Source organism: Methylobacterium sp. AC433 (genome assembly GCF_979253015.1).
In genome coordinates this window covers 1-55,540 of record NZ_CEEDBN010000002.1, presented here as the reverse complement: position 1 = coordinate 55,540, position 55,540 = coordinate 1, and the positions used below count along the sequence as shown (strand labels likewise).

The 55,540-nt window shown below is 70.3% G+C and carries 55 protein-coding genes (1 of these 55 cut by a window edge); 27 read left to right on the top strand and 28 right to left on the bottom strand.

All coding sequences use genetic code 11. The features are described from left to right. The 4 genes from modC to AC0IWM_RS03750 all read right to left on the bottom strand — a co-directional run. On the bottom strand, positions 1–917 hold the 5' portion of the coding sequence (gene modC / locus AC0IWM_RS03765) for a molybdenum ABC transporter ATP-binding protein (RefSeq protein ID WP_471753154.1). 193 nt of this gene lie to the left of the window's left edge; only the first 917 of its 1,110 coding nucleotides appear in the window; its start codon is at positions 915–917; the stop codon falls past the left edge of the window. Between the two features lie 4 nt (positions 918–921). Beyond that, positions 922–1,635, bottom strand: coding sequence for a molybdate ABC transporter permease subunit (modB, locus tag AC0IWM_RS03760; RefSeq protein WP_279292465.1), 714 nt, complete (start codon positions 1,633–1,635; stop codon positions 922–924). A gap of 10 nt (positions 1,636–1,645) precedes the next feature. Further along, positions 1,646–2,449 (bottom strand): molybdate ABC transporter substrate-binding protein, encoded by an 804-nt coding sequence (modA, locus tag AC0IWM_RS03755; protein WP_471753152.1) that lies wholly within the window; start codon positions 2,447–2,449, stop codon positions 1,646–1,648. Between the two features lie 61 nt (positions 2,450–2,510). Continuing rightward, complete coding sequence (locus AC0IWM_RS03750; protein WP_471753151.1) at positions 2,511–2,678, bottom strand: hypothetical protein; 168 nt, start codon at positions 2,676–2,678, stop codon at positions 2,511–2,513. Positions 2,679–2,872: 194 nt separating this feature from the next. Here AC0IWM_RS03750 and AC0IWM_RS03745 point away from each other — a divergent pair, with 194 nt between their 5' ends. From AC0IWM_RS03745 to AC0IWM_RS03720, 6 genes are all read left to right on the top strand, one after another. Then, on the top strand, positions 2,873–3,811 hold the full coding sequence (locus tag AC0IWM_RS03745) for a 50S ribosomal protein L11 methyltransferase (RefSeq protein ID WP_471753150.1): 939 nt from the start codon (positions 2,873–2,875) through the stop codon (positions 3,809–3,811). A gap of 22 nt (positions 3,812–3,833) precedes the next feature. Beyond that, positions 3,834–5,660, top strand: a complete 1,827-nt coding sequence (locus AC0IWM_RS03740) for an aminopeptidase P family protein (protein ID WP_471753149.1) — start codon at positions 3,834–3,836, stop codon at positions 5,658–5,660. 153 nt (positions 5,661–5,813) lie between these two features. Beyond that, complete coding sequence (locus AC0IWM_RS03735) at positions 5,814–7,982, top strand: protein-disulfide reductase DsbD family protein (RefSeq protein ID WP_471753148.1); 2,169 nt, start codon at positions 5,814–5,816, stop codon at positions 7,980–7,982. Between the two features lie 3 nt (positions 7,983–7,985). Further along, positions 7,986–8,633, top strand: coding sequence for a redoxin domain-containing protein (locus tag AC0IWM_RS03730; protein ID WP_471753147.1), 648 nt, complete (start codon positions 7,986–7,988; stop codon positions 8,631–8,633). A gap of 44 nt (positions 8,634–8,677) precedes the next feature. Beyond that, a complete protein-coding gene (locus AC0IWM_RS03725; protein ID WP_471753146.1) occupies positions 8,678–9,910 on the top strand; it encodes an MFS transporter in 1,233 nt (410 codons plus the stop codon). A 178-nt stretch (positions 9,911–10,088) separates the two neighbouring features. Further along, positions 10,089–10,667, top strand: a complete 579-nt coding sequence (locus tag AC0IWM_RS03720) for a hypothetical protein (protein WP_471753145.1) — start codon at positions 10,089–10,091, stop codon at positions 10,665–10,667. Between the two features lie 24 nt (positions 10,668–10,691). Here AC0IWM_RS03720 and tolB read toward each other — a convergent pair whose 3' ends face one another. From tolB to tolQ, 4 genes are all read right to left on the bottom strand, one after another. Continuing rightward, entirely contained in the window at positions 10,692–12,026 is a 1,335-nt protein-coding gene (gene tolB / locus AC0IWM_RS03715; protein ID WP_056465916.1) for a Tol-Pal system beta propeller repeat protein TolB, read from the bottom strand. Positions 12,027–12,170: 144 nt separating this feature from the next. After that, a complete protein-coding gene (gene tolA / locus AC0IWM_RS03710) occupies positions 12,171–13,556 on the bottom strand; it encodes a cell envelope integrity protein TolA (RefSeq protein WP_471753144.1) in 1,386 nt (461 codons plus the stop codon). Positions 13,557–13,568: 12 nt separating this feature from the next. Next, positions 13,569–14,015: an ExbD/TolR family protein gene (locus AC0IWM_RS03705; RefSeq protein WP_447677830.1), complete on the bottom strand. Its 447-nt coding sequence runs from the start codon at positions 14,013–14,015 to the stop codon at positions 13,569–13,571. 27 nt (positions 14,016–14,042) lie between these two features. Beyond that, entirely contained in the window at positions 14,043–14,759 is a 717-nt protein-coding gene (gene tolQ / locus AC0IWM_RS03700; RefSeq protein ID WP_056465906.1) for a protein TolQ, read from the bottom strand. 482 nt (positions 14,760–15,241) lie between these two features. Here tolQ and AC0IWM_RS03695 point away from each other — a divergent pair, with 482 nt between their 5' ends. Continuing rightward, positions 15,242–16,405 carry a methyl-accepting chemotaxis protein gene (locus AC0IWM_RS03695; RefSeq protein ID WP_471753143.1) on the top strand — a complete coding sequence of 388 codons (1,164 nt, stop codon included), beginning with the start codon at positions 15,242–15,244 and terminating at the stop codon, positions 16,403–16,405. A gap of 56 nt (positions 16,406–16,461) precedes the next feature. Here the strand turns inward: AC0IWM_RS03695 and ybgC are convergent, their stop codons facing one another. Next, complete coding sequence (ybgC, locus tag AC0IWM_RS03690; RefSeq protein WP_471753142.1) at positions 16,462–16,905, bottom strand: tol-pal system-associated acyl-CoA thioesterase; 444 nt, start codon at positions 16,903–16,905, stop codon at positions 16,462–16,464. Positions 16,906–17,288: 383 nt separating this feature from the next. On the opposite strand from ybgC, the gene AC0IWM_RS03685 reads away from it, so the two are divergent. Continuing rightward, positions 17,289–20,042, top strand: a complete 2,754-nt coding sequence (locus AC0IWM_RS03685) for a bifunctional diguanylate cyclase/phosphodiesterase (RefSeq protein ID WP_471753141.1) — start codon at positions 17,289–17,291, stop codon at positions 20,040–20,042. 24 nt (positions 20,043–20,066) lie between these two features. On the opposite strand, the gene ruvB is transcribed toward AC0IWM_RS03685, so the two are convergent. Beyond that, a complete protein-coding gene (gene ruvB, locus AC0IWM_RS03680; RefSeq protein ID WP_471753500.1) occupies positions 20,067–21,068 on the bottom strand; it encodes a Holliday junction branch migration DNA helicase RuvB in 1,002 nt (333 codons plus the stop codon). A gap of 249 nt (positions 21,069–21,317) precedes the next feature. Here ruvB and AC0IWM_RS03675 point away from each other — a divergent pair, with 249 nt between their 5' ends. Beyond that, positions 21,318–21,902, top strand: coding sequence for a Uma2 family endonuclease (locus tag AC0IWM_RS03675; RefSeq protein WP_471753140.1), 585 nt, complete (start codon positions 21,318–21,320; stop codon positions 21,900–21,902). 50 nt (positions 21,903–21,952) lie between these two features. On the opposite strand, the gene bfr is transcribed toward AC0IWM_RS03675, so the two are convergent. From bfr to ruvA, 3 genes are all read right to left on the bottom strand, one after another. Next, the gene (gene bfr / locus AC0IWM_RS03670; protein ID WP_055947262.1) at positions 21,953–22,450 is read right to left on the bottom strand and encodes a bacterioferritin; all 498 of its coding nucleotides are present in this window, start codon (positions 22,448–22,450) and stop codon (positions 21,953–21,955) included. A 62-nt stretch (positions 22,451–22,512) separates the two neighbouring features. Continuing rightward, positions 22,513–22,770 (bottom strand): (2Fe-2S)-binding protein, encoded by a 258-nt coding sequence (locus AC0IWM_RS03665; RefSeq protein WP_082510703.1) that lies wholly within the window; start codon positions 22,768–22,770, stop codon positions 22,513–22,515. Positions 22,771–23,027: 257 nt separating this feature from the next. Beyond that, positions 23,028–23,645, bottom strand: coding sequence for a Holliday junction branch migration protein RuvA (gene ruvA, locus AC0IWM_RS03660; protein WP_471753139.1), 618 nt, complete (start codon positions 23,643–23,645; stop codon positions 23,028–23,030). Between the two features lie 159 nt (positions 23,646–23,804). Here ruvA and AC0IWM_RS03655 point away from each other — a divergent pair, with 159 nt between their 5' ends. Further along, positions 23,805–24,458, top strand: a complete 654-nt coding sequence (locus AC0IWM_RS03655; RefSeq protein WP_471753138.1) for a YceI family protein — start codon at positions 23,805–23,807, stop codon at positions 24,456–24,458. Here AC0IWM_RS03655 and AC0IWM_RS03650 read toward each other — a convergent pair. Continuing rightward, complete coding sequence (locus AC0IWM_RS03650; protein WP_471753137.1) at positions 24,442–25,212, bottom strand: hypothetical protein; 771 nt, start codon at positions 25,210–25,212, stop codon at positions 24,442–24,444. The two genes, AC0IWM_RS03655 and AC0IWM_RS03650, sit on opposite strands and share 17 nt — an antisense overlap. An 85-nt stretch (positions 25,213–25,297) precedes the next feature. Then, entirely contained in the window at positions 25,298–25,864 is a 567-nt protein-coding gene (ruvC, locus tag AC0IWM_RS03645; protein WP_471753136.1) for a crossover junction endodeoxyribonuclease RuvC, read from the bottom strand. Positions 25,865–26,289: 425 nt separating this feature from the next. Between ruvC and AC0IWM_RS03640 the strand changes: the two genes are divergently transcribed. Both AC0IWM_RS03640 and AC0IWM_RS03635 read left to right on the top strand, forming a co-directional pair. Further along, positions 26,290–26,607, top strand: coding sequence for a hypothetical protein (locus tag AC0IWM_RS03640; RefSeq protein ID WP_471753135.1), 318 nt, complete (start codon positions 26,290–26,292; stop codon positions 26,605–26,607). Positions 26,608–26,646: 39 nt separating this feature from the next. Next, the gene (locus tag AC0IWM_RS03635; RefSeq protein WP_471753134.1) at positions 26,647–28,113 is read left to right on the top strand and encodes a methyl-accepting chemotaxis protein; all 1,467 of its coding nucleotides are present in this window, start codon (positions 26,647–26,649) and stop codon (positions 28,111–28,113) included. An 18-nt stretch (positions 28,114–28,131) separates the two neighbouring features. On the opposite strand, the gene AC0IWM_RS03630 is transcribed toward AC0IWM_RS03635, so the two are convergent. Next, complete coding sequence (locus tag AC0IWM_RS03630; protein WP_056465880.1) at positions 28,132–28,878, bottom strand: YebC/PmpR family DNA-binding transcriptional regulator; 747 nt, start codon at positions 28,876–28,878, stop codon at positions 28,132–28,134. 225 nt (positions 28,879–29,103) lie between these two features. On the opposite strand from AC0IWM_RS03630, the gene AC0IWM_RS03625 reads away from it, so the two are divergent. Then, on the top strand, positions 29,104–29,313 hold the full coding sequence (locus AC0IWM_RS03625) for a hypothetical protein (protein ID WP_471753133.1): 210 nt from the start codon (positions 29,104–29,106) through the stop codon (positions 29,311–29,313). A 9-nt stretch (positions 29,314–29,322) separates the two neighbouring features. On the opposite strand, the gene AC0IWM_RS03620 is transcribed toward AC0IWM_RS03625, so the two are convergent. The 4 genes from AC0IWM_RS03620 to AC0IWM_RS03605 are packed head-to-tail and all read right to left on the bottom strand — an operon-like array spanning position 29,323 to position 32,738. After that, complete coding sequence (locus AC0IWM_RS03620) at positions 29,323–30,075, bottom strand: HAD-IA family hydrolase (RefSeq protein ID WP_471753132.1); 753 nt, start codon at positions 30,073–30,075, stop codon at positions 29,323–29,325. Next, positions 30,069–30,755, bottom strand: a complete 687-nt coding sequence (gene rpe, locus AC0IWM_RS03615; RefSeq protein ID WP_471753131.1) for a ribulose-phosphate 3-epimerase — start codon at positions 30,753–30,755, stop codon at positions 30,069–30,071. The genes AC0IWM_RS03620 and rpe overlap by 7 nt, the downstream gene beginning before the upstream one ends. Before the next feature lie 31 nt (positions 30,756–30,786). After that, positions 30,787–31,647: a phosphoribulokinase gene (locus AC0IWM_RS03610; RefSeq protein WP_471753130.1), complete on the bottom strand. Its 861-nt coding sequence runs from the start codon at positions 31,645–31,647 to the stop codon at positions 30,787–30,789. A 29-nt stretch (positions 31,648–31,676) separates the two neighbouring features. Continuing rightward, positions 31,677–32,738 (bottom strand): class 1 fructose-bisphosphatase, encoded by a 1,062-nt coding sequence (locus AC0IWM_RS03605; RefSeq protein ID WP_471753129.1) that lies wholly within the window; start codon positions 32,736–32,738, stop codon positions 31,677–31,679. A gap of 226 nt (positions 32,739–32,964) precedes the next feature. On the opposite strand from AC0IWM_RS03605, the gene AC0IWM_RS03600 reads away from it, so the two are divergent. Then, entirely contained in the window at positions 32,965–33,921 is a 957-nt protein-coding gene (locus AC0IWM_RS03600; RefSeq protein ID WP_056465869.1) for a LysR family transcriptional regulator, read from the top strand. After that, a complete protein-coding gene (locus tag AC0IWM_RS03595) occupies positions 33,918–35,141 on the top strand; it encodes an NAD(P)/FAD-dependent oxidoreductase (RefSeq protein ID WP_471753128.1) in 1,224 nt (407 codons plus the stop codon). Before AC0IWM_RS03600 ends, AC0IWM_RS03595 begins: the two co-directional genes overlap by 4 nt. A 27-nt stretch (positions 35,142–35,168) precedes the next feature. On the opposite strand, the gene AC0IWM_RS03590 is transcribed toward AC0IWM_RS03595, so the two are convergent. Next, the gene (locus AC0IWM_RS03590) at positions 35,169–35,507 is read right to left on the bottom strand and encodes a helix-turn-helix domain-containing protein (protein ID WP_471753127.1); all 339 of its coding nucleotides are present in this window, start codon (positions 35,505–35,507) and stop codon (positions 35,169–35,171) included. Between the two features lie 299 nt (positions 35,508–35,806). Here AC0IWM_RS03590 and AC0IWM_RS03585 point away from each other — a divergent pair, with 299 nt between their 5' ends. From AC0IWM_RS03585 to AC0IWM_RS03550, 8 genes are all read left to right on the top strand, one after another. Next, on the top strand, positions 35,807–36,316 hold the full coding sequence (locus AC0IWM_RS03585) for an META domain-containing protein (protein ID WP_056465860.1): 510 nt from the start codon (positions 35,807–35,809) through the stop codon (positions 36,314–36,316). 142 nt (positions 36,317–36,458) lie between these two features. Continuing rightward, positions 36,459–36,632 (top strand): hypothetical protein, encoded by a 174-nt coding sequence (locus tag AC0IWM_RS03580; RefSeq protein WP_156652736.1) that lies wholly within the window; start codon positions 36,459–36,461, stop codon positions 36,630–36,632. Between the two features lie 258 nt (positions 36,633–36,890). Then, positions 36,891–37,868 (top strand): cysteine synthase A, encoded by a 978-nt coding sequence (gene cysK / locus AC0IWM_RS03575; protein WP_056465857.1) that lies wholly within the window; start codon positions 36,891–36,893, stop codon positions 37,866–37,868. A gap of 109 nt (positions 37,869–37,977) precedes the next feature. Further along, positions 37,978–39,246: a DUF2254 domain-containing protein gene (locus AC0IWM_RS03570; protein WP_471753126.1), complete on the top strand. Its 1,269-nt coding sequence runs from the start codon at positions 37,978–37,980 to the stop codon at positions 39,244–39,246. Between the two features lie 23 nt (positions 39,247–39,269). Beyond that, positions 39,270–39,521 carry a hypothetical protein gene (locus tag AC0IWM_RS03565; RefSeq protein ID WP_471753125.1) on the top strand — a complete coding sequence of 84 codons (252 nt, stop codon included), beginning with the start codon at positions 39,270–39,272 and terminating at the stop codon, positions 39,519–39,521. Between the two features lie 2 nt (positions 39,522–39,523). After that, positions 39,524–39,802: a hypothetical protein gene (locus AC0IWM_RS03560; protein ID WP_471753124.1), complete on the top strand. Its 279-nt coding sequence runs from the start codon at positions 39,524–39,526 to the stop codon at positions 39,800–39,802. 4 nt (positions 39,803–39,806) lie between these two features. Continuing rightward, positions 39,807–39,965, top strand: a complete 159-nt coding sequence (locus AC0IWM_RS03555; protein ID WP_471753123.1) for a hypothetical protein — start codon at positions 39,807–39,809, stop codon at positions 39,963–39,965. Positions 39,966–40,325: 360 nt separating this feature from the next. After that, positions 40,326–41,459, top strand: a complete 1,134-nt coding sequence (locus tag AC0IWM_RS03550) for an acyltransferase family protein (RefSeq protein WP_471753122.1) — start codon at positions 40,326–40,328, stop codon at positions 41,457–41,459. Between the two features lie 86 nt (positions 41,460–41,545). Here AC0IWM_RS03550 and AC0IWM_RS03545 read toward each other — a convergent pair whose 3' ends face one another. After that, complete coding sequence (locus AC0IWM_RS03545; RefSeq protein ID WP_471753121.1) at positions 41,546–42,793, bottom strand: glycoside hydrolase family 5 protein; 1,248 nt, start codon at positions 42,791–42,793, stop codon at positions 41,546–41,548. Between the two features lie 87 nt (positions 42,794–42,880). Next, entirely contained in the window at positions 42,881–44,158 is a 1,278-nt protein-coding gene (locus AC0IWM_RS03540) for an O-antigen ligase family protein (RefSeq protein WP_471753120.1), read from the bottom strand. A gap of 724 nt (positions 44,159–44,882) precedes the next feature. Here AC0IWM_RS03540 and AC0IWM_RS03535 point away from each other — a divergent pair. Continuing rightward, the gene (locus AC0IWM_RS03535) at positions 44,883–45,995 is read left to right on the top strand and encodes a glycosyltransferase family 4 protein (RefSeq protein WP_471753119.1); all 1,113 of its coding nucleotides are present in this window, start codon (positions 44,883–44,885) and stop codon (positions 45,993–45,995) included. Between the two features lie 118 nt (positions 45,996–46,113). On the opposite strand, the gene AC0IWM_RS03530 is transcribed toward AC0IWM_RS03535, so the two are convergent. Continuing rightward, positions 46,114–48,426: a right-handed parallel beta-helix repeat-containing protein gene (locus tag AC0IWM_RS03530; protein WP_471753118.1), complete on the bottom strand. Its 2,313-nt coding sequence runs from the start codon at positions 48,424–48,426 to the stop codon at positions 46,114–46,116. A gap of 854 nt (positions 48,427–49,280) precedes the next feature. Next, the gene (locus AC0IWM_RS03525; RefSeq protein WP_471753117.1) at positions 49,281–49,595 is read right to left on the bottom strand and encodes an ATPase inhibitor subunit zeta; all 315 of its coding nucleotides are present in this window, start codon (positions 49,593–49,595) and stop codon (positions 49,281–49,283) included. Between the two features lie 304 nt (positions 49,596–49,899). On the opposite strand from AC0IWM_RS03525, the gene AC0IWM_RS03520 reads away from it, so the two are divergent. Then, positions 49,900–51,345 carry a phospholipase D-like domain-containing protein gene (locus AC0IWM_RS03520; RefSeq protein WP_471753116.1) on the top strand — a complete coding sequence of 482 codons (1,446 nt, stop codon included), beginning with the start codon at positions 49,900–49,902 and terminating at the stop codon, positions 51,343–51,345. Here AC0IWM_RS03520 and AC0IWM_RS03515 read toward each other — a convergent pair. From AC0IWM_RS03515 to AC0IWM_RS03505, 3 genes are all read right to left on the bottom strand, one after another. Further along, positions 51,236–52,063: an endonuclease/exonuclease/phosphatase family protein gene (locus tag AC0IWM_RS03515; protein WP_471753115.1), complete on the bottom strand. Its 828-nt coding sequence runs from the start codon at positions 52,061–52,063 to the stop codon at positions 51,236–51,238. The genes AC0IWM_RS03520 and AC0IWM_RS03515 overlap by 110 nt on opposite strands. Before the next feature lie 70 nt (positions 52,064–52,133). Then, the gene (locus AC0IWM_RS03510; protein ID WP_471753114.1) at positions 52,134–53,060 is read right to left on the bottom strand and encodes a histone deacetylase family protein; all 927 of its coding nucleotides are present in this window, start codon (positions 53,058–53,060) and stop codon (positions 52,134–52,136) included. 99 nt (positions 53,061–53,159) lie between these two features. Continuing rightward, on the bottom strand, positions 53,160–53,708 hold the full coding sequence (locus AC0IWM_RS03505) for a cupin domain-containing protein (RefSeq protein ID WP_471753113.1): 549 nt from the start codon (positions 53,706–53,708) through the stop codon (positions 53,160–53,162). A 180-nt stretch (positions 53,709–53,888) separates the two neighbouring features. Between AC0IWM_RS03505 and aptA the strand changes: the two genes are divergently transcribed. Both aptA and AC0IWM_RS03495 read left to right on the top strand, forming a co-directional pair. Next, the gene (gene aptA / locus AC0IWM_RS03500; RefSeq protein ID WP_471753112.1) at positions 53,889–55,226 is read left to right on the top strand and encodes an omega-aminotransferase AptA; all 1,338 of its coding nucleotides are present in this window, start codon (positions 53,889–53,891) and stop codon (positions 55,224–55,226) included. A gap of 33 nt (positions 55,227–55,259) precedes the next feature. Continuing rightward, a partial coding sequence (locus AC0IWM_RS03495; RefSeq protein ID WP_471753111.1) for an aldehyde dehydrogenase family protein occupies positions 55,260–55,540 on the top strand: 281 nt, incomplete at its 3' end.

The window sequence follows — 55,540 nt, the reverse complement described above, 5'->3', positions numbered from 1 at the left end:
AGCACCTGGCCGCTCAGGCGGTTGCGGGCACTCAGGCCGGCCGGTTCGTCGAGGGAGATCAGGACGTCGCGCGCGGGGATGTGGACGCGTAGACCGGTGCCCACCGCCTGGGCGAGGCGCGGCACCAGGAGCCGCCCGGCTCGTCCCGACAGAAGCGTCAGCCCCGCATTCGGCGCATCGGCCTCCACCACCATGTCGAGGAGCGCGCCGGCCTCGGCCGCGTGGAAGGCACCGAGATCGCCCCGGCGCAGGATGCCCTCGGCGGGTCCGGCCGCGGCGACGCGCCCCTCCTCCAGCACCACGATGGTATCGGCGAGGCGCGCCACTTCCGGCACGGCATGGCTGACATAGACGATGGGGATGCCGGCCCCGTCGCGCAGGCGCTCGATCAACGGCAGGATCTCGGCCTTGCGCTCGGCATCGAGCGCGGCGAGCGGCTCGTCCATCAGAAGCAGACGGGGCCGGGACAGCAGGGCCCGGCCGATCGCCACCCGCTGGCCCTCGCCGCCCGAGAGCCCGACCGGCTGCCGGTCGAGGAGGTGGCCGATCCCCAGGAGCGCGACCACCGCCTCCGGCTCCAGGCCGGCGGCATCCCGGCGCCCGCGCGCGAACCAGCGCCCGTAGGCGAGGTTCTGCCGGACCGAGAGGTGGGGCATCAGCCGCGCCTCCTGGAACACGGTGCCGATGCGGCGGCGATGGGCGGGCACCGCGTGGCCGCGGTCGGTGTCGAGCAGGGTCTCGCCGTCGAGGGTGATCCGGCCCCGGTCGGGCCGGGCCAGCCCGGCCAGGCAGGCGATCACCGTGCTCTTGCCCGAACCGGAGCGGCCGAACAGGACGGTGAGCCCGGCGGGTGCGGCGAAGGCCACGTCGAGGCGGAAGGCGCCGCGCGCCAGGGCGAGATCGACCGTGAGCGTCATCGTTTCAGGCCGCCCCGATCCGGCGCCCGACCCGGCGAGCCAGGAATTCGGAGACCAGCAGGGCCGCCATCGAGATCGCCACCGAGACCAGGGTGAGGCGCAGGGCGCCCGCCTCGCCGCCCGGCACCTGGGTCAGGGTGTAGATCGCCGAGGGCAGGGTCTGGGTCTCGCCGGGGATGTTCGACACGAAGGTGATGGTGGCGCCGAATTCGCCCATCGCCTTGGCGAAGGCCAGCACCGCGCCGGCGAGGACGCCGGGCAGGGCGAGGGGCAGCGTCACGGTGAGGAAGACCGCGAGGGGTCCGGCGCCGAGGGTGGCGGCGGCCTGCTCGACCCGGGCATCGACGGCCTCCAGGGAGAGGCGCATCGCCCGCACCATCAGGGGAAACCCCATCACCGCGCAGGCGAGGGCCGCCCCGGTCCAGCGGAACGAGAGCACGATGCCGAGATCGGCCAGCAAGGCCCCGAAGGTGCCGCGCCGGCCGAAGGCGAGGAGCAGGAGGTAGCCGGTCACCACCGGCGGCAGGATGAGCGGAAGATGCACCAGCCCGTCGAGGAGCGCCCGCCCGGGGAAGCGCCGACGCGCCAGGACCCAGGCGACGGCCAGGCCCGGGACGAGGCTCGCCAGGGTGGCGACCCCGGCCACGCGCAGGCTGAGGGCGATGGCGGACCATTCCTCCGGCGTCAGGCCGAGCCGGTCCGGGATCGTGTGAAGCAAGACCGGGCGATCAGGTCCGGTTCTCGGCGCCGATCACCGAGAAGCCCTGACGCTCGAAGAAATTGCGCGCGGCCGGGCTGCGCAGGTAGGCGAGGAGCGCCGCCGCATCCGGGTTGGTCGAATCCTTCGTCAGCGCCACGGGATAGATCACGGGCGGGTGGCTCGCGGCCGGAAAGGTGGCGACCACCTTCACGCTCGGGTCCGAGACCGCATCGGTGGCGTAGACGATGCCCAGCGGCGCCTCGCCGCGGGCCACGAGGAGGAGCGCCGCCCGCACGTTCTCGGCCTGGGCGACCCGGCCCTTCACGCCCTCCCAGGCGCCGAGGTTCTCGAGCGCCGCCTTGCCGTACTTGCCGGCCGGCACCGCCTCGACGTTGCCCATGGCGATGCGCCCGTCGCCGAGGACCTTCGCGAGGTCGAGACCGGGCTTGAGGTCCACGGCCACGGGCGCGTCCTTCGGGGCGATCAGCACGAGGGCGTTGCGCAGGAGATTGGCGCGCGTGCCCGGCTTGAGGCCGTCCTTGCCCGCCACGTAGTCCATCCAGGCGAGATCGGCGGAGACGAACAGGTCGGCCGGCGCGCCGGCCTCGATCTGCTTGGCCAGCGCGCTGGAGGCCGCGTAGGAGATCTTGGCGGTCTTGCCCGTCTCCTTGGTCCAGGCGGCGGCGGCCTCGTCGAGGGCGTTCTTGAGGCTGGCGGCAGCGAACACCACCACGGGCGTCTCGGCCCGCGCCGGGGCGACGCCTCGGGCGAGCCCGAGGCTGCCCATCGCGCCCAGGACCACGCCGAGCAACATCCGTTTCGTCTGTTTCATGGCCCTGCTCTTACATTTTCCGCCGGAGCGCCCGCCATAGCATGGATCGGCGCCGACGCGATCAGGCGCCGTGCTCGTCCTCGTCGAGGAGCGGACGCTCGGAGCGGTGCAGGCGGCTGAGCAGCACGAGCATCGACCCCGGCATCGGTCCCGTCAGGGGCTCGGCGTCGGAAAAGACCCCGCGCTCGCGCACGAGGCGCCGGCGGGCCTTGGACTTTTCGGCGAGCACGACCGGCGTTCGACCGCCGGTTCTTCTGATTTTCATACGCACAACGCACGCTCCGACATCGAAATGAAGCTGGAGAAGCGACAGCAAACGCGGATGCCGGATTTCGGTTCCGGGCAGGCTCGAGCGCGTCGTGGCGGCGGGACGTCGCAGATGCGTGGTGGCGGCGGAACGGCGTGGGTGGTAGAGCCCCGGCCATGCTCGAAGGCCTGCCTCCCCACCGCCCGACCCACGTCCTGCGCCTCCTCACCGACGAGGGTTCGGCCCGCGCTATGACCGACCTCCTCGGCGAGATGTTCGATCCGACGCAGACGGCGGTGGCCGCCTTCGAGGCCGAGGACGGCCGGACCTGGCGCCTGGAAGCCTACTTCGCCGACGCGCCCGACGAGGCCATGATCCGCGACCTGATCCGCCCCGTGGTCGGTGCGCAGGCGGACGTCGCCACCTTCGAGACCATCGACCAGCAGGATTGGGTGCGCGCCTCGCTGGAGGGCCTGAAGCCGGTGCGGGCCGGCCGCTTCCTCGTCCATGGCAGCCACGACCGCGACACGGTCCGTGCCAACGACCTCGCCATCGAGATCGAGGCGGCGCTCGCCTTCGGCACCGGCCATCACGGCACCACCCTGGGCTGCCTCCGGGCCTTCGCCGGGATCCTCAGGCGCGGGCGCCCGGCCCACGTGCTCGACGTCGGCACCGGCACCGGCATCCTCGCCTTCGCGGCGGCCAAGGCCCTGCACAGGCCGGTCATCGCCGGCGACCTCGATCCGGAGGCGGTGACCACCGCCATCGGCAATGCCCGCCTCAACGGCCTCGGGCCCGTGCTCAGGCTCTACCAGGGACCCGGTGTGCGCCATCCGCTGGCCGACCGTCCGCGCCGCTTCGACGTGGTCTTCGCCAACATCCTGGCGCGGCCGCTCAAGGGGCTGGCGCCCTCGCTGACAGCGGTGGTCGCCGACCACGGCGTGCTGATCCTGTCCGGCCTCATCGAGCGCGACGTGCCCGGCGTGCTCTCCACCTACCGGCACCGCGGCTTCCATCTCGCCCGGCACGGGCTGATCGAGGGCTGGGCGACGCTCGTGCTGAAGCGCGGCGGCGCGGCACCGCGCCCGCGTCGGGCGTGGTTGCGGCCCCTCTGAGCCCGGCGTAACCCTGGGCGCCATGACGCGCCTCCGCTTCCAGACCTTCGACGATCCGAGCCACCGTCAGGGCGCGGCCCGCATCCGCGCCCTGCGCGAAACGCTGCGAACCGCCGGGCTCGACGGCTTCGTGGTGCCCCGCGCCGACGAGCACCAGTCCGAATACGTGCCGCCCCAGGCCGAGCGCCTCGCCTGGCTCACGGGCTTCACCGGTTCGGCCGGCACCGCCGTGATCCTGGCCGAGGCGGCGGCCCTCGTCGTCGACGGGCGCTACACCCTCCAGGCCCCCGCCCAGATCGACACCGCGATCATCACCCCGGTGCCCCTGGCCGAGACCAGCGTGGCGGCCTGGATCGGCGCCCATATCAAGCCCGGCCAGGTGCTCGCCTACGATCCCTGGCTGCACACGCCCGACAGCGTCGCGCGCCTGGAACGCGCGGTGACCAAGGCCGGCGCGCGCCTGCAGGCGGTGGAGGCGAACCCCGTCGACGCGGTCTGGACCGACCGGCCGCAGGCCCCGGCCGGCCCGGTGGTCGCGCATCCGCCGGCCCTGGCCGGCGAGTCCGCCGAGGACAAGCTCGCCCGCATCAGGACGGTCCTCGCCGAGGCGGACGATGCCGCCCTGGTGATCTCGGATCCGCACAACCTCGCCTGGGCCTTCAACCTGCGCGGCAGCGACGTGGCCCACACGCCCCTGGCGCTGGGCTACGCGCTGGTGCCGCGCACCGGCCGGGCCGCCCTCTACCTGACCTCGCCGAACCCGAGCCCGGAGCTGCGCGCCGCCCTGGCGCCCCTGGCCGACCTGCATCCGCGCGCCGCCTTCGAGGACGGCCTCGCGGCCCAGGCGGCGAACGCCGCGCGCCTGCGCCTCGACGCCGCCACGGCCGCCTTCGCCCTCAAGCAGCGCGTCGAGGCGGCCGGCGGCGTCGCGGATCTGGGGCCCGATCCCATCACCGCCATGAAGGCGGTGAAGAACGCGGCCGAGATCGCCGGCACCCGTGCCGCCCACCTGCGCGATGGCATCGCCGTGACCCGCTTCCTCGCCTGGCTCGATGGCCAGGGCGAGACGCTGACGGAGATCGCCGCAGTGGAGGCCCTGGAGGATTTCCGCGCCGCGGGCGGCCTGCTGCGGGACGTCTCGTTCCCGACGATCTCGGGCAGCGGCGCCAACGGCGCCATCGTCCACTACCGGGTGAGCCGGGAGACCGACCGGCGCGTCCTTCCCGGCGAGCTGTTCCTCGTGGATTCCGGGGCGCAATACGCCGACGGCACCACCGACATCACCCGCACGGTGGCGGTCGGCGACCCCTCGGAGGCGATGCGCGAGCACTTCACCCGCGTGCTCCGGGGCCATATCGGCATCGCCCGGGCGGTGTTCCCGAAGGGGACCACGGGGGCGCAGATCGATGCCTTCGCCCGCCTGCCGCTCTGGGAGGCCGGCCTCGACTTCGACCACGGCACCGGCCACGGCGTCGGGGCCTTCCTGTCGGTGCACGAGGGGCCGCAGCGCATCGCCAAGACCGGGACGGTCGCCCTGGAGCCCGGCATGATCCTCTCGAACGAACCGGGCTACTACAAGCCCGGCGCCTACGGCATCCGCCTGGAGAACCTCGTGCTCGTCGAGGCCCGCGCGGTGCCCGGCGGCGAACGCCCGATGCTCGGGTTCGAGACGCTGACGCTGGCCCCCTTCGACCGCCGCCTGATCCGCCCGGATCTCCTGAGCCCCGAGGAGATGGCCTGGATCGACGCCTACCATGCCCGCGTGCGGGAGGCCGTGGGGCCGGACCTCGACGCGGCGACGCGGACCTGGCTCGAAGAGGCGACCCGGCCGATGGTCGTGGCGGTCTGATCCGGCGCGCGCGGAGCGCCGGGCGGCCCTTGCGACCATCCCGCCTCTTTCGGACGACCGGAAAGCTGGGGACAAGGGACCTCGCGGCCTCGGGATTTCACCCCTGCACCGAACGGACGTAATCTCGACGCTTCCATCGCCGAACAGGACCCGATGATCCAGCTTCTCGCCCTAGCGCTCGCGCTGTTCGGCCTCGCTCCGACCCTCGCTTGCGCGCAGGGCTTCAAGGTGCCGGCCGACCTCGTGAAGGCGAGCCTCGTCGGGGAGCCCGCCGCGATCCGGTCCGGCGAACCCTTCACGGTCGCCATCCGCATGGTGATGCGGCCGCACTGGCACGTCTACTGGCGCAATCCCGGCGATTCCGGCCTTGCCCCGGAGGTCGCCTGGACGCTGCCGGCCGGGTTCTCGGCGGGAGCGATCCAGTGGCCGAGCCCGAGCCGCATTCCCGTCTCCCACCTGATGAATTTCGGCTACGAGGGCGAGGCCGTCCTCCTCGCGGAGGTGACCCCGCCGGTCACCCTGGCGCCGGCCAGGCCGGTGACGCTCCAGGCCAAGCTGACCTACCTCGTCTGCGAGCGCGAATGCGTGCCGGGCTCGGCCGAGCTCCGCCTGACCCTGCCGGTGGCGCAGGGCGGCACCAGCACGGGGGCCGCGCCGGGATCGATGATGCTGTTCGAGGCCGCCCGCGCGGCCCTGCCGGTGCCCGCGCCCTGGCCGGTGCGCTACGGCGCCGAGAACGGACGCCTGCAGGTCCACCTCGCAACCCCGCCGGGATTGGCGGCGGAGTCCCTCGCCTACTTCCCCTATGCCGAGACCGCCATCGAGAATGCCGCGCCCCAGGAGGCGCGCAGCGATGCGGACGGCCTGCACATCGATCTCGCCCGCGGCGACACCACCGAGGCCGCCCCAGGCTCCCTGCCGGGCGTGCTGACCTTCGACGAGGCGACCCCTGACGGCCCCGTGCGCCGCGCCTACGCCATCGGCGAGGCTCCGAGCCCGGCCGCCGCGTCGACGGCCTCGGCCGCAGCCGCGCCTGCCGCTCCGGCGCCGGTGCAGGCCCCTGAGGAAAGCCTGACCCTCTGGAGCGCGGCCGGCCTCGCCTTCCTGGGCGGCCTCCTCCTCAACCTGATGCCCTGCGTCTTCCCCGTCCTGTCGATCAAGGTGCTCAGCCTCGTGACACATTCGGGCGAGCCGGCGGGCCGGGTCCGGCTGCACGGCCTCGCCTACACGGCCGGCGTGCTGGCCTCCTTCCTGGCCCTCGCCGGCCTGCTCATCGTCCTGAAGGGGGCGGGCGCCGGCATCGGCTGGGGCTTCCAGCTGCAATCGCCCCTGGTGGTGGCGGGCCTCGCCTATCTGCTGCTCGCCATGGGGCTCAGCCTGTCGGGCGTCGTACATCTCGGCGCCGGCATCGCGGGCCTCGGCGACGGGCTGACCCGGCGGGCGGGCCTCGAGGGCTCGTTCTTCACCGGCGTGCTCGCCACGGTGGTGGCCACCCCCTGCACCGCCCCCTTCATGGGTTCGGCGGTGGGCTTCGCCCTGACGCAGGAGGCCGGCGTGAGCCTCGCCGTCTTCGCGAGCCTCGGCCTCGGCCTCGCCCTGCCCTTCCTCGTGCTGACGATCTGGCCGGCGGCCCTGCGGCGCCTGCCCCGTCCCGGCGCCTGGATGGACACCCTGAAGGGAGCGCTGGCCTTCCCGATCTACGCCACCGTCGCCTGGCTGGTCTGGGTCCTGTCGCAGCAGGTCGGCTCGGCCGGGCTGCTCGCCGCCCTGGTCGGGCTCGTGCTGGTCGGCCTCGCCGCCTGGGCCTGGGAGCGCGGGCACGGGGCCGGCCCGGCCGGCACCTGGATCGCGCGCTGCACCGCCGTGGCGGCCCTCGGCGCGCTCGCCGTCCTCACCCTCGGGCTCGACCGGGACCGGGCCGGAGCCGACACCGCCCGGGCCGATGCGGGCGCCTTCACCCAGGCGCGCCTCGACGGGCTCCTGGCGCAGGGCAAGCCGGTCTTCGTGAACATGACGGCGGCCTGGTGCATCACCTGCCAGGTCAACGAGCGCGCGGCCCTGCGCTCCGAGGCCGTCCAGGCCGGCCTGAAGGCCCGCGGCATCACCTATCTCAAGGGCGACTGGACCAACCAGAATCCCGAGATCACCCGCCTGCTGGAGCGCCATGGCCGCAGCGGCGTGCCGCTCTACCTGCTCTATGCCGGCTCCGGCGAGCCCGCGATCCTGCCCCAGATCCTCACCCCGGGCCTCGTGCTGGAGGCCCTGCAGGCGGTTCCCCTCGCGGCCACGGACCGCAGCGCCGCCCTGACCACGGAGCCATAGCCGATGCCCCGGACCCGCCGCCGTCTCCTCGCCGCGGGTCTCGCGGCGCTCCTCGCCGCCTTTAACCTGGCCGCCCTTGCCCTGGCCGCCCCTGCCCTGGCCGCCGGCCCGCAGGTGGGCAAGCCCGCGCCCGCCTTCAGCGCCCAGGATTCCGACGGCCGCACCGTCCGGCTCTCGGACTATGCCGGCAAGACGGTCGTCCTCGAATGGACCAACCACGACTGCCCCTTCGTGATGAAGCACTACGGCGCCCACGCCATGCAGGCGCTCCAGAAGACATGGACCGGCCGGGGCGTGGTCTGGCTCAGCGTCATCTCCTCGGCGCCGGGCGAGCAGGGCGCCGTCGACGGGGCGGAGGCCAACCGGCTGACGAAGACCCGGGACGCCGCCCCCACCGCCGTGCTCCTCGACCCTGCGGGCAGCGTCGGCCGGGCCTACGACGCCAGGACCACGCCGCACATGTTCGTCATCGCCCCGGACGGGACCCTCGCCTACCAGGGCGGCATCGACGACAAGCCCTCGGCCGATCCCGCCGACCTCAAGACGGCCCGGAACCTCGTCGACGCGGCCCTGACCGAACTCGCCGCCGGCCGGCCGGTCTCGGTGCGCTCGGCCAAGCCCTATGGCTGCACGGTCAAGTACGCCTCGTAATCCTGGCGCTTGACGGGAAAACATCCCTGCCCCAGCACGGCGCGATGAGCACCGATGCCGCGCCGCGCTGGACCGTCTTCCGCAACGGCGATTTCCGCCTCTTCGGATCGGCCCGCTTCCTGACCGGCCTCGCCTTCCAGATGCAGGCGGTGGCGGTGGGGTGGTTCGTCTACGACATCACCCGCTCGGCCCTGGCCCTCGGCCTCGTGGGCCTGGCGAGCTTCCTCCCGGCCATGCTCTCGGCCCTGGTCACGGGCCACGTCGCCGACACCTACGACCGGCGCCTCGTGGCGGCCCTGGCCTACGCGACGCTGGCGCTGGCGGATCTCGGGCTTCTCGTCGCCGCCTATTCCGGCACCACGACCCTGTGGCCGATCTACGGGCTCGTCGTCGTCATCGGCACCGGCCGCGCCTTCGCCAATCCGGCCCTCCAGGCGCTGCTGCCGACCCTGGTGCCCCGCTCGCTGTTCGGCTCGGCCATCGCCTGGAACGCCTCGCTCTGGCAGAGCGCCTCGATCCTCGGCCCGGCCACCGGCGGCTTCCTCTACGCCCTCGGACCGGCGGTGGTCTTCGGCGCGGCCGCGGCGAGCTTCGCCCTGGCCAGCGCGCTCATCCTGGCGATCCGGTTCCGGCCCGCCCCCGTCACGGAGCGGCCGCCCGTGACCTGGGAAACCCTCTCGGCCGGCCTGACCTACATCCGCACGCACCCGGTGGTGCTCGGGGCCATCAGCCTCGACCTCGTGGCGGTGCTCCTCGGCGGCGCCACCGCGCTGCTGCCGATCTTCGCGGCCGAGGTGCTGCATGTCGGCCCCCTCGGCCTCGGCGTGCTGCGCAGCATGCCGGCGGCCGGGGCGGTGCTCACCGCGATCGCCCTCGCCTATTGGCCGCTGCAGCGCCAGGCCGGGCTGCGCATGCTCCAGGCGGTGGGCCTCTTCGGCCTCGCCACGGTGGGTTTCGGCCTCTCGACCTCGGTGCCTCTCTCCATGGCCTGCCTGTTCGTCACGGGGGCGGCCGACATGATCAGCGTCTTCGTGCGCCAGACCTTCGTCCAGGGCGAGACGCCCGATGCCATGCGCGGACGGGTCTCGGCGGTGAACTCGGTCTTCATCGGCGCCTCGAACGAGCTCGGGGAGTTCGAATCCGGCACCCTGGCCGCCCTGATCGGCGCCGTTCCCGCGGTGGTGGCGGGCGGCCTCGCCACGCTCCTCGTCGCGGCCCTGTGGGGCCGGGTGTTCCCGGCGCTGCGGGCGCGGGACCGGCTCGTACCCGCGGAGTGAGGAGCGGGATTATCCCTTTTCCGAGACGTTCGCGATGTCTGAGGGATAATGCGTTCGGGACCAAATACTTAGCCTAGGTCTTAGCGCTCCAGGTCATGCTCTTCGTGCCGGTAAGGCCAAGCTTTTGTACATGACAGCTGCCTGCACGCGGGGGTAGAAAAACCTGCGGGAGGGCGCGATGGCTGACATCAAGGTGGTTGCCGGAAATTGCGGCAAGGGCAAAGGCACGTATCAGGCAGGTGTTCTGACCAGCCCGGACGGCGTCGAGCGCTCGGTCGAGGGCATCCTGACCGTCGAGGCCCATGGGGACGTCGCGGGCGCACGGAACTGGGGCGGGCAGGTACTCGAAGGCCTGAAGGGAAGCCTTGCCCTGGCGTCGAACATCGACCTGAGCGGGACCGCGCTTCTCGCTGCGACCGCCCTGACCTCGGTCTCCGCCGAAGAGTCGCAACCTCAGACTCTGCTGGAAATCACGTTCCAGGACGGAGGCCTGCTGATCGCCCTGGCGGACCCACGGCTTCCGGCGCTGATCAGCAACGATCGCGAGGTCCTGCAACGGGGCTTCGCCCGAGCGGCCCAGCGCGTGGCCCAGCCCGTCGCCGGACCGACGATTGCGGAATCGTCTTTGGTCTCCACGGCGAGCGAAGCCGCTCAAGCAGCGGTCGGCGCGGTCCAGGCCGTGACAGGCGCCGCCGGCGCGTCGCTGAGCTCGGCCTTCGGCTTCATGCGCCGAACCGCAGGCTCCGAACGCGGCTGAGGCGACAGCCGCGTCCGATGCGCCCTACTTTCCCGACAGCAGCGGCGACCAGGTCGGGTCCGAGGCGTAGGACGGGGTCGGCACCGGCTGCTCCACCTTGCCGGTGATGTCGACCATGTAGAGCTTGCCGCCGCCCTGGCCGCCCGGATCGCGGAAGAACAGCACGTACTGGCCGTTCGGCGCGAAGGTCGGGCCCTCGTTGTGGAAGCCTTCCGTGAGCACGCGCTCACCCGAGCCGTCCGGCTTCATCACGCAGATGGCGAAGCCGCCCTTGCGCTGGCGGGTGAAGGCGATGAGGTCGCCGCGCGGCGACCAGGCCGGCTGCGAGGCCGAGCCCTCGCCGAAGGAGAGGCGGGTGGGCGTGCCCCCCGAGGCGCTCATGACGTAGATCTGCTGCGAGCCGCCGCGATCGGATTCGAACACGATCTGGCTGCCGTCCGGCGAGTAGGTCGGCGAAGTGTCGATGGCGTTGCCGTTGGTGATCGGCGTCTGGGCCTTCGAGGCCAGATCCATGACCACGATGTCGGCGTTGCCGCCCTGCTGCACGCTCATGACGAGGCGTCGGCCGTCCGGCGAGAAGCGCGGGCTGGTGCTCATCGAATCGGCCTTGCCGAGCGCCTGGCGGCTGCCGGTCTCCAGGTTGATGACCTGGATGCGCGGCTGCTGGCCCGTGGTCTGGGTCATGAAGGCGATGTCCTGGGTCGCCGGGGAGTAGCGCGGCGCCACCACGGCGTTCTCGCCGTTCGTCAGCGCCCGCACGTTGGCGCCGTCCTGGTCCATCACCATCAGGCGCTTGCGCCGGTTCTCCTTGGAGCCGGACTCGTCCACGAAGGCGATGCGGCTGTCGAACCAGGGCCCGAGGCCGGTGATCTTGGTGTAGACCGCGTCCGAGATGAGGTGGCCGGTGCGGCGCGCATTGGCCGGATCGGTGCCGTATTGCTGGCCCGTCATCTGCTGGCCCGAGGTCACGTCCCAGAGGCGGAACTCGACCTTGAGCTTGCCGGAGCCGTCGCGGGCGACGCGACCCGTGATCAGGGCCTGGACTCCGGCCGCCCGCCATTTCTCGAAGCCCGGCACCGCGTCGAAGCCCGGCGCCTCGGGGAACTTCGCCTTCTCCACGGGCGTGAAGTAGCCCGAGCGGCGCAGGTTGTTCGTCACCACGCTGGAGACGAGGAGCCCCAGGCTCGGATCCCCGGAGAAATCCGTGACCGCGATCGGCATCGGCTGGAACGACCCGCCGCCGATGCGCAGGTTGAGCTGCGCCGCGGCCGGGGTCAGGCCGAACAGAACGAGGGCCAGGAGCGCGAGGAGCGACGTCAGGCCCCTGGAAACCGGGCTCTTGAGAAGACTGCGATGCATGATCGATTCCGTGGTCGTGGAAATGCGAGGACCGTGGGTGGGTCCGGAGAATGCGCGCGGATGGGACGGCCCCGCCTCGGGCGGAGGAAGCATCGGACCGTCCCGGACCACGCGGCGCGCGCGTGCGCGGCCCGGGCCGCCGCATCACGCCCGCGAGAACTCGAACTCCGCGTTGATGGCTTTCCAGTCGTTGTAGTACGGCGCGTACTGGGCCGGGATCTTGTAGGGCGCGCAGCGACGCACCGCGCGCTGGGCCGCCTCGGCGATCGAGCGGTCCACCGCGTTCGCGCCGCCGCGCATGATGCGGGGCTCGGAGGTGAGCGTGCCGTCCGGGTTGAGCCGGATGTCGAGCATCGGCAGGACGACGCCCTGGGTCGCACCCGGAGGCGCCACGTAGCAGCGCTCGATCTGCTGCTGCAGCATCCCCACCAGGGCGTCCCTGAGGGACGGTGACAGGCGCTGCGCGGTGCCGGTGGCCGCCCCCAGGGAGGCGGTGCGCTGGACCTCGCGCCCCGTGGCACCGGTGGATTGCGACGGCGCCTTCGAGGCCAGCAGGGAGCGGATGTCGCCCGCGCTGAACTTGTCGGCGAGTTCGGCCTGCTTCTTGGCCTTGGCCTCCCCGTCGGCCTTGGCCTTGGCATCCGCCATCGCCTTGGCCTTCGCCTTGGCGGCCGCATCGGCCTTGGCCTTGGCGGCGGCTTCCGCCTTCGCTTCGGCTTCCGCCTCGGCCTTCGCCTCGGCGAGTTCCTTCTGGCGCTCCACGTCCGCCTTGGCCTTCGCCTCCGCGACGGCCTTCGCCTTGGCTTCCGCCTCCTTCTCGGCCTTGGCCTCCGCGTCGGCCCTGGCCTTGGCCTCGGCCTTCGCCTTGGCGGCGGCAGCGGCCTTCGCGGCCTCCGCCTTCGCGGCAGCCTCGGCCTTGGCCTCCGCCTCGGCTTCCTGCTTCTCGATCAACTCGGCGAGTTGCTCGCGCTTGACCGCCTCGGCCTTCGCCTTGGCGGCGGCAGCGGCCTTGGCTTCCGCGGCGGCGGCCTTCGCCTCGGCGGCGGCAGCGGCCTTGGCAGCCTCGGCCTTGGCCGCCTTGGCCGCTTCAGCCTTGGCCGCTTCCGCCTTTGCGGCTTCCGCCTTTGCGGCTTCCTTGGCGGCTTCCTTGGCCGCCTCGGCCTTGGCTTCCTGCGGGTCGGGCTCGCTGGAGCGCAGCGGCATCTCCTCGGCGCTCGCCACCTTCATGTCCGCCGGGCGCTTCGGGGGCGCCGGGGCATCCACCTTGGCGTTCTCGGGCTCGCGCTCCTCGAACTTCTCGGCGACCCGGTCCGCGCGCGGCTTGGCGTTGGGTTGCGGCGCGTCGGCGTTGCGCTCGCCCTTCGTCAGCTCCGAATATTGCTGCTCGGTCATCACCTCGACGGGCACGCCCTCCTGCGCATCCGGCAGGGCGGGGGCCGCCACCGACAGCAGGGCGACCGTCAGCAGGCCGACATGCGTCGCCGCCGAGACCCAGACGCCCGGTTCACTGCGCTTGAAGGGAATCCGCACCGCCGGCGCCCGCTACTTCTGGTCCGGCTCGGTGACCAGGGCGACCTTCTTGAAGCCGCCGCCGGTCACGATCGCCATCACCTGGGCGACGCGGCCGTAATCGACCCGCTTGTCGCCGCGCACGAAGACGCGCTCCTCGAACCCGGCCTTCGAACTCTCGGTGAGCTTGGGGACGATGGTGTCGTCGGAGAGCTCGGCCTCGCCGAGGAAGACCTGGCCCGACTGGCGGATCGACAGGGTCACGGGCTTGGTATCGGAATTGAGCGGGCTCGCCTTCGATTGCGGCAGGTCGAGGGGCACGCCCACCGTCATCATCGGCGCCGCGACCATGAAGACGATCAGGAGCACGAGCACGACGTCGATGAACGGCGTCATGTTGATCTCGTTGATGGCCGCGTGCCGGCGTCCCCGCCGACGCCGTCCGCCACCACCCTGCGCTGCTCCGTGGGCCATGCCCATGATCGTTCCTCGGGTGTGGGGGTGGGATCAGGCGACGAGCGAGAGGCGCTCGTCGATCTGCCGGGAGAGGATGGCGGAGAATTCGTCGGCGAAGCCCTCGAGGCGCGACTGGTTCTTGGCCACCGTCGATTGCAGCTTGTTGTAGGCGAGCACGGCGGGGATCGCGGCGAAGAGGCCGATGGCCGTGGCGAACAGCGCCTCGGCGATGCCCGGCGCCACCACGGCCAGCGAGGTGTTCTTGGACGCCGCGATCGAGGTGAAGGCGGTCATGATGCCCCAGACCGTGCCGAACAGGCCGATATAGGGGCCGGCCGAGCCGATGGAGGCGAGGAAGAGCAGGCGGGACTCGAGGCGCTCGACCTCGCGCTGGATCGTCACGTCCAGCACCTTGTCGATGCGCTGGGACAGGCTCTGGATCTGGCGGCCGGAGCCTTCGAAGGAGCGCTTCCACTCCCGCATGGCGGCCACGAACAGGGCGCCCTGCCCCACCGGCTGGCGGTCGTTGAACGAGCGGTAGAGCTCCTCCAGGGAGCGGCCCGACCAGAACGCCTCCTCGAAGGCGTCCATCTCGGCCTTGGTGCGGCGGAACAGCAGGGTCTTGTCGACGATGATCGACCAGCACCAGATCGAGGCGCCGATCAGCCCGAGCATCACGACCTTCACGACGAAGTGCGCCTGCAGGAACAGGCCGAGCAGCGTCATGTCGGGGGCCGGCATCGCCTGCATGGCATCGGCTGGGTTCATGACATGATCCTCGAAAAACCCCGCGCGGAACCGTCACGGAACCGGTGGTCCGTCCTGCGCGCTTCAACCGGAACCTTGAGCGATTTCAAGGCTCAATGGCCCGCGAATCTGTCGAAAGTATGGGCCGGCCTTGTGCATCGCACGCGTCCGCTCCGACCGCAGTTAAGCACCCGGCAGGGTTAACATTCCCTTGCCGGGGGCCGGACTGGACATCCGGACCGCGATCCGGTCGCCCGCCATCGCGCGCGGGGGCGGTCCAGCTGATTGCCAGCGATACGCGCCGCGCGGCTGAACCGAAACGTCTCACCTTCGGTTTAACGAATATTTAACCAACATAGATTATGTTTTTCGAGTAGGGGAAATACTAATCACTACACAGAAAGCCTAGCACTATGAATAGTCAGAGGAAGATATTTGGCGCCTTGCGCCGGCCCCAATCCGCTGCTCAGGCCGAAACCCCGCTGCAAATCGATCCGGAAGCTGTGCTGAATGCCCTTCCGGTCAACGTTCTGGTGCTCGACCCCGTCACCGCGAATATCACCTATGCCAATCGGCGCAGCGTCGAGACCATGCATGCGCTGAGGCAATTCTTGCCGCGGGAAGTGAACCCCGACCGGATGGTGGGCACGTCGATGGACGTGTTCCACAAGAACCCCCATCACCAGCGCAGCATCGTCGCCGATCCGTCTCGCCTGCCCTGGCGCACCAAGATCCGGCTCGGCCCCAAGACCCTCGACCTGCACGTCTCGGCGGTGATGGCACAGGGCACCTACATCGCGGCGGTGCTGTCCTGGGCCGACGTGACCCCCTTTACCGACGCGATCTCGGCCTTCGACACCGCGATCCAGACCGCCCTGGATGCCGCCGGCGGCGCGACGGACACCATGCGCGACTCCGCCAACCAGGTCCTCCAGAAGACGGGCGAGACCTCCGACGCCGCCGCCACGGCGTCGTCGGGCGCCCTCGGGACCTCGGCCAACGTCCGGACCGTGGCCAGGGCCGTGGAGGAATTGAACACCGCGAACGCCGAGATCACGCAGCAGATGAACCGCTCCCGCTCGGTGACCGGCGAGGCGGTGGAGGAAGCGCGCCAGGCGGTGGCGAGCGTGCGCGCGCTCAGCGAGAACTCGAATCACATCGGCCAGGTCGTCGGGATGATCGGCCAGATCGCCAGCCAGACCAACCTGCTCGCCCTCAACGCCACCATCGAGGCGGCGCGCGCCGGACCGGCCGGGCGGGGCTTCGCGGTCGTCGCCAGCGAGGTCAAGGAACTCGCGGCCCAGACCGCCCGGGCGACGGACGACGTCTCACGCCAGGTCGCGATGATCCAGACCGCGACGACGTCCACGGCCTCGACCATCGAGCGGATCGCCGGCATCATCGCCCGCATCGACGAGAGCGCGATCTCCGTCGGCTCCGCCGTCGAGGAGCAGTCGGCCACCTCCACCGAGATCCGCCGCAGCGTCGAGGAGGCCTCGGGCCGGACCGAGACGGTGAGTTCCAGCGTCGCGGCGGTCGCCCTGAGCGCGACGGATTCGGCCAATTCGGCCGAGCGGATGCTGGGCGCGACGGCGGATCTCAATCGCGAGATCGAGGCCGTGGCGGCCGCGGTGAAGCTCTTCCTCGGCGAGGTCCGCAAGATCTGAGGCGGCGTGCCCGGCGACCGGGCATGGCGCCGCGTTCCGGCCCCGCGCGCGCCACGCTAGTCCCGGGGCGAGGGGTCGGGATCGCCCCGCTCCGGCGACAGGACCTGCCGCAGGCTGTCGGGCAGGCGGACCGCGCGCCCGTCCCGGACGCAGGCGACCACGACCTCGGCCTTCACGAGACGCTCGTCCCCGCGCCGGACCTCCTGGGCGAGGTGCATCGAGGCGCCCTTCATCGCGCTCGTCCAGGTCCGGATCTCGAGGAGATCGTCCATCCGCGCCGGCTTCGCGTAGTCGATCACCATGCGGCGCACGACGAAGTGCAGGCCGGCCGCGTCCCGGTGCAGGTCGGATTGATCGCCCGCGAGCCCGCGCAGGAGCTCGGTGCGTCCCCGCTCCATGAAGCGCAGGTAGCTCGCGTGGTAGACGAAGCCCGAGAAGTCGGTGTCCTCGTAGTAGACGCGCACCGCCAGGGCGTGAACGCCGGGTTCGGACTGGGTCAACGGCGAGTCTCCCGGTTTCGTGATGAAGAACTGCGCGGGCCGGCATAGGGCCCCGGGCCGGCGAATGGCCGCCCTGCGACGGTGATCCCCGCGGCGAAGGGCCGGCCCTGCCGCGCGGGCGGCTCTAGCAGATTCCCGAGGGCGGGCAACGCGCCCCTTCCGCGCCGCCGCCGCTCCGGGCCGATCGGCGCGGGCCGGGCATCCGGCCATTTCCCTGCGCAGAGCTAAAATCCCGCCCAAATTCGCGGAAGGAAAATTAATTCGTTCCCACGTTGATCAGCCAGAAGGCGCGCGTGCGCCGAGCTCTCGACGTTTTTGCGAAAAGACATCGATGCGCTCCGGCGCGATGTCCGTGCCGCGACGGCGGCACGCAGGATAGGATCATGTTGACGACCAGCGTTCGGAGACGATTGGCTCATCTGATCACCGCCAGCAAAGATCTTTACGCCGGCTCCTTCGTCTTGCTGGCGACGGCGGGCGGTATTCTCGGCCTAGCCATCGCCGCGAGCGCGGCCCTCTTCATCGCGGACCTGCACGGGCGGGCCATCACCGACACCGAGCAGAACCTCGTCAGCCTGACCACCGTCCTGGCCGACCAGGCCGACCGCGCCCTCCAGGCCATCGAGCTGGTGCAGGATTCCCTGATCGACGAGATCCGCGCCGCCGAAGTGGCCACCCCTGCCGCCTTCGCGACCCAGGTGGCGACGCAGTCCATGCACGATTCCCTGCGGGCGCGAACGGCGGCGCTGCCCCAGGTCAATGCCGTCACGGTGGTCGACCACACCGGCACGCTGCGCAACTTCACCCGGTTCTGGCCGATCCCGGACGTGAACATCGCCGACCGGGCCTACTTCAAGGCCCTGGCGTCGGACCCGCTGCTGCAGCGCTTCGTCAGCGAGCCGGTGCGGAACCGCGGCAACGGAACCTGGACCCTGTACATCGCCCGCAAGATCTCCGCCCCGGACGGGACCTTCCTCGGGCTCGTGCTCGGCGCGGTGGAACTGCAGTACTTCGCCGGCCTCTACGGCCAGATCGCGCCGCAGCCAGACTACGTCATCTCGCTGTTCCGCACCGACGGCGTGCTCCTGGTGCGCCATCCGCACCGGGAGAATGCGATCGGACGCGGCTATGCCACCACCGGCGCCGCCCTGATCGCCCTGCGCGACAGGGCCGGCGGCGTGACCCGAACGGTCAGTCCCATCGATGCGCAGGACCGGCTCGTCGCGACCCGCACGCTCGCGAACTATCCGGCGATCCTCAGCGTCAGCCGGACCACGGCGGCGGCCCTCGCGCCCTGGCGCCGCCAGGCCACGGTGCTGGGGGCGGCGGCCGGCCTCCTCGACCTCGGCCTCGTCGGGCTCTTCGTGCTCGGCCGGCGCCAGGCCCGCGGGCAGGCCATGCTCCTGCGCGCGGAGGAGCGGGCCCGGAGCGAGCGCGCGCTGCGCACGCAATATGCCCGCTTCGGCATCGCCCTCGACAACATGGCCCAGGGTCTCTGCCTGTTCGACCTCGACGACCGCCTGATCGTGATGAACGCGCGCTACGTCGAACTCCACGAGGTGCCCCCCGACCTGCGCCAGCCCGGCACGACGCTGGGCGCCATCCGGGCCTATCTCGCGGCCGGCAACGGCGATCGCCCCCCGCCCTGGCCGGCCTCGGACCACGCCTCGGCGACGCCGGCCTCCTTCACCTGGGACCTCGCCGACGGGCGGGCCATCGCCGTCAAGCACGTTCCGATCCGCGGCGGCTGGCAATGCACCCACGAGGACATCACGGAGCGCCGCCGGAGCGAGGCCCAGATCGTCCGGATGGCCCGGCACGACGCGCTGACCGGGCTGCCCAACCGCGCCTTCCTGCGCGAGCACATGGCGGACAGGCTCACCGCCCGCGATGCCGGCCGGCGGACGGCCGTGCTCTACCTCGATCTCGACGGCTTCAAGGGGGTCAACGACACGCTCGGCCACCCGGCGGGCGACGCGCTCCTGTGCCTGACGGCGCAGCGCCTGCAGGACTGCCTGCGCGCGTCGGACTTCGTGGCGCGCCTCGGCGGCGACGAATTCGCCATCGTCCAAGCCGAGATCGGCACGCCCGCCGATGCGGCGGAACTCGCCGCGCGCCTGGTCGCCGCCCTCCGGGCACCGTTCACGGTCCAGGATCAGGAGATCGTCATCGGAACCAGCATCGGCATCGCGCTCGTGGAGCCGTCCGATGCGGACAGCGAGGCCGTCCTGCGTCGTGCCGACGTGGCCCTGTACCAGGCGAAGGCTGCGGGCCGCGGCACCTGGCGCGTCTTCAAGGCCGAGATGGACAAGGACATCCAGCGCCGGCACCATCTCGGCGCCGAGTTGCGGCGCGCCCTGGCCGGCCATCAGTTCGAGCTGCACTACCAGCCCCTCGTCGCCGCGCGGACCCGGACCCTCAACGGCTTCGAGGCGCTGCTGCGCTGGCGCCATCCGGCACACGGCCTCATCGATCCGGCGACCTTCATTCCACTGGCCGAGGAGACGGGATTGATCCGCGAGATCGGCGCCTGGGTCCTCGCGCAAGCCTGCCGCGAGGCGGCGACCTGGCCGGACGCCCTGAAGCTCGCCGTGAACATCTCCTCCGTGCAGTTCGTCCGCGGCGACCTCGTCGAGGACGTGACGCGGGCGCTGATCGGCTCCGGGCTCGTGGCGAGCCGCCTGGAACTGGAGGTCACCGAATCCGTCCTGCTGCGCGACCAAGCCGAGACCTTCCGGATCCTGCACCGGCTGCAGGCGCTGGGCCTGCAGATCGCGATGGACGATTTCGGCACGGGCTATTCGAGCGTCAGCTACCTGCGGCGCTTCCCCTTCGACAAGCTCAAGATCGACCGGTCCTTCGTCCGCACCCTCGGACAGGAGAGCGGAAGCGTCGCCATCGTCCGGGCGCTGGTCGGCCTCGGCAAGGCCTGCAGCATGGGCGTGGTCGCCGAGGGCGTCGAGACGGCCGAGCAGGCGGCCATCCTCGAGGCGGAGGGCTGCGACGAGCTCCAGGGCTTCCTCTTCAGCCGCCCTCTGCCGGCGGCCGGCCTCGAGGACATCCTGACGCGACGGGGCTTCGCCGGACCGGGCCTCGCGGGCGCCCTCGACCCGAAGCGCCACCGCGACGCGGCCTGACGCCCCGGCCGGGCGCGCCCGGGCTCAGGCGTCCGGATCGTCGGAATTGAACAGGCCGAACTGTCCGCTCGGCTCGCGGCGGGGTTCGGGAAAGCCCATGTGGCGGAAGGCGTGGGGGGTGAGCATGCGCCCGCGCGGGGTGCGCTGGACGAAGCCCTTCTGGATCAGGAACGGCTCGATGATGTCCTCGATCGCATCGCGCGGCTCCGACAGGGCGGCGGCGATGGTCTCGATCCCGACCGGGCCGCCGTTGAAGGACGTCGCGATCATCGTCAGGTACTTGCGATCCATCACGTCGAGACCGGCCGGATCGACGTCGAGGAGTTGCAGCGCCCGGTCGGCGATGGCCCGGGTCACGGTCGGCGCATCGGCCACGATGGCGAAGTCGCGCACCCGGCGCAGCAGGCGCCCGGCGATGCGGGGCGTGCCCCGGGCGCGCTTGGCGATCTCGTTGGCGCCCTCCGGCGACATGCCGAGGCCGAGCACGCGGGCGCCGCGGCTGACGATGAGCTCGAGCTCGTCGACGTCGTAGAATTCCAGCCGGATCGGGATGCCGAAGCGATCGCGCAGCGGCGTGGTCAGCAGGCCCGCACGGGTGGTGGCCCCGACCAGGGTGAATTTCGGCAGCTCGATCTTCACCGAGCGGGCGGCCGGCCCCTCGCCGATGATGAGGTCGAGCTGGTAATCCTCCATGGCCGGATAGAGGATCTCCTCCACCGCCGGGTTGAGGCGGTGGATCTCGTCGATGAAGAGCACGTCGCGCTCTTCCAGGTTGGTCAGCTGGGCGGCGAGGTCGCCCGCCTTGGCGATGACCGGGCCTGAGGTGGAGCGGAAGTTCACGCCGAGTTCGCGGGCGACGATCTGGGCCAGCGTCGTCTTGCCGAGGCCGGGCGGCCCGACGAACAGCACGTGGTCGAGGGCCGAACCGGTCTTCCTGGCCGATTCGATGAAGATGCTCATGTTGGCGCGCGCGGCCCGCTGCCCGATGAATTCGGACAGGCTCAAGGGTCGGATCGACTGTTCCAGGTCGTCCTCGCGCCGCTCGGGCGTGAGGAGGGACTCGGGAAGGGGCTGGAGGGTCGGCGATTTGGGCGCCGACGCCTTCGAGGCGGGTCTCGGAGGTTTGCTCACGCGGACTCTCGGTGGCGGGCGGCGGCGCCCGCGTCCATCATCTGTTCTCCTGGCCGATGTCGCATAAAGGCGCCGTTCGCGCTACATTCCCATCGCCGCGCGGAGCGTGTGGGGCGCCGGTTCGTCGCAGCGGGAGAGCTTGCCGTGGCCGGTGCACCGCACGAGTTCGAATGGATGGCCCTCGACGATTTCGAGGAACTGCTGGCCGACAAGCCCCGCAACGAGCGCTGGGAGCTGATCGGCGGGCGCGTGGTCCGGATGATGGTCGGTGCGCGCTGGGAGCATGCGCGCATCGTTCAGAACATCGCCCTGGGCCTGGAGGTTGGTTTCCGTGCCAGGGGATCGTCCTGCCAGACCTTCACCGAGACATTCTACATGAAGAGCAAGCCCCTGGAGGCCGCGATGCTTCCGGACGTGCTCGTCGTCTGCGGCGACATCGAACCGGGCGCGACCTCGGTCGAGAATCCCACGGTTCTGGTCGAGGTGCTCGCACCCGGGACCGAGGCGCGGGATCGCTTCGGGAAGTGGGCGGTCTATCAGCAACTCGCCTCGCTTCAGCATTACGTGCTCGTGGCACGGGACCGACCGCATCTCGAAGTGTTCGACCGCGTCGAAGGGCGGTGGGGCGGCTTCCGGGTCATCGACGGCCTTGACGAAGTCCTCGAACTCTCGACGATCCAATCCGCGCTGCCCCTGCGCGATGTCTATTATCGCGTCCTGGCCGAGTAAGCCGGCCGAGCAAGCGCCGGGCACGGGCCCGGCGCCCCATCACTTCGACCTCACTCGGCTTCCGGAGCGATCGGCTCCAGGCCGCCGATATGCTTCTGGGCGTAGAGCGGCAGGCCGATCTGGCCGATCAGCTCCAGCTGCGTCTCGAGGAAATCGATATGGCCCTCCTCGTCTTCGGCCAGATCCTCGAACAGGCGCTTCGACACGCGGTCGTTGATCGAGTCGCAGTACTTGGCCGCCTCGAGGTAGAGCGCGCGCGCCTCGTTCTCGGCGGCGAGGTCGCACTCGATGATCTCCTGCACGTTCTGGCCGATCCGCAGCGGGTCGAGTTCCTGCAGGTTCGGGAAGCCGTCGAGGAACAGGATCCGGTCTACGAACCGGTCCGCGTGGTTCATCTCCTCGATGGATTCCTTGCGCCAGAACTTGGCGAGATCGATGTAACCCCAGTCGTTGAGCATACGGAAATGGAGCCAGTACTGGCTTACCGCCGTGAGCTCGCTGCGCAGTCCCCGATTGAGGTACTCGACGACCTTCGCATCACCCTTCATCCGCCCAATCTCCCTTGAGGCACGTTAAGCCGGAGGGGAGCTTCAGCACCCGGTATGGGCGCTCAGGCGGCGATCCCCTCCTCCGCAGTCTGGACCTTGACCAAACTACAGGTGCTCGCGCAAGTCGCAGTACACGCATGCGCGGCCTCGTCGAGGGCATTTTGCAGGATGCCGCGGATGGTCCGGGCGCAGCGGCCGCATTTCGGGCTGCAGCCGAGGCAGGCCTGGACCTGAGCCGGCGTGCGCGGACAATCCGGGCCGCGATGCAGGCAGGCGCGCACCGCGCGATCGGACAGGACGTTGCAGGAACAGACGATCATGCGGGACCGTGACTCGCGCGTGGCTCGTGCCGTGGGGTGAGGCCGCCGGATGGGTTTCCACCCGGCCACTTCGTCGAAACTGAGGCGGTGCCGACGCCCGAGCGCAAAAGCTGAGCCCGTGCATCGGATTGGCGGGTAGATTAGAATAGTTGAAAACTGCTTTACTTTCAGCAGGTTAGCTGTCTTCCCTCCAACTGGCAACGGGGACCGGAAGCGTCAAGGGCACAATTGCGTCGTGCACCAGGGATGGCGCGTGCTCACCGGGCGAGCTCGCGCAGTCCCAGCCGGATCAGGGTCTTGGCCTCGGCCCCCTCGCCCGCGTTCTTGAGGGCCTCGGCGATGGCGGCCGATGCCTGGACGGGGGCATAGCCGAGGTTGACCAGGGCGGAGACTGCGTCGGCGACGGGCTGCGGCGCGGTGCGGGCCTCGACCGCGCCCGACAGCGCGATCACCGCGGGATCGATGGGCGCGAAGGCCGGAGCCTTGTCCTTCAGTTCCGCCACGAGGCGCGCCGCCAGACGCGGGCCGACGCCGGGGGCCCGCGCCACCGCGCCCTTGTCGCCCATGGCGATGGCCGTGGCGAGGGCCGCGGGTTCGAGCACCGAGAGCAGTCCGAGGGCGACCTTGCTGCCCACGCCCTGCACGGTCTGGAGCAGGCGGAACCATTCGCGCTCGGCATCCGAACGGAAGCCGTAGAGCCGGATCATGTCCTCCCGGACATGGGTCTCGATCGCCAGGTCCGCCGCCTCGCCGATGCCGGGCAGGCGCTGGAGGGTCCGGGCGGAGCAGTGGACCACGTAGCCGACGCCCTGCACGTCGAGGATCACGAAATCCTCGCCATAGGAATCCACCACGCCCTTCAGCTTGCCGATCATCGCCCCGCCCATCCCTCGCGCCGCCGGATGCCCAGCCGTCGGCGGATGCCTACAGGGCGGCGCGCGCGAGCGCCATGCGCCCCGTCGCGACGGCGCCGGCCCCGCCTTGAGGCCGCGCGGCGTTCGTGAAATCAAAGGCGCCCCGCCCGACACAGATGGATGACCGCCCCGATGCCGATGCGCCAGACCGCGCTGCTCCTCGCCTCCGGGCTCCTGTTCGCCGCCGGCCCGCGCGTGGCGGCGGAAACCCCGGCCGCGGCACCGCCCGCCGCGCCCTCCAGCGATCCGACGCAGGTGCGTCCGGGGGCCTACGTCCTCGATCCGGCCCACGGCAAGATCACCTGGTCCGTGAGCCATCTCGGCTTCTCGACCTATTACGGCCAGATCACCGACGTGTCCGCCCAGGCGGTGCTCGACCCGAAGGAGCCGGCGAAATCCACCCTCACGGTCACGATCGGCACCGACAGCGTCAACGGCCTGAACGAGCAGCTGAACCGGCACCTCAAGGCGCCGGACTTCTTCGACACCGCCAGGTTCCCCAAAGCCACGTTCACCGCGACCAGCGTCGAGCCGACGAGCCCGACCACCGCGCGGGTCAACGGCGACCTCACCCTCAAGGGCGTGACGAAGCCGGTCGCCTTCGACGCCACCTTCAACCAGGCCGGGATCAACCCGGTCAGCAAGGCCTACACGGTCGGCTTCGACGGACGCGCGGTGATCAGGCGCTCGGATTTCGGCATCAGCGCCTTCCTGCCGCTCCTGGGCGACGACGTGTCCCTGCGCATCGAGGGCGAGTTCAAGGCCGCGGAGTGAGGGCGCCCGCCCCCGTCCGCAGCCGCCGGTAGATCTCGGCGAGCAGGGCGGTCACCAGGACGAGCAGGGCCATGTCGATGAGGCCGGAGGCGAGGATCCGGACCGCCAGGACGAACGCGGGCAGGTCGGCGCCGGCCCGCTCGGGCGCGTGCAGCATGCGGTCGACGAGGCCGAGGGGCAGGATCGTCGCGATCAGGATCAGGCCGATGCGCGCGGCCGATCCGCGCGTCATCGCGAACACCGCGCGCAGGGTCGCGTCGGGCGCGCCCAGCGCCAGGGCGGGCGCCAGCATGCTGGTCCGGATCTGCAGGAGCAGCAGGGCGATCCAGGCCGAGAAGCCGACGATCAGCCGGCCCGGCCCGAGCATGTCCGACGAGAGCGCGCGGTCGAGCAGTCCGCTGACCAGGAGCCAGAAAAGTTCGAGGGCGAGGAAGTCCCGGAACGGGCCGGCCCGGCCCTCGGCGACCGCGCGCACGGAGCCGCCCGCATCGAGGATGAGCCGGAACATCGCCATCCAGTAGGGCGCGAGCAGGATCGTGCAGGCGCAATCGACGAGGAAGACGTCGTCCTGGAAGCGGGCGGGGGCCGTCGGATCGCCCATCAGCGTATGGGCCGCTTCCTTGGCCAGGACGACGACGAAGGCCACGGTCGTGGCCGAGCCGAGGGCGCGGACTGACCGGAGCCCGGAGGCCCCGCCATCGCGCAGCGTGTCGCCGATCGGCAGAGTCGGGCGCATCGCCCCTTGGTCGGCCATTCCCCTCGCTCTCCGCCCGGTTCGCCCGCGTGTTCCGCCGGGAGGCACTGCACGGGCGGGCCGGGAGAGTCCAGGCCCGGCCCGGTCAGCCCCGGGCCAGGGCCGCCGCGATGCGGGCCGCCGCCAGGCTGCTCGTCCCGGGCACGGGGACGTGCTCGCGCTTCAGGGCATGGGCGCCGCGATGGCTGTTGTGGGTGATGGCGATGGCCAGCGCATCCGCGGCGTCGGCGACCTTGAACTCGGCCTTGGGCAGCAGGAACTTCACCATGGCCTGGATCTGGACCTTCTCGGCGTGTCCCGACCCCGCGACCGTCTTCTTGATCAGGTTGGCCGAGTACTCGAACACCGGCATGCCGGCGAGCGCCGGGACCAGCAGCGCCACCGCGCGGGCATGGCCGAGCTTCAGCGTGGCCTGCGCGTCCTTGTTGACGAAGGTCTCCTCGACCGAGACCTCGTCCGGCCGGAACGCCTCGACGATGCGGGTGATGCCCTCGTAGAGCTCACGCAGGCGCAGGGCGAGCGGCAGGTCCCCGTCCGAGGTGACGACGCCGCAATCGACGTAGGCGAGCTTGGTGCCCGTGGCCGTGACGACGCCCCAGCCGGTGCGCCGCAGGCCCGGATCGATGCCGAGGATGCGGACGGGAACGCTCATGCGGACACGATCATGGATGGCGCGGCTCCGGGCGCGAACATCGCGCCGTTCCGAGCGTTAGGGACATACCGTGAACGGAGCGTTATGCCAATCCGCGCTGCCGCGGCGGTTCCGGCAGGCCCGCCCGTCGCGCCTCGAGCTCTTTCCGATCAGCAGCCGAAAATGACGATCGCAGGATGAGCCAAGTCTAACCCGGCGGATCTCGACCGACGCATCGAAAGCGTTCCGGTCTCGCCCCCGAAATCGCCGGCCGGCATCGATCGATCCGCCGCAGCGAACCTTGTGAGAACCGGCCGAGGCATTGTTCGCGGAGCACGAGTCTCGCACAGGGACCGGTGCGCCGCCGACGAAGACGGCCCGTAACCGCTTCTTAGAAGATCCTATCGTATTAACACAGGACAGATTCCCTGCGGATTGCAGTCCTCGTGTCAGACCTCGCGCCCTCCCCTCGCCTGAACCGGCTCCTCGGTGGCTTCGCGGCGATCGCGACCCTGGTGCTGCCGGTCGGCGTGATGGCGGTTCCGATGTCGGAGACCGTGGCGGTGATCGCCCCTCCCGGCCGGGACGCCGCCGCCATCGTGGCGCGGGCGGGCGGCACCATCCTGCGCCTCGGCGGCTGGAGCAACGTCCTCGTGGTTCGGGCCGGATCGTCCGATCTGGTCGCCCGGCTCTATGCCTCCGGGGCCTGGCTCGTCGTCGACGCCCGGTTCGCGACGGCCTGCACGCCCGCTTCCCGGACCTGAACCCCGCAACCAGACTTCCGCAACGGACACGGCCCGGCGATGACGAACCTCGACACCCTTCGGCAGACCTTCGGCCGATTTCTCATCGCCTTCCTCTGGCTGCACCTGCCGATCATCGGGCTCGGCGCCTGGCTCGTCGGCAATGGGCTGACGGTGCCCCTGGTGATCGCAGGGCTGCTGGCAGGATTCAGCACCCTGGCCTGGCGGCGCGCGCCGACCGGCCTGACGACGCGGCTGGTCAGCAGCCTGTCGCTCATCGGCATGGCGGCGATCCTGCTCTCCGCGCTGGCGGGGCATCCGTGGCAGATCGACCTGCACATGTACTTCTTCGCCTGCATGGCGGTGGTCGTCGCGTGGTGCGACTGGACCATCCTGGTGGCCTGCGCCGCGGCCGTCGCCGGCCACCATCTCGCCCTCAACATCGCGATGCCGGCGCTGATCTTCCCCGGCGGGCCCCGAAGCGCGGATCTCGCGCGCGTGGTACTCCATGCCGTCATCCTGGTTCTCGAGACGGGCGTGCTGGCCTGGGTCGCCCGCACCATCACGACCGCCTTCGCGGCGCAGGTCGCGTCCGAGGGCGCCATCCGGGTGCAGGTGGAGCGGATGCAGGCCCTGGAATCGGAGACCGCCCTGGCGCGGGCGGGGGCCGATGCGCAGCGGCGGGCGGCGATGCAGCAGACCGCCCAGTACTTCGAATCGGCCGTGGGCGGCATCCTCGGCCGGGTCACGCAGGCCGCGGCGGCGATGCAGGCGACCGCACGGTCCATGACGGGGACGGCGGAGGGCACGGCGGGCCGGGCCGGATCCGTGGCCGGCGCCGCCGAGATGGCCGCGCGGAACGTGGACCGGGTGGCCGGCGCCGCCGAGGAGCTCGGCGCCTCGGTCCAGGAGATCGGCCGCCAGGTCGCGGAATCCGCGCGGATGGCGCAGGGCGCGGTGGGCCAGGCGGACGCCACCGGCCAGCTGGTTCACGCCCTGAGCACGGGGGCGGCCCGGATCGGCGACGTCGTCGGGATGATCTCCGGCATCGCCGGCCAGACCAACCTCCTGGCGCTCAACGCCACCATCGAGGCGGCCCGGGCCGGCGAGGCGGGCCGCGGCTTCGCCGTGGTCGCGGCGGAGGTGAAGGAACTCGCCAACCAGACCGCGCGGGCCACCGAGGAGATCACGGGGCAGATCAACGCGATCCAGGGCACGACCCGCGAGGCGGTCACGGCCATCGAGGCGATCGCCGCGCAGATCCGGACCATGAGCCTGACCGCGGACGCCATCGCGGCGGCGGTGGACCAGCAGGGATCGGCGACCCGAGAGATCATCCGCAACGTGGCCGAGGCCGCGACCGGTACGGGAGCGATCACGGCCACCATCGGCGGCGTCGCGCAATCGGCCGGGGAAACGGGCGAAGCGGCCGCCCGGGTCCTCGCCTCCGCGTCCGAGCTGGCGCAGGAGGCCGATCACCTCGGCACCGAGGTGAACCGGTTCCTCGAGACCGTGAAGGCCGCCTGACGGGCGGGCTTCGATCGATCAGCCCTGGAGCTTCTCCATCAGGGCGTCCGACAGGGTGAAATTGACGAAGACGTTCTGGACGTCGTCCTGGTCCTCGATCACCTCGACGAGGCGGATCAGCTTCTCGCCGGTCTCGTCGTCGACCTCGATGGTGTTCTGCGCCTTCCAGACCAGGGCCGTGCGGCGCGGCTCGCCGAAGCGGGCTTCCAGGGCCTTCGAGACCTCGCCATAGGCCTCCTGGGCGCAGGTGACCTCGTGGCCGGACTCGTCCGAGCGCACGTCGTCGGCGCCGGCCTCGATGGCGGCCTCCAGCATGGTGTCGGCATCCGCCACCTTGGCGTCGAACTCGACCACGCCGACATGGTCGAACATGAAGGAGACGGCGCCGGTCTCCGCGAGGCTGCCGCCGGACTTGGTGAAGGCCGAGCGCACGTCGCTGGCCGTCCGGTTGCGGTTGTCGGTCTGGGCCTCGACGATCAGCGCGGCGCCGCCGGGGCCGTAGCCCTCGTAGCGGATCTCGTCGTAGCTCTCGGCGTCGGCCCCCGAGGCCTTCTTGATCGCACGCTCGATGTTGTCCTTGGGCACGTTCTCGGCCCGGGCCGCGATGATGGCGGCGCGCAGGCGGGCATTCATCGCCGGGTCGGGCAGGCCGAGCTTGGCCGCGACCGTGATCTCGCGGGCGAGCTTGCCGAACAGCTTCGAGCGGACCGCGTCGACGCGGCCCTTGCGATGCATGATGTTCTTGAACTGGGAATGGCCGGCCATGACGTGACCCTAGACTGGTAGGAACGAAGCCGGATCGCGAGGGCCGGTTGCCGGGGCGGCGGGTCCGCGATGCCGGACGGAAAGGGGTTGGCCGGCTTATAGGCCGCCGCCCACGCCGATGACAACGCTGCGCCGCAGCGTGGCGGCCTTGTCCGAGCCCTGTCCGAGGCGGGTGTCGCGGCCCGTCCCGGTGGCTATCCGGCGCGCGGGCGCTATCGTAGGGCGATGACCGATCAAGCCATCGACCGGGGCGGCCCCGGGACCCGTCTCGCGAATGCCCGCCCCCGGCACCGACGGGACGCGGCGACCGCCCCGCGCTGGCTCAGGCTCGGGATCGCGGGCCTGCTCGGGGCGGTCGCCGGCGCGGTGCTGTTTCCGACCCGCGCCGAGGGCGAGCCGCCGGCACGGGACGGGAGACGGCGCCCGCGGCGCTGAGGCCCGGCCTCAGGCGGTGACCCGCGCGTGCCAGTCGCGCAGGGCGTCCAGGGTCACGATTCCGTCCGGCCAGACATGCCCGGAGAGGTGCCGGTGCGGCGCGCCGGGCTCGCCGAGATCGGAGACGGCCGAGAACGCCCCGTCGAGGCGGTGGCTCTCGGTGTAGCGGCTGCGGGTGGCGATGACCGGCAGGCCCGCATCGAGGGCCGAGCGGATGCCGGCGGCGGAATCCTCGAAGGCCACCGCCTCGGAGGGCGCGACGGCGAGGCGCCGCAAGGCGAGGTCGAACACGTCGGGGGCGGGCTTCTTGCGCGCGGCCTCGTCGCCGCAGGCGATGACGTCGAAGGGGACGTCGCCGGCCGGAAAGTTGATGCGCAGCAGGGTGTCGACGTTGGGTCGGCTCGTGGTGCTGGCGACCGCGAGCTTGATCCCGGCCGCCCGCGCCTCCGCGATCAGGCGGCCCACCCCGGGGCGCAGGCCGAGGCTTCCGCCCTCCACGAGGTCGCCGTAGCGGCGGGTCTTGCGGTCGTGGATCTCGCCCATGCGCGGGCGCAGGGCCTCGACCTCGTCGGCATGCTCGGTCTCGACGTAGTGGCGCAGCCGCTCCTTGCCGCCCATCACGGTGAGGAGGTCGGCGTAGCGGGCGGGCGACCACGACCAGGGCAGGCCGAGATCCGCGAAGGCGCCGTTGAAGGCCTGCCGGTGCAGGTCCTCGGTCTCGGCGAGCGTCCCGTCGACGTCGAAGATCAGCGCCCTCAGCATGAGAGGGAGCCGCCTCCGGCCGCCTCCGCCCCCGCCCGGATCGCCGCGATCCGGTCTGCGTAGCCGGCCGGCCCGCCCTTGAACACCGCGTTGCCGGCCACGAAGGCGTTAGCGCCGGCGCGGGCGGCCTCCACCACGGTCTCGGGTCCGATGCCGCCATCGACCTCGATGTCGATCGCCCGGCCGGCCGCCATCGCCCGGATGCGCCGGATGGTTTCCAGGGTCGAGGGGATGAAGCTCTGGCCGCCGAAGCCCGGATTGACCGTCATCACCAGGACGAGGTCGACGAGGTCGAGGAGCGGCTCGACGGCACTCGCCGGCGTGCCCGGATTGAGGGCGATGCCGGCGCGCTTGCCGAGATCGCGGATCGCCTGGAGGGAGCGGTGGATGTGCGGACCGGCCTCGACATGGACAGAGATCGCGTCGGCGCCGGCCTCCGCGAAGGCCGCCAGGTAGGGGTCCGCCGGGGCGATCATCAGGTGCACGTCGAAGGGCTTGGCCGAGTGCGGCCGCAGGGCCTTGATCACCGCCGGGCCGAAGGTGAGGTTGGGCACGAAGTGCCCGTCCATCACGTCGAGGTGAATCCAGTCGGCCCCGGCCTCCGACACCGCGCGCACCTCTTCGCCGAGCTTGGCGAAATCCGCCGAGAGGATCGAGGGCGAGATGATCGGGCCGTTCATGATGGAATTCTCCGGAGCCTCGGGGCCGCGCTCAGGCCATGCGGCGCTTGCGCTCGACGAGCTGCATGATGATCGGGGTCAGGATGAGCTGCATGGCAAGGTCGAGCTTGCCGCCCGGGATGACGATGGAATTGGCGCGGCTCATGAACGAGCCCTGGATCATCGAGATCAGGTAGGAGAAGTCGATGCCCTTCGGGTCCTTGAAGCGGATCACGACCATCGATTCGTCCGCCGTCGGAATCCAGCGGGCGATGAAGGGGTTCGAGGTGTCGACCGTCGGCACCCGCTGGAAGTTGATGTCGGTCCAGGTGAATTGCGGGCAGATGGTCTGCACGTAGTCGGGCATCCGCCGCAGGATCACGTCGGTGACGGCGTCGGTGGAGTAGCCCCGGAACGAGCGGTCCCGGTGCAGCTTCTGGATCCATTCGAGGTTGATCACCGGCACCACGCCGATCTTGAGGTCGGCGTAGCGGGCCATGTCGACGTTGTCGTCGACGACGCAGCCGTGCAGGCCCTCGTAGAACAGCAGGTCGGAGCCCGGCGGGAACGCCTCCCAGGGCGTGAAGGTGCCGGGCTCGGTGCCGTAGAGGGCCGCGTCCGCCGCGTCGTGGGCGTAGTGGCGCGTGCGCCCGCCCCCGGACTCGCCGTAGGTGCGGAACACCTCCTCCAGCTCCGGCAGCAGGTTGGCGCGCGGGGCGAAGTGGCTGAGGTTCGGCTCCTCCACCATCTTCCGCCGCATGGTGTCGCGGTCGTAGGCGTGGAACGCATCCCCCTCGATGTAGACCGCGCTCACGTCCTCGCGGCGGAAGATCTGCTCGAAGGTGTTGCGGACCGAGGTGGTCCCCGCCCCCGAGGAGCCGGTGACCGAGATGATGGGGTGACGCGCCGACATCGGTGTGCGTGCTGTCCCGCGCGGGCGCGCTAGCTGCGCATCAGGCCGCGCTGCCCGAACAGGGGCGAGCGACCGGCGGCGGCGTTGCGGCCGTCATAGTACTTGGCCACGCAGGCGACCTCGTCGAGGGAGCCGAAGATCAGCGGCACGCGCTCGTGGATGCCGGTGGCGCTGATGTCGAGGATGCGGCGCTCGCCGTCGATGGCGCCGGCCCCGGCCTGCTCCATCAGCATGGCGATGGGCGCGGCCTCGTAGAGGAGGCGCAGGCGCCCCTGGGCGTAGCCCTTCCGGTTGTCGCCGGGATAGAGGAACACGCCGCCGCGCAGGAGCACCCGCTGGGCATCCGCCACCAGCGAGCCGAGCCAGCGCATGTTGAAGTCCTTGTCCAGCGGGCCCTCCGAGCCGCGCAGGCAATCCTCGATATAGGCCTTCACGGGGGCGCCCCAGTTCCGGGCATTCGAGGCGTTGATCGCGTATTCCTTGGCCGAGGCCACCACCTCCAGGCGCGGGTGGGTGAGGCGGAAGGTCCGCTCCGCCCGGTCCAGGGTGTAGATCTGCGTGCCGTGGCCGAGGGTGACGACGAGGGAGGTCGCCGGGCCGTAGGTGACGAAGCCGGCGGCGATCTGCTCGGTCCCCGGGGTGGTGAAGGAGGCGATCGAATCCGCGGCACCGGCCACCACGGGGCGGATGCCGAAGATCGAGCCCACCGCCATGTTCACGCCGATGTTGGACGAGCCGTCCAGCGGGTCGATCGCGACGGCCAGCGGCGCGCCGGGGTTGATCTGCATCATGCCCTCGGCCTCCTCGGAGGCGACGACCGCCACGGGCGCCCCGCGCAGGGCCTCGGTGAAGCGCTCGTGGGCCAGCACGTCGAGGGCCTTCTGGACGTCGCCGTCGCTGTTGTTCCCGCCGGTGGCGGCGAGGTCGGCGCCGCCGAGCATGCCCCGGCCGATCACCTCGCTGACGTCGACGGCCGCCTCGGCGCAGGCCGCGATCACGGCCGCCGCGTCGGCGAGCCGCCCATCGGCCGCCACGGTCTGTGCGAGGCCGTCCGCGAGGGTGGACCCGAATTCCAGAGACACCGTCGACATGAATGTCCGCCCTTCTTGCATTCCCGGCCGCGTGGCCCGACCGACCCGCCGTCCCGGGTCAGACCGCCGCCCCGGATCGGATCGTCATCGCACTCTGCCCCTTGGCACGAGTGCCCCCGGGGACACCAGTGCCCGCGGCGCATCGGAGCCGCGCAGGCCCCCATGGTATCACCGAAAGAATTCTGAAAAAACTTGCGGGCGATTCCAAAAAAACTAAAAAAGCCTGATGCGCAATCTCTCTCTCAAACAGCTCCAGGCCGTCGCCGCCGTCGCCCGTCTCGGCACCATGACGCGCGCCGCGCAGGAGCTCAACGTGACCTCGGCCGCGCTCTACGCCCGCATCCGCCAGCTGGAGGAGGAGGCGGGCCTGATGCTGTTCGACCGGACGCCCACCGGCCTGAAACCCACGGATGCGGGCCGCGAAATGCTCTGGGCGATCAACAGCATCAACACGGTGCTGGAAACCTGCGCCGACCGGCTCGAAACCCTGAAGGGCGGCAGCAGCGGGCGCGTGGCGATGGGCGTGGTCTCCACCGCCAAGTACTTCGCCCCGGGGGTGATCGCGGGCTTCGTCGGGCTGCACCCGGCGGTGGAGATCAACCTCACGGTGGGGAATCGCGGCAACATGGTCGAGGCGCTTCGCAACTACGAGATCGACTTCGCCATCATGGGCCGTCCGCCCCGCGACTTCGCCATCGAGGCCGAGATCTTCGGCCCGCACCCGATCGTCATCATCGCCGGCCCCCACCACCCCTTCGTGGGCCGCACCGGGCTGACCCGGGCCGACCTCGCCCAGGAATCCTTCCTGGTGCGCGAGGAGGGGTCGGGCACGCGCACGGTGTTCGAGGAGTTCATGGCCGGGGTCATGATCAAGCGCGCGCGGCTCGGCATCGATTCCGGCTCGAACGAGACCATCAAGCAGGCGGTGATGGCGGGGCTCGGCATCGCCCTCATCTCGGCCCACACGGTGGCGGCCGAGCTCGAGAGCGGGCGCCTCGCGGTGCTCGACGTCCAGGGCCTGCCGATCCGGCGCGACTGGTACGCGGTGCGCCGGGCCGACAAGGTGCTCGGTCCCGCCGCGGCGGCCTTCTGGGACTACATCGCCAAGGACGGCGGACGCTGGCTGCCCCAGCTCCGGCTGTCGCCGAACCCTTCCCCCGTCACCGCGGAGTTCGAGGCATGAGCGCGGCCGGTGTCGTCATCGTCGGCGCCGGCCAGGCCGGCTTCCAGGTCGCGGCCTCCCTGCGCGAGGCGGGCTTTGCCGATCCCATCACGCTGCTGGGCGACGAGGGCCTGCCCTATCAGCGGCCGCCCCTGTCGAAGGCCTACCTGGCCGGCAAGACCGATGCGGCCGGCCTGTGCCTGCGGCCGGCCTCCTACTTCGCGGAGCACCGCATCGCGCAGCGGTCCGGCCTGACCGCGACCGCGATCGACCGGGCGGCGCGGCAGGTCCGGCTCGGCGACGGCGGCGCCCTGCCCTACGATCACCTCGTCCTGGCGACCGGCGCGCGCAACCGGGCCCTGCCGGTGCCGGGCACCGACCTGCCGGGGGTGCACCAGCTGCGCTCGCTCGCCGACGCCGATGCGCTGAAGGCCGCCCGCGCGGCGGCCCGCGCCATCGCCATCGTCGGCGCCGGCTTCATCGGCCTGGAATTCGCCGGGATCTGCGCCGGGTCCGGCATCCCCGTGACGGTGATCGAGGCCGCGGACCGTCCCATGGCGCGGGCGGTCTCGGCCGAGACCGCCGGGTTCTTCACGCAGGCGCACAGGGGAGCCGGCGTCAGCTTCGCGTTCGGGGCCGGGGTGCAGGCGCTGGAGGGCGAGGCCGGCCGCGTGGCGCGGGTCCGGCTCGCCGACGGATCGGCCATCGAGGCCGACCTCGTCCTCGTCGGCATCGGCGTCGTGCCGAACCAGGACCTCGCCGAGGCCGCCGGCCTCGCCGTCGGCGACGGCATCCACGCCGACGTCTTCCTGGCGACCTCCGATCCCGCGATCTCGGCGCTCGGCGACTGCGCCCGGGTGCCGAGCCGCTTCGCGGATGGGCAGGCCGTGCGCATCGAATCGGTGCAGAACGCCGTGGACCAGGGCCGCTGCCTCGCCGCCCGCCTCACCGGGCGACCGGCCGCCTACGCGGCGGTGCCGTGGTTCTGGAGCGATCAGGGGCCGCACAAGCTTCAGATCGCCGGCCTGACGCGGCCCGACGATTCCAGCGTGGTGCGCCCGTCCGAGACCGGCCTGTCCGTCTTCCGTTTCCGCCAGGGGCGCCTCAGCGGCGTCGAGACGGTGGACCGGCCCGCCGACCACATGGCGGCCCGGCGCATCCTCGGCCTCGGCCTCCCGCTCACGCCGGAGGAGGCGGCCGATCCGGCCCGCGACCTGAAGGCCCTCGCGAAGGGCGCCTGAGCCCCCGCGGGCTCGGCGGCCGCCGCCCTAGCGGTCGTTCTCGGTGTTCAGGGCGTCCACCCGGGTGCCCTCGCCGCGTCCCTGTCCGCTCAGGCGGACCCCGGCCGAGCCGCCCTCCTGGCTGAACACCACGCCATGGGCCATGAAGGTGCTGCGCAGGGCCTCGATCTGCCCCGAGGGCTGCTCCCGTCCGCCCGATTCGAAGGCGCGGACGAAATCCGCGCCGAGCCCGAGCCTGCCGGCGAGATCGGCCTCCGACCAGTCGAGGAGGGCCCGGGCGGCCCGCGACTGCGCCGGGCTGATGATGTTCGGACCCGCCGCCTCAGGCTGCAGGCCGCTCGGGGTTCCTTCGTCCGATCCCGTCACCCTGCCAACTCCCTGATCGCCGTTCTCCGCCGGACAACGGCAGCGTCGCGGGATCGTTCAATACAAAACGCTCGACGATCGGTGCGGCCCGACCCGGTTAGCGGGGGATCACGCGGGCGTCCCGCCGAATCCCGGCTCACGCGGCCTTGACCATATTTGTGCTGGAATCTTATCCGATTGGCCGCAGGGTCCGTCCCATCGTCGGCGGCTCCGCGCACGACCCGCGCCGAGCCCCGAGGGGACCGGCACGGTTGCAACGTTCGACGCGACGCGAAGCGCGCTTGAAAGGGGGCCAGACGATGAGAGCGATCCAAATCGCCATGGTAGCCGGCGCGATCGCGGCCGGCGCCATGACGGCAGCCATGACCACGACGGCGACCGCGCAGATGGGAAACAACGTCACGGGCTTCGGCCGGGACGCCCGCGAGAAGCCCGAGAAGAAGCAGTACGTCCCGGCGGCCAAGCCCCAGGAAAAGATCTTCCCCCTCGATGCCACCTGGACGGCGGTGAGCCTGAACGGCAAGCCCTTCGGCGGCAACGACCGCCCGAGCTTCATGATCGACAAGCAGTACCGCGCCCGCGGCTACGGCGGCTGCAACACCTTCGCGGCCACCGCCTTCCCGCTCAAGGAGCAGCACCTCGCGGTCGGCCCGCTCGCCCTGACCAAGAAGCCCTGCGACAAGGGCCTCGGCGCCAGCGAGCAGGACTTCTTCATCGCCCTGCGCACGGCCGGCCAGTGGGATCTCGTCGGATCCCAGCTGGTGATCAAGAGCCAGAAGGGCGAGCTGCGGTTCGACCGCGCCCTCTGACGCGGGATCGTTCCGGACGCCCGGCGCCTTAAGCTTCCATTGACGACGATCCGCGGTCTCGGCCGCGGATTTACCGGCCCTTCAAGCCGCCCAGTGCCTCCTGTCCCCGCCGCCGAACGTCTCGGCGGATGGGGAGTACGCGATGGGCACGAGGGTGGAATGGACCACCGGCAGCAACGGCCTCCGGCCCGGACTGCGCGAGGAGACCCGCTATCGCTGGCCCCAGGGGGTCCATGCGGGCGCCGCGATGATCGTCACCGCCAGCCCGGTCGTCGCCACCATGGTGATGCTCTGCGCCGCCCTGCTGACGCACTGATCCCGGCGGCGAGGCCTGGCCGAGATCGCCAAGCCGAGAAAGATATTCTCTGTTTTTCGACCTTCACAGTAGAAGACTACTCCAAGTCGGCAACCCGGTTGTCGACAGAGAAGGATTGTCTTTGATCTTGGATCTTTGTCGATTGCCTCGACAGAAACGACACGATATCTCCCGGCCCTGAGTTCGGTCCAGGCGAGATCCGGCGCATCCGCGCGCCGGCCGCCGGGACACAATCCTCACGCTGTTCAGGAGAGATCTATGGCCGAGTCCCAGAGCCCCGCTTCGACCCGCACGCCGGGCCACGGCCACATCTTCGGCTCGATCACCGAGACCATCGGCAACACCCCTCTGGTGCGCCTCAACCGCATCACCAAGGAGCACGGGATCGACGCCGAGATCCTGCTCAAGCTCGAGTTCTTCAACCCGATCGCGAGCGTGAAGGACCGCATCGGCGTCAACATGATCGACGCCCTCGAGGCCTCCGGCAAGCTGAAGCCCGGCGGCACGCTCGTGGAGCCGACCTCCGGCAACACCGGCATCGCCCTGGCCTTCGTGGCCGCCGCGCGCGGCTACCGCCTGATCCTGGTGATGCCCGAGACGATGTCCCTGGAGCGCCGCAAGATGCTGGCCTTCCTCGGTGCCGAACTCGCGCTGACCCCCGGCCCGCAGGGCATGAAGGGCGCCATCGCCAAGGCCGAGGAACTCCTCAACGAGATCCCGGGCGCGATCATGCCCCAGCAGTTCTCGAACCCCGCCAATCCCGAGATCCACCGCAAGACGACGGCCGAGGAGATCTGGAACGACACCCAGGGCCACCTCGACGCCTTCGTGGCCGGCGTCGGCACGGGCGGCACCATCACGGGCGTCGGCTCGGTGCTGAAGCCGCGCCTGCCGGGCCTGCGCATCGTCGCCGTCGAGCCCACCGATTCGCCGGTCATCTCCGGCGGCCAGCCCGGTCCGCACAAGATCCAGGGCATCGGCGCCGGGTTCATCCCGGACAACCTCGACAAGGCGATCATCGACGAGGTCATCACGGTCTCGAACCAGGAGGCCTTCGACACCTCCCGCCAGCTCTCGCGCCTCGAGGGCATTCCCGGCGGCATCTCCACGGGCGGCAACGTGGCCGCGGCCCTCAAGCTCGCCGCGCGCCCCGACTTCCGCGGCAAGCGCATCGTCACCGTCGCCTGCTCCTTCGCCGAGCGCTACATCTCCTCGGCGCTGTTCGACGGCCTCTGAGGCCCGGCGACCGTCGGGACCACGCGTCCCGACGGCACGGAGCGCGAACGGCTTTCGAGCCTCGACCCGCGAGCCTCGACCTGCGAGCCTCGACCCGGAAGCCGCTGGCATGTCCACCGCCCTCTACGCCCTCCGACGCTGGGGGCGGCGCCCCCTCATCCGCGTCGCCGCCTTCAGCCTCGGCGGGGTCGCGGCCGCCCTGGCCTCGGCCGCCCTCGCACCGATGGTGCCGGCCGATCTCGGCGCGTCGATCGGCGCCGACGCGGTCGACCAGATCCTCTCCGTCCTGGCCACCAGCATGCTGCCGGTGGCGACCTTCTCGCTCTCCACCATCGTCCAGGCCTATGGCGGCGCCACCAGCACGGTGACGCCCCGCGCCGTGACGCTGCTGATGCGCGACACCCGGGCGCAGACGGCGGTGGCGAGCTTCATCGGCGCCTTCGTCTACAGCGTCGTCGGCCTCATCGCCCTCAAGACCCATTTCTACGGCAGCCAGGGCCGGGTGATCCTGTTCGGCCTGACCCTGCTGGTCCTCGCCAGCGTGGTCGCGACGCTGGTCCGCTGGATCGACACGCTGTCGCATCTCGGCCGCGTCGGCGAGACCATCGACGCCATCGAGGCGGCGGCCGGCGATGCCCTGCGGCGACGGGCCGAGGCGCCCTGTCTCGGCGGCCTGCCCTGGCGCCCGGCACCCCCTGGCGCGGAGCGGATCGTCGCCGCGGCCACCGGCTACATCCAGCATGTCGACGCCGCGCGCCTCGAGGCGCTCGCCGGGCCGCGCGGCCTCACCCTCCACCTCTCGGTCCTGCCGGGCGCCTTCGTCCATCCGGGACGGCTCCTCGTCGAGGTCGACGGCGCCGTCGACTCCGACCTGCAGGCGCGGATCGCGGCGGCCTTCGTCGTCGGGGACCGGCGCAGCTTCGACGACGATCCGCGCTTCGGGATCATCGTCCTCGCGGAGGTGGCCCAGCGCGCCCTGTCTCCTGCGGTGAACGATCCCGGCACCGCCATCGACGTCATCGGTACCCTGGTCCGGGTGCTCGCCCCCTGGGACGCGCGGCGGACCGCGGCTCCGGAAGCGCCCGCCTATCCGCACCTGCATGTGCCCGGCCTCAGCGCGGACGACCTGTTCGCGGACGCCTTCGAGCCCATCGCCCGCGCCGGCGCCGCGGACCCGACGATCGGCCTGCGGGTGCAGAAGGCGCTCGCCGCCCTCGCCGATCTCGGGGGCCCGGACGTCCGGGCCGCCGCCCGCGGGCAGGCCGACCTCGCCCTCCTCCGCGCCGAGGCGGCGCTGTCCCACGAAGCCGATCGCGTGCGCCTGCGCGCGGCCCATGCCGGCCGCGGCGAGGCAACCTCGGGCGCCGCGCCGGGTTGAGCCTCCGACATCAGGAGGATTCCATGACCGACGAGCCGCGCGCGCGCAGCACGCCGAAGGGCCTCGGCGCCGACCGCGACGCCCAGACCCTCACGCAGGACAACGCCCCCCAGACCGGCCTGCCGGCGCAGGGCGGGGAGATGCCGGGGGGCGGGACGCCGTCCGCGACCCTGGGAGAGATCGGCGCGGCCGCCCGGAAGGCCGAGACCTCCGGCGCCGCCCGCGAGGCCATCGACCGCGCGACCGCGCCCAACGGCACGGATGCGGGAGAGTAGCCATGCCCAACGCGCACATCCCCATCGTCGGCACGCGCAAACCCGATTCCGACGTCGGCAAGCCGGGCGATCCGGCGGTCGCCGGCGGAGGGCAGTCGCCCGACCAGGCTGCGATCACCCGCCAGGGTCCGGGGGGCCAGACCGACGCCGCCCGCAATGCCGGATGGGACGGGGGCGAATCGAACGGGGCAGCGAAGGGGCGCGACCCCGCGCCGGCCGGCGGCTCGTCCGACGGCCAGTCCGACCGGCCCCGCTCCCCCACCGCCGGATCCGAGGAGTGACACGATGACAGGCCCCGACGACAAGGATCCGCCGAAGGACAAGCCGGCCAACACCGCGCCGGATGCGGTGATTGACCCCAACGAGAAGACCGAGGGCAAGCCCGGCCAGGGCCCGAAAGGCGGGGGCCAGCCGGATGGGGAGACCGACCCGGGAGGCGGCTGACCGTCGCATCAGCGCCGCTGGCCGCCGGAGGCTCGGGAAATCCGGCTCCCGGGGCCGGCGGATCGCGGGGCCATCCCGGAGGGCCAAGGCCCCGCCGCCCCCGGCTCGGGCGCCCGCGCATGCCGCTGGCACGCGGCGTGCAGATCCGAACGCGCGCAGCCGGCCGGGCCGGTCCCGCGCTCCAGGAACGATGACGCGACGGTTGGTGCGCACGACGGGGCCGTGCCCCTAATGCTGCAGCCTGTGCAGAGACCAGTGCTTCTCGCCAATTCTGTAGACGCATCCTCGGACTTTGCCAGATGACGGGCTTCCCGAAGTCTGACATAGAGGCTCGACAGCTAAGCTGAGCGGCACAATTCAATGATGCATCATAGTTCGACCTTCCGGAAGGGCGATCCAGGCCGCTATACTGTTCCCATGGCGGCAGAGGGCGGCTTCATACCGAGCCTCAACGGCATGCGCGCCCTCAGCATCCTGCTCGTCTTCCTGTCGCATACGGTCAGCAACAAGATCTTCCCCGGCGGCTTCGGCGTCCGAATCTTCTTCGTGATCAGCGGCTTTCTCATCACGCGCCTGCTGTTCGTCGAGCTGAAGGCCTACGGAAAGATCGATCTGGCGCAGTTCTACATCCGCCGCCTGCTGAGGCTCTATCCCGTCATCATCTGCTTCACGGTCGTCGTGGTTGCCGCGAGCGCGATCTGGTGGCCGTCGCGCCTCCATCTCATCGAGATCCTGTCCGGGCTGTTCTATTTCGCGAACTATTATTATTCCCGCCTGTCCGAAACCGGGCAGACCGGCGAGATCATGCCGTTCATCATCTTCTGGTCTCTCTCGGTCGAAGAGCATTTCTACATCTTCTTCCCGCTGATTTTCGTCCTGTTCCGGAAGAGCCTGTCGAACCTGATCGGCTTCTGCCTCTTCCTGTGCGGCCTGTGCCTCAGCCTGCGCATCTTCGGCGCCCTGTCCCGGCCGGAGCTGCTGCACACGAAGGTCTTCTATTTCGAGACGCAGTATCAGATCGACGCCATCGTCTACGGCGTCCTCGTCGCCGTCCTCTGCGAGCTCGCCCGCGGGCGCGCGCTCCTTCGGACCCTGTGCCACCCGGCCTTTCCCCTGGCCGCCCTCGCGCTGATCGGTCTGTGCTTTGCCTACCGGGACCTGTTCTTCCGGGAAACGATTCGATACTCCTTCCTGAGCCTGTCGATCGCCGTCCTGATGACGAACGTCCTCTTCTCGCCCGGACTAGACTTGGCAAAGCGAGCGTTGAATCTTCCGATCCTGGAATATGTGGGCCGGCTGAGCTATTCGATCTACCTCTGGCATTATGCCATCGTCAGCCTCATCGGATTCCCGATGCTGAGCAAATGGGTCGGCGTCCCGTTGATCGCGCTGATGACCGCGCTCGTCTCGATGGCCTCGTACCACCTGATCGAGCAACCCGTGGCCGCCCTGAGACATCGCCACAAGTCGGTCGCGCCGCGCGAAGCGATCTGAGGACGCGGAAACCGGCGCGCGCCCGTCATCGTCACGGCCAGGGATCGCGCGCGATCGTGTAGAATCGGCCGCCCACCGGCCTCAGGTCACGATTTCGGCAATCCGAGACCCGACAGGACGTCCCGTTCCAGGGGGAGCTCGTAGGCCCAGTAGGCCCATGCGAATCCCCGCGCCTCGGCCGCCGCACGGACGGCCGCCAGCCAGGCGACCCGGTCCTGCGCGATGCCGTCGCTGCCCGAGACGCGCCAGACGCCACCGAACTCGCCCAGGAGCACGCGCCCGTTCGGGATGCCGTTGCGCTGGGCCCAGGCCGCCACGGCATCGAACCGGCCATCGATGACCTCCCGCCCGGTCGGCGTCCCGAAATAGTCGCGGATCAGCTTCCGGCTCCGGGCGATCGCCGCGTCCTTGTCCGCGGCCGCCACCTTCGGATCGGCGTTGATGCGGGCCGTCGCGCCTTCGAGCAGCGCCTCCGCCTGAGCGGGTTGCGGCGGCCAGTTCATGTTCCTGAGATACTGCGCCCCCTCCCCGGGCACGCCCTGGTGCGTGAAGGTGTGCGGGTCGTAGAAGTGAAACGTGTAGAGGACGTTGCTCGACTTGAACGGGGCCGGGTCGAGGCGCAGGAGCGCATCGATCGAACTCCACTGCGCGCCGGTCAGCACCAGCGGGAGCTGCGGCGCGGCCGTGCGCGCGGCGGCGTGGAGCCGCTCCATCATCGACTGCCAGCGTCCGAGCTCGGCCGTCTTCACGATGCGCGGCTCGTTGATGAGTTCGAAGGCGACCCGATCGGGCGGCAGGCTGGCGAGGCTGGCGGCGACCCGGCCCACCATGTCGACGTAGGTCGCGAACAGGTCCGGGTTCTCGGCCGCGATCAGCCGGTCGGGCGCGTAGGACGGATTGACCGCGACGGGATGCAGGTCGACCACCACCTGTAAGCCTGCGCCCAGGATCTGGCGGATCGTGCGATGGATGATCGCGAGCAGCTCGGGCTGCCGGTCGGCGGCGCTCGCCATCAGGATGCTCGGATCGACCGTGAGCCGGATGAAATCGAACCCCGCGAGGCGGAGTTCGGCGAGGGCGGCGTCGGTGATCTGATAACGTTGGGCGGTGAAGGGCGGCCACCGGTAGGTGACTTGCCCGCCCTGCCGGTCGGCCTCGGGCCAGTTCAGCAGATTGTGGATGTTCATGCCCCGGCGCAGCGCCGGGGCCTGGTCGAGGGCCGAGGCCCGGCCCGGCGCGAGCGCGGGGAGCCCGAGGAGAAGGGCCGTGAGAGCGCGTCGGTTCAGGCCCGCCCGCTCGGGTTTCAGGGGCGAATCGGTCCGGGGAAGGCGCATGGCGAGGGGTCTCCAATCCAGGGGCGGCGGTCTGCGCCCGGCCTTCCGCGCCGGCCCGGCAGCCGACCCGTCACGGGCGTCTCCGCGTCAGACCGCCCGGACGTTCAAGGCCGTGGGCGATCGCCGCACGACCGGCGCGGCGGCCGTGCTCCGCACACGCCCGACATTGGAACGGGGGTCGAATTGCAGGACGACGAACAGGGCGACGAAGCAGACGACGCCATCGAAGCCGGTGCACACGAAGGGCGTCGTCTCCGTGATGCCCATGAAGAGGGCCGACGTGACGATGAGGAACGCGGCTTCGAGGGTGTCGCGCTCTCCGTTCGAGCGGATGGTCCTGAGATTCGCGGCGACGCGGACGAGGGCCATCACGATGGGCAGGAAGAACAGGGTGAATCCCACGATGCCGAGGTCCAGCAGGCTCGCCAGATAGAGGCTCTCGGGACCCTGGATCGCCTGCTGCGCGTAACTCGCGACGAATTCCAGGAAGGTCGGGCCACCGAGGGACTGGTACCCGTGCCCCAGGATCGGCGACAGCTTGATGTACTCGATGGCGATCTCCCAGATCTCCGTCCTGCCCGTGAACGAGGAGTCGCGACCGATCAGCCCGAAGAACTGGTCGTAGAAGAGGGTCAGCAGGATGATGCCGGCGAAGAGGCCGCCCACGAACGCCACGAGGGTCACGAGGGGTCCGCCCGCACGATTGATGCGCAGGAGGGCCAGGGCGATCAGCATCGTCACCGCGCCGATCAGGGATGTCGCGGAGCCCGAGAAGATCAGGCACGCGGCCGCGCAGACCAGCGCCACGAAGGTGTAGATCCGTGGCACCCGCATCATGCCGGGATAGAAAAGGAAGATGATGGTTCCGAAGGCGCCCCAGGGTCCGAGGCCGTTCTTGTGACTGAACAGACCCCGCCAGCGGCCACCATGGGAGGCCTGGACCATCTCCTCACCGGTATGCGTCCCGATCGACGGCAGGAACACCGCGAGCAGCGTGCTGAGAATCACGACGACCGCGATGACGTGGACGAGCAGCATCATCGCCTTCTCGCGGCCGAGCCGGAGAATCAGGGGCGACATGGCGAAGTACAACGCCGTGAGGATGATCGCCGCCCTGAGCACGCCCTTCGTGTCGTCGGCCCAGACGAAAGACACCATGGCCAGGACCAGGTAGGGCAGCAGCGAGAGCGGCAGCGCGTTTCGGATCGCAGCGAGTCCGGTCGTCATGACCACGATCATCACGGTCAGGGCGCACAATCCGAACCGGATATAGACGAGAACGGCGCCGATCGGATCGTCGATATTGGGATCGTTCAGGCGATTGAAGAAAACGTCTCGGCCGATGGATCCGTAAGCGATGATCAATAGAACGAAGAGGACCGAAAGGACGAACTGCTCAATCCCGGACGCCTCTGTCGTGAGATTGCCTGACGATGCAGGCCGCAAAGACGATTTCATGGCGCCCGTCTGTGATCAGCGGTTTCGTATAGGAATTCGGGGCGGACCCGGTCAACCGCGAAGGCCACGGCCATCCCGGCCACGCCCGCCGCGCGACGTCGGAGGGCACGATGCCGTCCCTGCCCTGCCCGTCGGCCCCCGCTTCCGGCCGACGGTCGTCGATGGCCCGTGCCCATGCGGGAAGCGTATTCCAGTGGCGGTGTGCACTGCAACCAGATAAGGGCCTGTGTCGAAGGAATTCCCTCCCGGCGGGCGGGCGAGAAGGCCAGGATCCGATGACGCGCCATGGACCGTGCCGCGGAGGCCCCCCCTCCGCCCCGCCCCGGCCCGCATCCGCGGGTGTCGCGCGAAGGCCCATTGGACCGAATCCGGCCCGGGCGTTCCCGCAGGATGGGTCGGATGCACCGGTCTCCCCGCACGTCTCCCCGCACGCCCGCGGATCGGCCCGGGCCACCGGCCGCCCGCCCTCCGGCGACCGCACTTCGTCCCGGCCGGGCATGGGACATGCGTCGCGCTCGACCCGAGCGGCGGGGGCGTCCCGATCCCGAGCGCCTTCGGCCGGACCCGCGCCGTCGGAGACTGTCCGGCCTTTCCCTCGATCTTCCTTCGCCAGCGCTGGAGACGTGACGCCGTGCCCGAACGACAAACCCGACGCCTTCGCGTCGCGATCTTCGCACCCCACTATGCCGAGTACACGGTGCGGCTGGCGACGGCACTCGCGCGGAAGGCCGACGTCCTGCTGGTGGCGGAAACGGCGAATGTCCGGAACGAATGCCGGGACAGCCTGGTCGCGGACGCGCGACGGGCGCTCAAGCTGGTCACCTACGATGCGCATAGCCGGATCGGGCGCGTCGTCGCGACGGCGCGGGTGCCGGCGGCGATCGCCGCATTCCGCCCGGACGTGCTGCACGTCCAGGAACAGCCGGACAAACTGACCGCCCGGATCGTCGGCCTTCTCCGGTGGCGGCTGCCGATCCTGATGACGGTCCACGATCCCCGGCCGCATAGCGGGCGGGACGCCGCCTATGCCAGGCGCCAGGACGTCTTTCGGCAGAGGCTGCGCGCGGCCGCCTCCGCCTTTCACGTCCACGGCGACCATTGCCGCCGGGAAATGATCCATGCGGTCGGGAACGGCCGAGCGATCGTCGACACGCTCCACGGCGTGATCCTGTGTCCCGAGCCGGCGGAGCGCCGCGCGCCGGAGGGCGGGCGGATGCTCTTCTTCGGACGCATGGAGGCCTACAAAGGTCTCGAGACGCTGCTCGACGCGGCGGACATCCTGCAGCGGGACGACGTCCCCTGCCGCATCGTCGTGGCGGGGCGCGGCCCGGAACTCGACCGCCTGCGCCCGCGCCTGCTGCAACAGCCTTGCATCGAGATCCTGGAAAAGTTCCTGACGCCCGCCGAAGCCGCGGAGCAGTTCCAGCGGGCGGAGATCGTGGTGGCGCCCTATCAGGACGCGACCCAGAGCGGCGTCGTCGCGGCGGCCGTCGGCAACGGGCGGGCGATCGTCGCGAGTGCGGTGGGCGGTCTCGTGGACGCCGTATCCGACGGCGTCAGCGGCCTCCTGCTGGAGCCCGGGCGGCCGGATGTCCTGGCCGAGGCGCTGAGGGGCCTGATCGAAGATCGCGGGCGCCTGCTGCACCTCCTGGCCGGCAGCGAGGCCGAGGCGGCCGGCCGATTCGCCTGGGACAGGATCACCGACGATCTCCTGGCGGCCTATGGCGGCCTGCTGCGCCGCTGACGAGGCGAAGTCCTGGAGGAGGCGGGCTGCCTGGCGCGACGTCGGCTTGCCGACGCCGGAGCCGGATGCATCCCCCCGATGCCGGGCCTGATCGGCCCGGCATCGGGGGCGCAGCCTCCTAGGCGTGCAGGAGGCCGTGGTCCTTGAAGGCGAAGTCGACCTCGGTCAGCGAGGCCGGCAGGATGTTCTTGAGGAGGATCGTGTCCGTCGCGCTCAGGCTGATGAGCGTGTCGCTTCCCGAAGCGCTGATATGGCTCTTCAGGCTCGCGAAGTCGGCGATCTCGGATTTGTCGAGCCACAGGGTGTCGTGTCCGCGGCCGGAGCCGGCGTGGAAACCCTCGATGACATCCTTCCCGAAGCCGGCGGCGAAGACGAACGTGTTGCTGCCGAAACTCTTGAAGGTGTCGGCCACGTCGGCGGTGGATGTCAGCGTCTGGTTGGCCTGATACGCCGTCTGGGTGTGAGAGCCGTCCAGGTTCGTCCGGTCCATGAACTCGAGCTTTCCGTTCGCGCCGTAGCTGTCATGCTCGGCCGTGTAGGACTTGCCGGAGATGGACGACAGGAACACGTCCTTGCTCTTGTCGGCATGGAGCTGGGTCTCGGAGGTCAGCGCGCCGCTGGCATCGAAGGTCTTCGTATTCGTCTCGAGGCCGATGACCTTCTTCATGATCAGGCTGCCATCGTCTCGGAACTGCTCCTGAAGCACGAGCTTTCCCACCTTGTCGTAGCTCGTGGAGGTGGCCGCGTACTCCTTGCCGACGACGCCTCCGACATAAACGTCGCGGGACCTGTCGGCATGCTGCACCGTCCTGTTGGTCAGCGTGCCGGCCGCGTCGTAGGTCTCGGTGGTGGTGTCGGCCCCGAAGGCCTTCTTCATCACCAGGCTGCCATCCGTCCGGAAACTCTCCAGCAGGACGGCTTTCCCGCTGCTGTCGTAACTCGTGTAGGACGAGGTGTAGTCCTTCCCGGTGATGGCGCTCGCATAGACGTCGCGGGACTTGTCGGCGTGCAGAACCACCTTGTTGGTGAGCGTCCCGCTCGCGTCGTAGGTTGAGGTGATCCGGTTCCCGTCGACCACCGAGACGTCCGTTCTCGCCAGTTTTACGGGTGCCGGTGCGGGCGCCGGAGCCGGTGCGGGTGCCGGAGCCGGTGCAGGCACAGGAACGGGGACCGGCGTGGGGGCGGCAGGCAGCGACGGGGCCGGGGCGGACACCACGGGGGGCAGCGGAACGGGCGGGAGCTGAACGGACGATGCCGGGGTGAGGCCGACCTGGGTCGCCGCCACGAGGGTCGATCCGGCGCCGCCCGACTGTGCCGCGACGGCCTGAACGATCGATGCGGCGCCGGCGGGCGACAGCGTGGCGAAGGTCTCGCCGGCATTCAAGGCCATGCCCCAGTCGTTGTAGAGATGCGTCGCGCTCGAGTTCCTGTAGAACACGTTATCGTAGTGATAGTCGCCCGATTGCTTGAAGAACGAATCGCCGGCATTCAGGTATATCGCATTGTCATGCACCGATACCTGGCCTGCTTGATGGGCCGAGTCCAGGAAGACGCTGGCCATCTGCTTTGCGGCGTTGTTCTGTTCGATGACGGTGTTGTGGCTGATGTCGACGTTCTTGAACGTGCTGGCGAAGCTGCCGCCGCCGTTGTGGATGTCCACGAAGCCGTTGTTGTTCAGGCTGACGTTGTTCGTGATGGAGATGTTCGTCAGAGCGTTCTTGTAACCACCGGCCTCGATGAAGCCGACGGTGTTCTCGATCCAGTTGTCGTGGATCTTGACGTTGTTCATCGTGCCGAACAGCTCGATGCCGCCGCCATCGTGGCCGTAGTCGAAGCTCGGCGCCTTGGCGTTGACGATCTTGGTGTACGAGACCTCGTTGTTGCTGTTGCCGATCATCACGCCGACCGCGCCGTAATCGTCGTCGTACACGTTGGCCGTGTTCTTGATCATCTTCAGATCGTGAAAGTAGCTGCGCGTGACGAGGTTGTCGGTGCCGTTGAGCATCACGCCCTCGCCGACCTGGCTCGCCTCCACGTTCCGGATCGTGATGTGGCTGGCCGACTTGGTGACGTTGACGCCCGCCTGCGCGGCGCCCGTGATCGTCAGCCCGTCGATGACGACGTACTTGGCGTTGGCCACGTTGATGGCGTCGGAGTAACCCGCCGCGCTGTTGGCGATCGTGGCGGCCGGCCCCGTGCCGTAGGTGGTGAAGGTGATCGGGGCCTTCTCGGTGCCGGAGGCGGTGATGGTGAGCGCGCCCGTGCCCGCCGCCGAGGCATTGTAGGCGGTGCCGGCCTTGAAGGCGACGGTGTCACCGGCCTGAAGCTTGAGCTTGTTGACCGCCTCGAGGCTGGTGAGGGGCGCGTCGGCCGACAGGCCGCTCCTGTTCGAGCCGCCGGTGAAGGAGGAGTCGACGTAGTAGATCGTCATCGCGCTTTTCGCTCTGGATTAGGAAAATACCGGATGACTGGGGATTAGCGGCGATAAATTGAACTCCGGTCGTGTGAATCACTAAACTTCGAGAAGTTAATAGAGGTTTGATTAACCATCAAATTCTGTTATAACATTTGTGACCACATCCCACTCATGATTGATGGAAATGTGCGCGCCGTTGCACGCGCCAAACCTGCGCGGCTCGGCGGCAGAATCGACAAACCCTTTAGGGAAAAGAGAAATTCTGCGCGCTGACCGGATCGCGGACTCGCGCAGGTGCCTGCGGGAGCGCGGTGCGATCGCGGGCTCAGCGCAAGACAGCAATCCTGTGGATATCCCGATCACCCTGTGGGGCGCCGCTGGCGCCTCGGAAAGCGGCCCGGCCGCCGGGCGCCGTCAGAATCGCATGGGCCTCGGTCTATGGGCCTCGGTCTATTGATTGCCGATCGATGGACCGCCCGCGGCGCCGCCGGTGCCGGGAGGACCGCTCGTCGGCGTACCGCCGATGTTCACGCCCGGCGAGGAGCCGGGAACGGAAGCGGGGCTCGGGTTGCCCGGAATGGCCGGCGCCGGGCGCGACATCGGGGCGCCGGTCTCCGGAACCTCGCCGGGTCCGCGCCCCGGCGCCGTGACGCCCGTGTTGCCGGCGCCCCCCGTCGGTGCGAGGGGCTCGGCGTGAACGGGACCGCAGAGGCACAGCCCCAAGGCTGCCGCACGGATTCGGGTCCAAGACGTCATCGATCCATCCGTTCCGTCGCGCTTCGTGACCCAACCGCCGAGGGTCGCGGAAGTTCACGACCTCGACAAGCGCTCGTGGTCGACCGAGCGCGTCGGGACAGGACGGCGCTGGCTCAGGCGGGGCGCGGTCCGTCGCCCGACGGCCGCTTCAGGTGATGGGTCAGGATCGCGGGATCCGCGACCACGCCGTTGGCTTCGAGATCGCCGCGGACGCGTTCCACGAGGTCCTGCTGCGGAACCCCTTGGATCACCGCGGCCAACAGTTCGTCCGCATAGGCGGTGGCGCTGTGCTGGTCGACGCCGAGCGCCTCGGCGGCATAGCCCGCTAGGGACCGGACGCCCTGGCAATGCGTCAGGAACCGAGACTCCTCGGCGCGGACAAACAGCATCTCGGCCGCGCGTTCTCGCTCCTCGAAAAATCGGGCCATGTCAGCCTCCTCCCTCTGCACGATCTGCCAAGCTTTGTTCGTCGGATATTGGAGTCAGAATTACGATCACGACAGTCGATCCGCTTTCACAAAGATCAAGATCCAGCTTCGTCGCAGCGAAATCCTTCGAACACACGGCAGATGCACCGTTTTGGGAACCGAATGCCGGCGGCAGCGGCTCCATCGTCGGCGAGGACGCCGTGGGCCGGCGCGCGGTCCCTCGCCGCAGAATCCGGTTGCTCCAGCTTGGTGCTCGGGCGGACCTTGGCGTATGGCCCGGGGGGATCGCGGAGCGGGAGCGGCGTTGGAACAGGCATTGCTCTCATGGATCGGCGCCCTGACGTCGATCCGGACCGAGGTCTTCTGGTTGCTCGGCGCCACCCTTTCGGGCCTCGTCAGCATCCACGTCCTCCTGCGCAAGCGCGAGGTCGGGGCGGCCATCGGCTGGATCGGCCTGGTCTGGCTGGCGCCCCTGTTCGGAAGCGCGCTCTACGCCCTGTTCGGCGTCAACCGGGTCACCCGCCGGGCGCAGAAACTCCGCATCAAGCCGTCCCAGGCAAGCCCGCGACGCGAGGAGAACGAGGCGCCCGCGCCCGTCCTGCCGGAGCGGTTCCAGCCCCTGGACCAGGCGGTCCGGCGCATCACCGCCCTTCCCCTCGAAGCGGGCAACCGGATCGCGCCGCTGCGCAATGGCGATGCGGTCTATCCTGCGATGCTGGAGGCCATCGGGAAAGCCCGGCACTCGATCGCCCTGTCGAGCTACATCTTCCGCAAGGACGAGATCGGCCGCACCTTCCTCGATGCCCTGGAGGCGGCCCATCATCGGGGCGTCGCCGTCCGGGTCCTCGTGGACGGCATCGGCAGCGGCTACTTCTTCGCCTCGGTCTATGGCGGCCTTCGACGCCGGGGCGTGCCGGTGGGCCGCTTCATGCACTCGGTGCTGCCGTGGCGGATGCCCTTCCTGAACCTGCGCACCCACAAGAAGCTGCTCATCATCGACGGCGCGCTTGCCTTCACGGGCGGCATCAACATCGCCGACGAGAACCGGGTGGCGACCCGTCCGCCCGAGCCGGTGCGCGACGTCCATTTCCGCATCGAGGGGCCGGTGGTCGCCCAGCTCGCGGCGGCCTTCGCGAGCGATTGGGCCTTCGTGATGGACCAGGAGCTGGAAGGCCCGGCCTGGTTCCCGCCGCTGCCCGTCCGCGGCGAGACGCAGGCCCGCGTCGTCACCTCGGGCCCGGACGCGGACCTGCGCAAGATCGAGCTCGTGGTGCTCGAGGCGATCACCTGCGCCCGGACCAGCATCCGCCTGATGACCCCCTACTTCCTGCCGAGCGAGGTATTGGTGAGCGCGCTCTCGCTGGCAGCCCTGCGCGGCCTGACGGTGGACGTCATCATCCCGATGGACAGCGACCACGCGGTCGTCGACTGGGCGACCCGGGCCCACGTGGACCCGCTCCTGCGCAGCGACGTGCGGATCTGGCTCGACGACCCGCCCTTCGACCACGCCAAGCTCCTCGTCGTCGACGATGCCTGGTGCTTCATCGGGAGTGCCAACTGGGACACCCGCAGCTTCCGGCTGAACTTCGAGCTGAACGTCGAGGTCTACGATTCCGGGCTCGCCCGGCACCTCGACGCCTTCATGCGGGCGAAGATGAGCGTCCGGCTGACGCGCGAGCACCTGTCCCGGCGCGGTCTCCCCGTCCGGCTGCGCGACGCAGGCGTCCGATTACTCCTGCCATACCTTTGACGCGCTCCGGCTCCTCCGGCTCCCGCCGGATCACCTCGTGGGTGGGGGCGAGATGCACGATGATCGGGCGGTGGTCCGAAGCGCCCCGCGGCAGCACGCTGCGCCCATGACAGGTCAGCCCGCGCACCAGGCAGCGGTCGAGCCGAAGGGGCACCACCCGCGCCATGGCGTGGGTCGGCAGGCGCGGGCCGACGTCGCGGAACCCCGGTAGGAGGGTCGGCCCGACCAAGTTGTAGTCGCCGATGACGGCGGCTCGGTCCGGCAGGCTCTGCTCGATGCAGCGCAATTGCCGCCGGTTGAGCATCTGCCCGTGCGAGAGGTGCACGTTGGCGACGCCGAACTCGCCGAGATCGATCACCTGGCTCACCCGGTCGAACATCGCCCCGGCGGGCAGTTCGATCGCCTTCGGCGGCGTCGCGAAGGGCATCGAACTCCAGACGGCAAGTCCGTGGATGCGGCCTGGCATCTGCGCCCAGGCGTAATGGCCGCCGACCTTGGCCTGGAGGGCCTCGATATCCTTCGTCGCCTCCTGCATCAGTACGAGGTCGGGCTGCTCGCGCTCGATCAGCGCGGCGATGCCGGCGACGTTCGCGCCGACCCGCCGCAGGAGGTTCCAGCTAACGATCTTGCGAAGCCCGGGCCGGTCATGGCCCGGACGCCCGTGGGAGTTCTGGAGAGCACGGGCGGTCAGGCGCGCGAGGCGGCGATCGTTCAGCATCGTCCCATAGGTGGGTCAGACGCGCCCGGCGGAAAGCCCGGGCGGGGACGCCGTCATCGGCTTTTGCGGCTCACGACTCCATGAGCACGGCGACATGCGCAGCCGTCGATTCGGCAAGACCCTTCAGGTCGTAGCCGCCCTCCAGAACGGAGACGATGCGCCCGTCGCAGGCCTGCTCCGCGATCTCCATCACCTGGCGCGTCGCCCAGGCGAAGTCCTCCGCTTCCAGCATCAGGTTGGCCAGGGGATCGCGCCAATGGGCATCGAAGCCCGCCGAGATGATGATCAGATCGGGTCGGAAATCCTTGAGACGCGGCAGGATACGCGCGGTGAACGCCTCGCGGAAGCGCTCGCCATCGGCGCCGGGCTTCAGGGGCGCGTTGACGATGGTGTCGTGATCGCCGGATTCCGAGACTGCCCCGGAGCCGGGATAGAGCGGCATCTGATGGGTCGAGCAGAACAGCACCGAGGGGTCGGCCCAGAAGATGTCCTGGGTGCCGTTGCCGTGGTGCACGTCCCAGTCGACGATGGCGACGCGGTCGACGCCGTGCACCGTCCTGGCATGGCGGGCGGCCACCGCCGCGTTGTTGAACAGGCAGAAACCCATGGCGCGGGTGCGCTCGGCGTGGTGCCCCGGCGGTCGCATGGCCGAGAAGGCGTTTCGGGCTCGGCCCGTCATCACCGCATCGACCCCCTCGACCGCGGCGCCGACGCCGCGCAACACGCAATCGATGGTGCCGGGCGACAGCACCGTATCGGAATCGACGTGGACCAATCCCTCGCTGGGCGCCGCCGCCACCATCGCCCGCACCCATTCCTCCGGATGGGCCAGCGCCACGGTCTCCAAGCTCGCGGGCTCGGGCGCCCGGCGGTCGAGGGCCGCGAAGGCCTCTGTCCCGAGCGCCTCCTTGACAGCCTGCATCCGCTCGGGCCGCTCCGGATGCCCATGCGGCGTCCGGTGCCCGAGGGCGGCGTCGTGGCTGAAGAGGATGGTCATGCGGCACTCCGAGCCTTCGTCTCGAGTTGGTATACCAGATGGGTCGCGCGAGGCCAGCGCCGCAATGAACCGATGCGATCGAACCCGCAGCCGGTCGCTTCAGAAGGTCGGCGGGGTGCAGGCGCTCACCACCTCGCAGGCGGTCGGGCCGACGCAGCGGAAGCGGTGCGGGCGCCGGCTCTCGAAGGAATAGGCGTCGCCGGGTCCCAGAATGCGGCGCTCGTCATCCACCGTCACCTCCAGGCGGCCCGACAAGACAATACCGCCCTCCTCGCCCTCATGGACCAAGGGCACCCGGCCCGTATCGGCCCCGGGCTCGTAGCGCTCCTTCAACAGCTGCAGGCCACGCCCGAAAAGGTTGTCGCCCACCTGCCGGTAGGAGATCGGTCCCTTGCCGATCTCGGTGAGTTCGTCGGCCCGGTAAAATGCCTTGCGTGGACGCTCCGGCTCCACGGCGAAGAACTCGGACAGGCCGATGGGAATGCCGTCGAGGATGCGCTTGAGTGCGCCGACCGAGGGGTTCACGCCATTCGATTCGATGAGCGAGATCGTCGAGTTCGGCACACCGGTGCGCTTGGCGAGCGCCCGTTGCGACAGGCCGTGCAGTGTGCGGATGGTGCGCAGGCGCGCGCCGAGATCAATGCTCATCGAAACCCATGGTGTCGCCCCTCGGGCGGACCGCCCTGTTAGGGATGTTCAGGATTCACCGACATTGCTCCTGGCAGCCCCATCTTTTCAAGGACATCGCGGCGGTAAGAAAAGGACTTGTTCGCCACGCGCAATCGGCGCCTCCTCCGGGTCCATAGACGTCCCCACGGGAGGATCGCCATGGATCATCACCACGCCGCCAATGCCCCTGGGCTCGACGCCTACTGGATGCCGTTCACGGCCAACCGGCAGTTCAAGGCCGCGCCCCGCCTGCTCGCCTCGGCCAAGGGCATGCACTACACGGCCACGGACGGGCGCAGCGTCCTCGACGGCACCGCAGGTCTCTGGTGCGTGAATGCCGGGCACGGGCGCCAGGGCATCGCCTCGGCTGTGGAGCGTCAGCTCACCACCCTCGACTTCGCGCCTTCCTTCCAGATGGGCCATCCGGCGGCCTTCGACTTCGCCGAGCGCCTCGCCGCCATCGCGCCGGGTGGCCCGGAGGCGGGCCTCGACCGGGTGTTCTTCACCGGTTCAGGCTCAGAATCGGTGGACACCGCCCTGAAGATCGCGCTCGCCTACCAGCGCGCCATCGGCCAGGGCACGCGCACCAAGCTGATCGGGCGCGAGCGCGGGTATCACGGGGTCGGATTCGGAGGCATCTCGGTGGGCGGCCTCGTCAACAACCGCCGCGTCTTCCCGCTGCTGCCGGGCGTCGATCACCTCCGCCACACCCACGATCCCGAGCGCAACGCCTTCTCGAAGGGCCTGCCGACGCATGGAGCGGAACTGGCCGACGATCTCGAGCGCCTCGTCGCCCTGCACGGGGCCGAGACCATCGCGGCCTGCATCGTCGAGCCGGTTGCCGGCTCCACGGGAGTCCTGCTGCCGCCGACGGGCTACCTCGAGCGCCTACGCGCGATCTGCGACCGGCACGGCATCCTGCTGATCTTCGACGAGGTCATCACCGGGTTCGGCCGCCTCGGCACCCCCTTCGCCACCGACTATTTCGGCGTGGTCCCGGACCTCGTCACCACCGCCAAGGGGCTCACCAACGGCACCCTGCCGATGGGCGCGGTCTTCTGCGCGCGGCGCGTCCACGACGCGCTCATGCACGGCCCCGAGGCGGTGATCGAGTTGTTCCACGGCTACACCTATTCGGGACACCCGGTGGCCTGCGCGGCAGGCCTTGCCACCCTCGACATCTATGGCCAGGAGGGCCTGCTCACCCGCGGGGCCGGGCTCGCCGAGGACTGGGCCGGCGCCATGCACGACCTGCGCGGCGCGAAACACGTCATCGACATCCGCACCATCGGCCTCGTCGCCGGCATCGAGTTGGCGCCGCGGCCGGGAGCACCCGGTGCACGCGCCTACGACGTCTTCGTCGACTGCTTCGAGCGTGGCCTGCTCATTCGGGTCACCGGTGACATCATCGCCCTGTCGCCGCCGCTCATCGTCGAGCGCGACCAGATCGACACCATGGCCTCGATCCTCGGCGACGCCATCGCCCGCGCCGCCTGAACTCTTTTCGCCTCTCGTCCGTCAGGATCCTCGATGCCCACCGCGATTTCTCACTTCATCGGCGGCCGGCTTGCCGCAGGCACCAGCCTGCGCCACGCTCCCGTCTTCAACCCCGCCACCGGCGAGGAGACCGGCCGGGTCGCCCTCGCGGACGCTTCGGACGTGAACACGGCGGTGGCTGCGGCCAAGGCGGTTGCGCGCGACTGGGCCCTGACCCCGCCCCTGCGCCGCGCCCGTATCCTCAACGCCTTCCTGCGCATCGCGGAGGAGCGCACCGACGAACTCGCCGCCCTGATCACCGCCGAGCACGGCAA

Excerpts from the sequence above, each read along its gene's own strand:
- modA (WP_471753152.1), bottom strand. The coding sequence starts at position 2,449 with ATGAAACAGACGAAACGGATGTTGCTCGGCGTGGTCCTGGGCGCGATG.
- AC0IWM_RS03745 (WP_471753150.1), top strand. The coding sequence starts at position 2,873 with ATGCTCGAAGGCCTGCCTCCCCACCGCCCGACCCACGTCCTGCGCCTC.
- AC0IWM_RS03740 (WP_471753149.1), top strand. The coding sequence starts at position 3,834 with ATGACGCGCCTCCGCTTCCAGACCTTCGACGATCCGAGCCACCGTCAG.
- AC0IWM_RS03735 (WP_471753148.1), top strand. The coding sequence starts at position 5,814 with ATGATCCAGCTTCTCGCCCTAGCGCTCGCGCTGTTCGGCCTCGCTCCG.
- AC0IWM_RS03730 (WP_471753147.1), top strand. The coding sequence starts at position 7,986 with ATGCCCCGGACCCGCCGCCGTCTCCTCGCCGCGGGTCTCGCGGCGCTC.
- AC0IWM_RS03725 (WP_471753146.1), top strand. The coding sequence starts at position 8,678 with ATGAGCACCGATGCCGCGCCGCGCTGGACCGTCTTCCGCAACGGCGAT.
- AC0IWM_RS03720 (WP_471753145.1), top strand. The coding sequence starts at position 10,089 with ATGGCTGACATCAAGGTGGTTGCCGGAAATTGCGGCAAGGGCAAAGGC.
- tolB (WP_056465916.1), bottom strand. The coding sequence starts at position 12,026 with ATGCATCGCAGTCTTCTCAAGAGCCCGGTTTCCAGGGGCCTGACGTCG.
- AC0IWM_RS03705 (WP_447677830.1), bottom strand. The coding sequence starts at position 14,015 with ATGGGCATGGCCCACGGAGCAGCGCAGGGTGGTGGCGGACGGCGTCGG.
- tolQ (WP_056465906.1), bottom strand. The coding sequence starts at position 14,759 with ATGAACCCAGCCGATGCCATGCAGGCGATGCCGGCCCCCGACATGACG.
- AC0IWM_RS03685 (WP_471753141.1), top strand. The coding sequence starts at position 17,289 with ATGTTGACGACCAGCGTTCGGAGACGATTGGCTCATCTGATCACCGCC.
- bfr (WP_055947262.1), bottom strand. The coding sequence starts at position 22,450 with ATGAAGGGTGATGCGAAGGTCGTCGAGTACCTCAATCGGGGACTGCGC.
- AC0IWM_RS03665 (WP_082510703.1), bottom strand. The coding sequence starts at position 22,770 with ATGATCGTCTGTTCCTGCAACGTCCTGTCCGATCGCGCGGTGCGCGCC.
- ruvA (WP_471753139.1), bottom strand. The coding sequence starts at position 23,645 with ATGATCGGCAAGCTGAAGGGCGTGGTGGATTCCTATGGCGAGGATTTC.
- AC0IWM_RS03655 (WP_471753138.1), top strand. The coding sequence starts at position 23,805 with ATGACCGCCCCGATGCCGATGCGCCAGACCGCGCTGCTCCTCGCCTCC.
- AC0IWM_RS03650 (WP_471753137.1), bottom strand. The coding sequence starts at position 25,212 with ATGGCCGACCAAGGGGCGATGCGCCCGACTCTGCCGATCGGCGACACG.
- ruvC (WP_471753136.1), bottom strand. The coding sequence starts at position 25,864 with ATGAGCGTTCCCGTCCGCATCCTCGGCATCGATCCGGGCCTGCGGCGC.
- AC0IWM_RS03635 (WP_471753134.1), top strand. The coding sequence starts at position 26,647 with ATGACGAACCTCGACACCCTTCGGCAGACCTTCGGCCGATTTCTCATC.
- AC0IWM_RS03630 (WP_056465880.1), bottom strand. The coding sequence starts at position 28,878 with ATGGCCGGCCATTCCCAGTTCAAGAACATCATGCATCGCAAGGGCCGC.
- AC0IWM_RS03625 (WP_471753133.1), top strand. The coding sequence starts at position 29,104 with ATGACCGATCAAGCCATCGACCGGGGCGGCCCCGGGACCCGTCTCGCG.
- AC0IWM_RS03620 (WP_471753132.1), bottom strand. The coding sequence starts at position 30,075 with ATGCTGAGGGCGCTGATCTTCGACGTCGACGGGACGCTCGCCGAGACC.
- rpe (WP_471753131.1), bottom strand. The coding sequence starts at position 30,755 with ATGAACGGCCCGATCATCTCGCCCTCGATCCTCTCGGCGGATTTCGCC.
- AC0IWM_RS03610 (WP_471753130.1), bottom strand. The coding sequence starts at position 31,647 with ATGTCGGCGCGTCACCCCATCATCTCGGTCACCGGCTCCTCGGGGGCG.
- AC0IWM_RS03605 (WP_471753129.1), bottom strand. The coding sequence starts at position 32,738 with ATGTCGACGGTGTCTCTGGAATTCGGGTCCACCCTCGCGGACGGCCTC.
- AC0IWM_RS03600 (WP_056465869.1), top strand. The coding sequence starts at position 32,965 with ATGCGCAATCTCTCTCTCAAACAGCTCCAGGCCGTCGCCGCCGTCGCC.
- AC0IWM_RS03595 (WP_471753128.1), top strand. The coding sequence starts at position 33,918 with ATGAGCGCGGCCGGTGTCGTCATCGTCGGCGCCGGCCAGGCCGGCTTC.
- AC0IWM_RS03585 (WP_056465860.1), top strand. The coding sequence starts at position 35,807 with ATGAGAGCGATCCAAATCGCCATGGTAGCCGGCGCGATCGCGGCCGGC.
- AC0IWM_RS03580 (WP_156652736.1), top strand. The coding sequence starts at position 36,459 with ATGGGCACGAGGGTGGAATGGACCACCGGCAGCAACGGCCTCCGGCCC.
- cysK (WP_056465857.1), top strand. The coding sequence starts at position 36,891 with ATGGCCGAGTCCCAGAGCCCCGCTTCGACCCGCACGCCGGGCCACGGC.
- AC0IWM_RS03570 (WP_471753126.1), top strand. The coding sequence starts at position 37,978 with ATGTCCACCGCCCTCTACGCCCTCCGACGCTGGGGGCGGCGCCCCCTC.
- AC0IWM_RS03565 (WP_471753125.1), top strand. The coding sequence starts at position 39,270 with ATGACCGACGAGCCGCGCGCGCGCAGCACGCCGAAGGGCCTCGGCGCC.
- AC0IWM_RS03560 (WP_471753124.1), top strand. The coding sequence starts at position 39,524 with ATGCCCAACGCGCACATCCCCATCGTCGGCACGCGCAAACCCGATTCC.
- AC0IWM_RS03555 (WP_471753123.1), top strand. The coding sequence starts at position 39,807 with ATGACAGGCCCCGACGACAAGGATCCGCCGAAGGACAAGCCGGCCAAC.
- AC0IWM_RS03550 (WP_471753122.1), top strand. The coding sequence starts at position 40,326 with ATGATGCATCATAGTTCGACCTTCCGGAAGGGCGATCCAGGCCGCTAT.
- AC0IWM_RS03545 (WP_471753121.1), bottom strand. The coding sequence starts at position 42,793 with ATGCGCCTTCCCCGGACCGATTCGCCCCTGAAACCCGAGCGGGCGGGC.
- AC0IWM_RS03530 (WP_471753118.1), bottom strand. The coding sequence starts at position 48,426 with ATGACGATCTACTACGTCGACTCCTCCTTCACCGGCGGCTCGAACAGG.
- AC0IWM_RS03525 (WP_471753117.1), bottom strand. The coding sequence starts at position 49,595 with ATGGCCCGATTTTTCGAGGAGCGAGAACGCGCGGCCGAGATGCTGTTT.
- AC0IWM_RS03515 (WP_471753115.1), bottom strand. The coding sequence starts at position 52,063 with ATGCTGAACGATCGCCGCCTCGCGCGCCTGACCGCCCGTGCTCTCCAG.
- AC0IWM_RS03510 (WP_471753114.1), bottom strand. The coding sequence starts at position 53,060 with ATGACCATCCTCTTCAGCCACGACGCCGCCCTCGGGCACCGGACGCCG.
- AC0IWM_RS03505 (WP_471753113.1), bottom strand. The coding sequence starts at position 53,708 with ATGAGCATTGATCTCGGCGCGCGCCTGCGCACCATCCGCACACTGCAC.
- aptA (WP_471753112.1), top strand. The coding sequence starts at position 53,889 with ATGGATCATCACCACGCCGCCAATGCCCCTGGGCTCGACGCCTACTGG.